The 57,671-nt window shown below is 63.6% G+C and carries 44 protein-coding genes; 26 read left to right on the top strand and 18 right to left on the bottom strand.

The genetic code is table 11. From position 1 onward, the window contains the following. Positions 1–1,469: 1,469 nt before the first annotated feature. Positions 1,470–2,576, bottom strand: a complete 1,107-nt coding sequence (locus EH209_RS22420) for a DUF7350 domain-containing protein (RefSeq protein ID WP_126665030.1) — start codon at positions 2,574–2,576, stop codon at positions 1,470–1,472. A gap of 269 nt (positions 2,577–2,845) precedes the next feature. Here EH209_RS22420 and EH209_RS22415 point away from each other — a divergent pair, with 269 nt between their 5' ends. The 3 genes from EH209_RS22415 to EH209_RS22405 are packed head-to-tail and all read left to right on the top strand — an operon-like array spanning position 2,846 to position 4,904. Next, a complete protein-coding gene (locus EH209_RS22415; RefSeq protein WP_126665029.1) occupies positions 2,846–3,652 on the top strand; it encodes an SCO family protein in 807 nt (268 codons plus the stop codon). Between the two features lie 2 nt (positions 3,653–3,654). After that, positions 3,655–4,209, top strand: a complete 555-nt coding sequence (locus EH209_RS22410) for a TlpA family protein disulfide reductase (protein ID WP_126665028.1) — start codon at positions 3,655–3,657, stop codon at positions 4,207–4,209. Then, on the top strand, positions 4,206–4,904 hold the full coding sequence (locus EH209_RS22405; RefSeq protein WP_211338415.1) for a cytochrome c biogenesis CcdA family protein: 699 nt from the start codon (positions 4,206–4,208) through the stop codon (positions 4,902–4,904). The genes EH209_RS22410 and EH209_RS22405 overlap by 4 nt, the downstream gene beginning before the upstream one ends. A 236-nt stretch (positions 4,905–5,140) precedes the next feature. Here the strand turns inward: EH209_RS22405 and EH209_RS22400 are convergent, their stop codons facing one another. Then, positions 5,141–5,359 carry a hypothetical protein gene (locus EH209_RS22400; RefSeq protein WP_126665027.1) on the bottom strand — a complete coding sequence of 73 codons (219 nt, stop codon included), beginning with the start codon at positions 5,357–5,359 and terminating at the stop codon, positions 5,141–5,143. Between the two features lie 65 nt (positions 5,360–5,424). Further along, entirely contained in the window at positions 5,425–6,426 is a 1,002-nt protein-coding gene (locus EH209_RS22395; protein ID WP_126665026.1) for a PGF-CTERM sorting domain-containing protein, read from the bottom strand. Between the two features lie 332 nt (positions 6,427–6,758). On the opposite strand from EH209_RS22395, the gene EH209_RS22390 reads away from it, so the two are divergent. From EH209_RS22390 to EH209_RS22375, 4 genes are all read left to right on the top strand, one after another. After that, a complete protein-coding gene (locus EH209_RS22390) occupies positions 6,759–7,400 on the top strand; it encodes a hypothetical protein (RefSeq protein WP_126665025.1) in 642 nt (213 codons plus the stop codon). A gap of 150 nt (positions 7,401–7,550) precedes the next feature. Next, a complete protein-coding gene (locus EH209_RS22385; protein WP_126665024.1) occupies positions 7,551–10,391 on the top strand; it encodes a DEAD/DEAH box helicase in 2,841 nt (946 codons plus the stop codon). 158 nt (positions 10,392–10,549) lie between these two features. Next, positions 10,550–12,616, top strand: a complete 2,067-nt coding sequence (locus EH209_RS22380) for a PAS domain-containing sensor histidine kinase (protein ID WP_126665023.1) — start codon at positions 10,550–10,552, stop codon at positions 12,614–12,616. A 158-nt stretch (positions 12,617–12,774) separates the two neighbouring features. Beyond that, positions 12,775–13,545 (top strand): protein sorting system archaetidylserine decarboxylase, encoded by a 771-nt coding sequence (locus EH209_RS22375; protein WP_126665022.1) that lies wholly within the window; start codon positions 12,775–12,777, stop codon positions 13,543–13,545. Between the two features lie 202 nt (positions 13,546–13,747). Here the strand turns inward: EH209_RS22375 and EH209_RS22370 are convergent, their stop codons facing one another. Continuing rightward, positions 13,748–14,104, bottom strand: coding sequence for a hypothetical protein (locus EH209_RS22370; RefSeq protein WP_126665021.1), 357 nt, complete (start codon positions 14,102–14,104; stop codon positions 13,748–13,750). A gap of 419 nt (positions 14,105–14,523) precedes the next feature. Continuing rightward, positions 14,524–14,925: a response regulator gene (locus EH209_RS22360; protein WP_126665020.1), complete on the bottom strand. Its 402-nt coding sequence runs from the start codon at positions 14,923–14,925 to the stop codon at positions 14,524–14,526. Between the two features lie 693 nt (positions 14,926–15,618). Between EH209_RS22360 and EH209_RS22355 the strand changes: the two genes are divergently transcribed. From EH209_RS22355 to EH209_RS22335, 5 genes are all read left to right on the top strand, one after another. Next, positions 15,619–15,906 (top strand): phosphatidylserine decarboxylase, encoded by a 288-nt coding sequence (locus tag EH209_RS22355; protein ID WP_126665019.1) that lies wholly within the window; start codon positions 15,619–15,621, stop codon positions 15,904–15,906. 796 nt (positions 15,907–16,702) lie between these two features. Next, complete coding sequence (locus EH209_RS22350; RefSeq protein WP_126665018.1) at positions 16,703–18,112, top strand: S8 family peptidase; 1,410 nt, start codon at positions 16,703–16,705, stop codon at positions 18,110–18,112. A 322-nt stretch (positions 18,113–18,434) separates the two neighbouring features. Beyond that, positions 18,435–19,355 (top strand): hypothetical protein, encoded by a 921-nt coding sequence (locus EH209_RS22345; RefSeq protein WP_126665017.1) that lies wholly within the window; start codon positions 18,435–18,437, stop codon positions 19,353–19,355. Between the two features lie 96 nt (positions 19,356–19,451). Beyond that, entirely contained in the window at positions 19,452–19,898 is a 447-nt protein-coding gene (locus EH209_RS25225) for a PH domain-containing protein (RefSeq protein ID WP_126665016.1), read from the top strand. 5 nt (positions 19,899–19,903) lie between these two features. After that, positions 19,904–21,352: a PH domain-containing protein gene (locus EH209_RS22335; RefSeq protein ID WP_126665015.1), complete on the top strand. Its 1,449-nt coding sequence runs from the start codon at positions 19,904–19,906 to the stop codon at positions 21,350–21,352. Positions 21,353–22,021: 669 nt separating this feature from the next. On the opposite strand, the gene EH209_RS22330 is transcribed toward EH209_RS22335, so the two are convergent. After that, positions 22,022–22,267 carry an ArsR family transcriptional regulator gene (locus EH209_RS22330; RefSeq protein ID WP_126665136.1) on the bottom strand — a complete coding sequence of 82 codons (246 nt, stop codon included), beginning with the start codon at positions 22,265–22,267 and terminating at the stop codon, positions 22,022–22,024. A gap of 441 nt (positions 22,268–22,708) precedes the next feature. Here EH209_RS22330 and EH209_RS22325 point away from each other — a divergent pair, with 441 nt between their 5' ends. Together EH209_RS22325 and EH209_RS22320 are read left to right on the top strand one after the other, a co-directional pair. Further along, complete coding sequence (locus tag EH209_RS22325; protein WP_211338414.1) at positions 22,709–22,969, top strand: hypothetical protein; 261 nt, start codon at positions 22,709–22,711, stop codon at positions 22,967–22,969. A gap of 75 nt (positions 22,970–23,044) precedes the next feature. After that, entirely contained in the window at positions 23,045–23,998 is a 954-nt protein-coding gene (locus EH209_RS22320; protein ID WP_126665014.1) for a hypothetical protein, read from the top strand. Between the two features lie 775 nt (positions 23,999–24,773). Here EH209_RS22320 and EH209_RS22315 read toward each other — a convergent pair. Next, complete coding sequence (locus EH209_RS22315) at positions 24,774–25,787, bottom strand: alpha/beta hydrolase (protein WP_126665013.1); 1,014 nt, start codon at positions 25,785–25,787, stop codon at positions 24,774–24,776. 160 nt (positions 25,788–25,947) lie between these two features. Between EH209_RS22315 and EH209_RS24305 the strand changes: the two genes are divergently transcribed. Next, a complete protein-coding gene (locus tag EH209_RS24305) occupies positions 25,948–26,118 on the top strand; it encodes a hypothetical protein (protein WP_008895579.1) in 171 nt (56 codons plus the stop codon). Positions 26,119–26,134: 16 nt separating this feature from the next. Here EH209_RS24305 and EH209_RS22310 read toward each other — a convergent pair whose 3' ends face one another. Continuing rightward, the gene (locus EH209_RS22310) at positions 26,135–27,091 is read right to left on the bottom strand and encodes a transcription initiation factor IIB (protein WP_008895578.1); all 957 of its coding nucleotides are present in this window, start codon (positions 27,089–27,091) and stop codon (positions 26,135–26,137) included. Positions 27,092–27,841: 750 nt separating this feature from the next. Here EH209_RS22310 and EH209_RS22305 point away from each other — a divergent pair. Beyond that, positions 27,842–28,438, top strand: a complete 597-nt coding sequence (locus EH209_RS22305) for a DUF7344 domain-containing protein (RefSeq protein ID WP_008895577.1) — start codon at positions 27,842–27,844, stop codon at positions 28,436–28,438. A gap of 313 nt (positions 28,439–28,751) precedes the next feature. Here EH209_RS22305 and EH209_RS22300 read toward each other — a convergent pair whose 3' ends face one another. From EH209_RS22300 to EH209_RS22285, 4 genes are all read right to left on the bottom strand, one after another. Continuing rightward, positions 28,752–29,912: a glycosyltransferase family 4 protein gene (locus tag EH209_RS22300; protein WP_126665012.1), complete on the bottom strand. Its 1,161-nt coding sequence runs from the start codon at positions 29,910–29,912 to the stop codon at positions 28,752–28,754. Positions 29,913–30,117: 205 nt separating this feature from the next. Next, positions 30,118–31,917, bottom strand: coding sequence for a hypothetical protein (locus tag EH209_RS22295; protein WP_126665011.1), 1,800 nt, complete (start codon positions 31,915–31,917; stop codon positions 30,118–30,120). 581 nt (positions 31,918–32,498) lie between these two features. Next, a complete protein-coding gene (locus tag EH209_RS22290; protein WP_126665010.1) occupies positions 32,499–33,440 on the bottom strand; it encodes a hypothetical protein in 942 nt (313 codons plus the stop codon). 704 nt (positions 33,441–34,144) lie between these two features. Continuing rightward, positions 34,145–35,944 (bottom strand): hypothetical protein, encoded by a 1,800-nt coding sequence (locus tag EH209_RS22285; protein ID WP_126665009.1) that lies wholly within the window; start codon positions 35,942–35,944, stop codon positions 34,145–34,147. A gap of 455 nt (positions 35,945–36,399) precedes the next feature. On the opposite strand from EH209_RS22285, the gene EH209_RS22280 reads away from it, so the two are divergent. Further along, positions 36,400–37,707 carry a hypothetical protein gene (locus tag EH209_RS22280; protein WP_126665008.1) on the top strand — a complete coding sequence of 436 codons (1,308 nt, stop codon included), beginning with the start codon at positions 36,400–36,402 and terminating at the stop codon, positions 37,705–37,707. A gap of 124 nt (positions 37,708–37,831) precedes the next feature. Here EH209_RS22280 and EH209_RS22275 read toward each other — a convergent pair whose 3' ends face one another. From EH209_RS22275 to EH209_RS22265, 3 genes are all read right to left on the bottom strand, one after another. Continuing rightward, entirely contained in the window at positions 37,832–38,161 is a 330-nt protein-coding gene (locus EH209_RS22275; RefSeq protein ID WP_126665007.1) for a hypothetical protein, read from the bottom strand. A 253-nt stretch (positions 38,162–38,414) separates the two neighbouring features. Then, on the bottom strand, positions 38,415–39,638 hold the full coding sequence (locus EH209_RS22270) for a GNAT family N-acetyltransferase (protein ID WP_126665006.1): 1,224 nt from the start codon (positions 39,636–39,638) through the stop codon (positions 38,415–38,417). 272 nt (positions 39,639–39,910) lie between these two features. Then, positions 39,911–41,503, bottom strand: coding sequence for an alkaline phosphatase family protein (locus EH209_RS22265; RefSeq protein ID WP_126665005.1), 1,593 nt, complete (start codon positions 41,501–41,503; stop codon positions 39,911–39,913). A gap of 295 nt (positions 41,504–41,798) precedes the next feature. Between EH209_RS22265 and EH209_RS22260 the strand changes: the two genes are divergently transcribed. From EH209_RS22260 to EH209_RS22245, 4 genes are all read left to right on the top strand, one after another. Further along, positions 41,799–42,758, top strand: coding sequence for a polysaccharide deacetylase family protein (locus tag EH209_RS22260; protein ID WP_126665004.1), 960 nt, complete (start codon positions 41,799–41,801; stop codon positions 42,756–42,758). 123 nt (positions 42,759–42,881) lie between these two features. Then, positions 42,882–43,985 carry a Gfo/Idh/MocA family protein gene (locus EH209_RS22255; protein ID WP_126665003.1) on the top strand — a complete coding sequence of 368 codons (1,104 nt, stop codon included), beginning with the start codon at positions 42,882–42,884 and terminating at the stop codon, positions 43,983–43,985. Then, positions 43,982–44,923 carry a hypothetical protein gene (locus EH209_RS22250; RefSeq protein ID WP_126665002.1) on the top strand — a complete coding sequence of 314 codons (942 nt, stop codon included), beginning with the start codon at positions 43,982–43,984 and terminating at the stop codon, positions 44,921–44,923. The genes EH209_RS22255 and EH209_RS22250 overlap by 4 nt, the downstream gene beginning before the upstream one ends. Continuing rightward, positions 44,920–45,894, top strand: coding sequence for an NAD-dependent epimerase/dehydratase family protein (locus EH209_RS22245; RefSeq protein WP_126665001.1), 975 nt, complete (start codon positions 44,920–44,922; stop codon positions 45,892–45,894). The genes EH209_RS22250 and EH209_RS22245 overlap by 4 nt, the downstream gene beginning before the upstream one ends. Before the next feature lie 105 nt (positions 45,895–45,999). On the opposite strand, the gene EH209_RS22240 is transcribed toward EH209_RS22245, so the two are convergent. Continuing rightward, positions 46,000–46,971 (bottom strand): glycosyltransferase, encoded by a 972-nt coding sequence (locus tag EH209_RS22240; RefSeq protein ID WP_126665000.1) that lies wholly within the window; start codon positions 46,969–46,971, stop codon positions 46,000–46,002. A gap of 436 nt (positions 46,972–47,407) precedes the next feature. On the opposite strand from EH209_RS22240, the gene EH209_RS22235 reads away from it, so the two are divergent. The 4 genes from EH209_RS22235 to EH209_RS22220 all read left to right on the top strand — a co-directional run bounded on the left by EH209_RS22235 (position 47,408) and on the right by EH209_RS22220 (position 53,482). After that, positions 47,408–48,517 (top strand): DUF354 domain-containing protein, encoded by a 1,110-nt coding sequence (locus tag EH209_RS22235; RefSeq protein WP_126664999.1) that lies wholly within the window; start codon positions 47,408–47,410, stop codon positions 48,515–48,517. A gap of 74 nt (positions 48,518–48,591) precedes the next feature. Continuing rightward, entirely contained in the window at positions 48,592–49,008 is a 417-nt protein-coding gene (locus EH209_RS22230; protein WP_126664998.1) for a universal stress protein, read from the top strand. 335 nt (positions 49,009–49,343) lie between these two features. Next, on the top strand, positions 49,344–52,535 hold the full coding sequence (locus tag EH209_RS22225) for a bacterio-opsin activator domain-containing protein (protein ID WP_211338413.1): 3,192 nt from the start codon (positions 49,344–49,346) through the stop codon (positions 52,533–52,535). Between the two features lie 248 nt (positions 52,536–52,783). Next, positions 52,784–53,482, top strand: a complete 699-nt coding sequence (locus EH209_RS22220) for a helix-turn-helix domain-containing protein (protein ID WP_126664996.1) — start codon at positions 52,784–52,786, stop codon at positions 53,480–53,482. A gap of 168 nt (positions 53,483–53,650) precedes the next feature. On the opposite strand, the gene EH209_RS22215 is transcribed toward EH209_RS22220, so the two are convergent. Next, the gene (locus EH209_RS22215) at positions 53,651–53,842 is read right to left on the bottom strand and encodes a DUF5786 family protein (RefSeq protein ID WP_126664995.1); all 192 of its coding nucleotides are present in this window, start codon (positions 53,840–53,842) and stop codon (positions 53,651–53,653) included. A gap of 865 nt (positions 53,843–54,707) precedes the next feature. Here EH209_RS22215 and glmS point away from each other — a divergent pair. Beyond that, a complete protein-coding gene (gene glmS / locus EH209_RS22210; protein ID WP_126664994.1) occupies positions 54,708–56,522 on the top strand; it encodes a glutamine--fructose-6-phosphate transaminase (isomerizing) in 1,815 nt (604 codons plus the stop codon). Positions 56,523–56,971: 449 nt separating this feature from the next. On the opposite strand, the gene glmU is transcribed toward glmS, so the two are convergent. Next, on the bottom strand, positions 56,972–57,671 hold a 700-nt coding region (gene glmU, locus EH209_RS22205; RefSeq protein WP_343132697.1), incomplete at its 5' end, for a bifunctional sugar-1-phosphate nucleotidylyltransferase/acetyltransferase.

The following is a 57,671-nucleotide window of genomic DNA, read 5'->3' as shown; positions in this document are numbered from 1 at the left end:
GGGGTTCCAGTTGAAACAGGGGTTGAGATTCATCGGAAACCCGGTGTGGTGTCGAACTTGCGACGGAGAGGAGCAGAGTAGAGCGATCGGAATATCGGCGTTTCAACGGTAGTACGTCTGTTATACCGGGACAATAGGACGTTCGCCACTCCCGCTAGCCTCGAGTTCGTATCGCTTTCCGATCGGAACGTTTGCTCAAGTGAGATCGGAGGATCGCAACACAACTCGAGAAAGGACTAGAGAAGGACTGCACCGAGAAAGCAGCCGAAGTGGACCGTACGAAGGGCCCTATCGACGTTTCAGAGATATCTTCTGAACGATGGAGAAGGGAATAAAAGGATTTCCGGTGAAAGAGCCGTCGTCGACTACTGTCGACTTCTTTTGTTTACTTTATACTCAATGGACTTTTTACTGTCCAGTGTATTATATTTGTTGGTAGAGGAGAAGGGAAAGCTGTGACAATAGAGCTCCTTGAAATAACTTGCAAATGTTGTCTGTATCCTCTCTTAAGTGAGGATCAATCTGCGGATCGTCAGAAACCCCACCCAAATGGACTCTCTTCCCCCGTCACTTAGACTATCCGTTCTATTCTCCCACTCTCCGAAACATTGCGTTCTTCCCCCTCCTTCGAACCCTCTTTCACCGGAAACGTGGTGTGTGTGTGTCGTCCCTTTCTTCCCCCGCTCCTTCTCATGCCGTTTCACCGGAAACGTGGTGTGCGCGCGCTGGCAGTATGTTCTGTTATCACGATATATGGTTCCAATACACAATAAAATGGAATACCCATTCTTGAACTAACCAATCGATTCGAGTTGGCTCGAAACCGTACTGTCCGAGCGGATATTGACATCGAGATTTGCTACTCGATTATTCACTGAGCGTGCGTTCACCGGAAACGTGGTGTGTCCGTGAGGGGGTGTTACGATCTCCCGTCTATCCATCTCCTCAGTACCATTCTCGCGCCCCGCCGTCCCACCTTCACCGGAAACGTGGTGTGTCAGTGCGAGGCTGCCCGCGGCGCGGCACCGCCTCGAGAACCGATCGTTCAGAAGTGTATTATTTCACCGGAAACGTGGTGTGTGAGTTCTCGAGAATACCGAGGGACGGCTACCGGTGTGGGGACGCCGATCGACATCGCCGCCGTTCAGTAGTAGTAGAGTTCGAGTTCGTGACCGCAGTTCCGACAGGCCGTCTCCCGACCTTGCAGTCGGTTCGTGGTGCGATCGTCGTGAATTCCCGGCCCAGGGGGAACGGATGCGTTGACCGTTGCCTCGCACTCGGGACAACCGATACGCATCTCTGAGCGGTTTGACTGGGACATGCATTCGAGATTAGGGAGAATTCCGCATAGTTATACCAACCGTACGTTCACTCAGCGTCGGATTTGAATCGTTTCACTACTGTAGGATCGAGTTTACACGAACTGAACGGTCCGGAACGGGCCGCAGTCGCTTCGTCCACTGATCGCGTCAGGACACGGTATACTGCACGTCTTCGAAGTCGAAAAACGCGGTTTCGTAGCCGTCGTGGCGCGCTATCTGTGGCGGACGGTCGACGGCAACGGTGAGTTTGTCGCCACTCTCGAGGCGCTCGAGACCCAGTCCGTAGTGGTGGCCGAACGCTGGATCAATCGTCTCTGCAAGCGACTCGCCCTCGAGGACGGTCGTTCCGTCGCGCTCGACCGTAACGCTCAGCGTCGCGGACGGGAGGCTCACGTCGTTGTACGGCGTTCGTGGACAGACGACGAGATAGTCGCCGTCGTCGGCCACTCGATCGGCGTTCGCTCGGATCGCGGTGATCTTCGCGTCCGCGCTGTGTTCGGTCCCGAGCCGGTTGCCGGGCAGGTCCGCGACCGGCGGTCCGTCGGAGGTCGGGGCGTGTCCGGGGCCGTGCTCGTCGTGCCCGCCGTGGTCGTGTCCGCTGGGATCCATCAGTTCGTGGGCCTTGCGGGCGCCCCGCCGCTCCTCGTCGACCATATTGAACTCGAGGTTATGAATGTCCGAGCGCTCGAACTCGAACTCGATCTCGAGCGTGCTCGTTTCCTCGAACCGACCCTCGAACGCGCCGGTTCGCTCGGTCGTGACCGGACCGACCCGCACGCGGGCGGTGTAGGTTCCCTCCTCGGGTAGCGTGATGTTGTCGCCGTAGTGGGTCCCCATCCGTTGGGAGAGCATCGACCACGGCGTCAGCTGTTCGACGACCGAGCCGTCGTCGCGCCGGAGCTCGAGGTCGGTATTCACCGGAAGGATGGTGTCCGTCTCCTCGTCCCAGACGGTTAGCATGAGGTGCATGCTGTCGTCGGTGTCCACGTCGATCCGCTGCGTGTCGCCGGAGACGGTCCAGAACCGATGGGGGATCGTATAGGAGAGTTCGACCGCGTACTCGCCGTCGCTCGCGCGACCGTAGTGGTCCATCTCCTCCTTGCTGGAGGGCAGGTAGACCGCGTCGGGGCGATCCTCCACGAGCGGTGGGTTGTCCCACGCCGACTCCTCTTCGAAACCCAGACGCTCGAGACAGCCGGCGACCGCAGCGGCACCGGCGACGGCCGTACCACGGAGAAAGGCCCGACGGTTCATCGTCCGCGTCTTGGAGCGGCAGCCGCAAAACCCCTGTTGGTTCACCCCTCGAATCGCGGACTCGAGATTCTTCGATGGTGCTTTATTTAGTTTTGATACGCGCGTAACGGTCGGCTCGTTACTGTCGTCCGCCGCTGTCGATCAGCCCGTCGGCGTCGGTCGAGTCGCCGCCGGCGTGCCGCGTTGATCCGTGTCGATCCGTATCGTTGCGCGCCGTATTCGGTGAGTGAACCAACGAACCTTTGATTGCGCGCTGCTACGTCCCTCGTATGGAACGGCGGACGTATCTCGGGTCACTCGGAGTCGCAGGTTTCGCGGGTATCGCCGGCTGTCTCAACAGTTTGGGTCTCGGAAACAGCAACACGGCCCTCCCGCCGGCCGACGATCATCCGTCCGATCCCAGCTATCCGAGCCACGGCAACGAGTTCCCGTCGTTTTCGATTCCCGACCCGATTGCCGGAACGACCGTCTCGCTCGAGGACTTCGTCGGCGAACGACCCTTCCTGCTGACGTACTTCTACACCTCGTGTCCGGACGGCGTCTGTCCGGCGCTGTTGACGCGGCTGCAGTGGGTCCAGGAAGACGCCGCCGAGCGCGACTACGCGGACGATATCGCCCTGCTCGCGTTCACGTTCGATCCCAAAAACGACACCGCCGAGGCGTTGAAGGACCACGCCGAGGGACAGCACCTCGACTACGAGGCCGACAACTTCCACTTCCTCCGGCCCGAAACCAACGAGGAGGCAAAACAGATCATGGAAGAGAAGTTCGGCATGCCGATCACGACCGTCGACGAATCGGACGACGGCAACGAAAGCTCCGAGGACGACGGTCACGGCGGCAACGAGAGTCACGATGATGGCGGCCATAGCGGCAACGAGAGCCACAACGGTAACGAGAGCCACGACGACGGCGCCCATGCCGGCCACACCCAAATCGTCCACAGCAAACGGATCACGCTCGTCAACGAGGACGGCTACGTCGAGCGCGCCTATCCGAAAGCGGTCCAGTCCGAAATGGCCGTGACCAAGGAACAGCTCCTCGAGGACGTCGGCACGGTCGCCGGGGTGGAGTGAGGATGCGCCGGCGAGAACTCCTCGCTGGACTGGGTAGCGCGGGCGTAGTCGTCGGTGGCGGCGCCGCGGCGGTGTACGGGTTCCCGTCGGTCGATCGCCTCCTCGACAAGAACGAGGACGACTCGCGCGAACCGATCGAGATCGAGACGATCGACGCGCCCGGGAGCGACGCCGGAACGGTTTCGATCCCCGATCTGGGTCGCGTGACGTTCGTCGATTTCTTCGGCACCTGGTGCGGTCCCTGTATCGAACAGATGCCGGCGCTCGGCGAGGCCGCCGCGCAGTTCGGCGACGAGGTCCTGTTCTGTTCGGTCACCAACGAGTCGATCTCCGAGTCGGAACTGGCCGACTGGTGGGACGAACACGGCGGAAGCTGGACAGTGGGGATCGATCCCTCAGCCGAACTCACCTCGGAATACCCCGGCGGCGTGCCCCGTGCCGTCGCCCTTGACGACGGGGGCGTCGTTCAGTGGTCCAGTACTGGGACCAAGAGCGCCGACAAACTCGTCGACGGGATCGAACAGGCGATCGCGGAAAGCGACGTCGAATCGGCATGATCTCCGACGCGTCGCTGCTCACGCCGCTCGCCTTCGCGCTGACCGCGGGGATCGCGACGTTCTTCTCGCCGTGTTCGTACCCCCTCTTACCGGGGTACGTCGGCTTTTACGTGAGTCAGACGGAGGGAGATGAAGCGTCCCTGTCCGGCGCGCTCGGTCGCGGTCTCGTGGCCGGGCTCGGCGTCCTCGGAACGTTCGCCGCGCTTCTGGTCGCCGCCTACTGGGTCGGCCACTCGCGGCTCTCGGGGATCGTCCTCTTCGAACCGATCGTCGGCGGACTCCTGATCGCGTTCGGGGCGTTGATCCTCTTCGACCGAGCGCCCTCGCTCTCGATGGCGCTACCGAAACGCCGCTCGAGCGTGCTCGGGTTCGCGGTCTTCGGCGCGGGCTACGCGCTGGCGGCGGCGGGCTGTGTGGCGCCGCTGTTTATCGGCGTCGTCGCACAGGCGGTCTCGCTCTCGCCGGTCTCGGCGGCGCTGGTCGTCGGTACCTACGTCGGCAGCATCGTCGTGTTGATGGTCTCGCTGACCGTCGCGACGGGGATGGGACTGGTCGCCGGCGCCGGTCGACTGGCCGCGTACAGCAGACTCCTCGAGCGACTCGCGGGCGTCGTCATGGTCGTCGCCGGAGTCGGCCAGCTGTACCTCGCCGTCGTCGTCCTCGACGTCATTTCGTTGCCGGCTGTGCCGTGGTAGCGGCCGACGGGACCGCCAGTGTTCGTCTTAGTCGTCCCCATTCACACGCAAGGCCAGCTGTCGTTGCGCTCGTGCCCCTCCCTAGGAAGGATGGACTCCAAACGACCCGACGTTCGATTGGACGACTCGCCTGACGAAGAAGGAATCGTGACGAAACGGGACGACTCGTCCGCGACGTCGCAGTCCGACTCGCTGCTTGAGCGCCTGCGCAGTCTTTTGGGACGGTAGCCGTTGGATTACGACTCCTCGAGCAATCCGAGATCGTCGGCGGCCAGATCGGCGATACGGTCGGCGATGTCGGGATCGACGGTCGCCACGTCCTCGCCGCCGTGGAGTTGCGCGTTGTGTCGCTCGACCGCGTCGGCGACGTTCGGCAGCGACACGCGGGAGGTCGTCTCGCACTCGGGGCAGACGATCGGTACCTGCGGTTCGTCCGAGTCGTTCGGAGCTGTCATGTCCCCTACTCTCGAGCGCACCGTCAAAAATCGCACTGGTTGGGTGTCGAACGGAACGGACGGCGTCAGCCCGCCCGCCGGGCGGCGACGAGCGCCGCGACCGTCAGCGCGATGACGACCGCGGGGACGCCGAACCCGGGCATCTCGCTGCTTCCGTCGTCATCGTTCCCGTCGTCGCCGTTCGTTTCGTCCGAGGGCGACGTTTCGGTCTCGTTGTCGGGATCGCTGGTATTCTCACCGTCGGTCGAATTGGTACTGTCGTTCGTGCCGTCGTCCACGGCGGAGCCGCCGTCGGCACCCGTCACGTCGCTATCGAGCTGGAGGACGACGATGACCTGGCCGTGCGAGCCGTTGGGTTCGTAGGTCCAGCCGCCCCCGGCTTCCTCGTAGGGCTCAGCGGCTTCGAGCGGGTCGATGTCCGTCTCCCACGTGTCGTGGGCCTTCTGGATGTAGCCGACGACCTCGATCTTGTCGGCGTGCTCGCCGCTGACTTGCGCCTCGCCGTACTCGATCGTCGCGTCCTCGGGGTGGCCGTGCATCTCGATGGTGTGGGAGTCCATGTAGCCGTCGCCCTGCGGGAGATCGTCGGTCGTGCCGAACTGATCGGCGTCGAGGGGCCGGTCGTAGTGTTCCGTCAGCGGCAACTGCACGGTCAGCGGGTCGGCGTGTGAGTGCCACGACGTCGTCTCGCCGGTCGGAATCGTGACGGTCGTGTTGGGAACGGTTTTGCCGACGATCGGCTCGCCCGCCTCGTTGAGCAGCGTCACGCCGATTTTCCCGGAGCCGTCGCCGAGATACGGCGATCGGTACTCGTCTCGCGGGTTGACGTAGCTGACCCAGTCTCCGTTGCTGGCCTCGTAGTACAGTTCGCCTTCCTCGGGCGCCGGCTCGACGTATGCCTCTTCCGAGACGTTTTGCGCCGTCTCGTTTTCCTGTGCGCTCGCGCCGGCCGTCGCGTCCGCCGCGGGAGCGCTGCTCGCCGCAGCGGTCATCCCGGCCACGCCGAGCGAGCCGACCAGCAGGAGCGCCATCAGTCCGGCAGCGACGGCGGTTCGCGACGGGATCATGCGCCGCCCTCCGCGCGAGTCGCGATCGTTATCGCTCGTTTATCAGTTGCGTCTCCGAACGCCGACGATTCGCCCGCTCGAGGCCTCGAACGGGACCGCCGTGATATGTGTGAACGGGACCGTGTCATCGATCCCGACTTCTACAGTCATTGGTTTTTATATGAATTCCGTACCTGAACGTTAGGAATGGATACGTGTCGGCTACCGATCGGTAGCTGGTGATTTACGCGCCGTTACAGCCGTCGTGACGGGCGATACGGCTACCGGTGATTCCGCGTCCGCTTGCGTCCGCGGGCCGAACCGACTTCGGGATCGAGTCCGTACGCCGTCCGATGCGCTTTCGATCCGCCGCCGGCGAGACCGACCCATCGACGCGTGAATCGCCACCGGACGCGACCGGCCCCTCCTCGAGCGAGTCGCCCGTCCGAACATTCCTGTTCGTCGCCGCCGGGACTGCCGCCGTCGCGTACGCCGTCTCCCGACTTCGCTCGTCGGGCGACGATGGAGGCGTCGACGCGTCGCTCGAGACGGTTCGCGATCGGACCGTGGCCACCGTCCCGGACGCGGTCGAGGAGCGAGTCGCGGCGGCCGTGCCCACGGAGTCGCAGCCGATTCCGATCGGCGGCCGCGGGTCCGACGAACGCGAGGGCTCGAGTGCCGCCGAGGATACGCAGGATGTCGGCAGCGGCGCGGAGTCCGCCGATACCGGCGACGCCGCACCGATCGACGAATCGGACGTCAACGCCGACCTCGCCGACGAGCCGTCGCCCACCAAGGTCTCCTCGGGGACCAGCGAGGAGATTCAGGACGAACCGGCCGAACCAGGCGAGATGGCGGTCGACGAGGACGTCGAGGAACTGGTCGACGACGTGGACGGCGACGGAGCGGACGGTGACGAATCGGAGACGGAGGAGTCGGGCGCAGATGAGTCGGAGATGTCAGCAACGGACGAGTCGGACGCCGACGAGGAGTAGCGGTGTTCGCCGGTGTACCGAACGCAGAGCGCGTCGTCCCCGCGGTCGAATTTGTGCGAGCTGCTCGAGTCCCTCGACCGGCCGTCGAAACGCCAGCCGGTCCTACCGGGAACGTGGTGCTTATCCGGGTCTCGCCCCTAGCGCGCAGTGATGAGTGAGGGTGACGTCGCGGCGTTTACGCACCTCGGATCGACCGTTCGCGGGGCGCTGTCCGAACGCGGTTTCTCGGCGCCGACGGCACCGCAGCGACTGGCGATTCCGCCGCTGTCGGCCGGCCAGCACACGCTCGTGATCGCGCCGACCGGGAGCGGCAAGACCGAGACGGCGATGTTGCCCGTTTTCGACCACCTCGTCGCCGACGACGGTCCGCCGGAGGGGTTCGGCGCGCTCTACATCACTCCGCTGCGGGCGCTCAACCGCGACATGCGCGAGCGCCTCGAGTGGTGGGGCGAGTACTTGGATCTCGAGGTGGACGTCCGCCACGGCGACACGACCCAGTATCAGCGAGGCAAACAGGCCGAGAACCCGCCGGACGTGCTGGTTACGACTCCCGAAACCGTCCAGGCGATGCTTACCGGCGAGCGCCTTCGCGAGGCGTTGCAGGACGTTTCCCACGTCGTAATCGACGAGGTTCACGAGCTCGCAGCATCCAAGCGAGGGGCTCAGTTGGCGATCGGCCTCGAGCGGCTGCACGACCTCGCGGGCGACATGCAGCGGATCGGTCTCTCTGCGACGGTGGGCGATCCGGGGGAGGTCGGCCAGTTCCTGACCGGCGGCCGTCCCTGCGAGATTCGAGAGATCGACGTCGGGAGCAACGTCGACGTCGCCGTCCGCAATCCGGAGATCACCGACGAGGACGAGCGGCTCGCGGGCGAACTGATGACCGAACCGGATACGGCCAGCCACGTCCGGCTGATCCGCGACATCGTCGCCGAGAACGAGTCGTCTTTGATATTCGTCAACACGCGACAGACTGCGGAGGCGCTGGGCTCGCGCTTCAACGAACTCGACCTGCCGATCGGCGTCCACCACGGGTCGCTCTCGAAGGAGGCCCGCATCGAGGTCGAGGACCGGTTCAAAGCGGGCGAGTTGGACGGGCTGCTCTGTACGTCCTCGATGGAACTGGGGATCGACGTCGGCCGGGTCGACCACGTCGTCCAGTACAAGAGTCCGCGGCAGGTGACGCGATTACTGCAGCGAATTGGACGGGCGGGGCACCGACAGGACGAGGTCTCGAGCGGCACGATCGTCACGACCCGGCCGGACGACACGTTCGAGGCGCTGGCGATCGCCCGCCGGGCCCGGGACGGCGAGGTCGAACCGGCCGCGATCCACGAAGGGAGCCTCGACGTCGTGGCCAACCAGATCCCGGGGTTCGTCCAGAGCCGCGGCGACACCCGCGTGCGGGAGGCCTACGAGACGATTACGCGCGCGTACCCGTTCCGCGACGTGCCAGAGGAGACGTTCCGCGAGGTCGCCTCGGAGCTCCACCGCAACCGAATCATCTGGTTCGACGAGGGCGAGGACTGCCTCGAGACCACCGGCGGCACCTGGCAGTACGTCTACTCGAACCTCTCCATGATCCCCGACGAGGAGACCTACGAGGTCCACGACATCGCCTCGGGCCAACAGATCGGGACCTTGGACGAGCGGTTCGTCGTCAACTTCGCCCAGCCCGGCGAGGTGTTCATCCAGCGCGGCGAGATGTGGCGGATCGCCGAGATCGACGACGAGGAGGCCCGCGTCAAGGTCAGTCCGATCGAGGATCCCGCGGGCGAGGTGCCGTCGTGGATCGGCCAGGAGATCCCCGTCCCCGCTGCGGTGGCGGGCGAAGTGGGGGAAATTCGGGCCGTCGCGGAGCCGCAGTTATCGGCTGGTGCGGACGCCGCTGCGGTCGGCCGCGAACTGGTGGGTCGGTATCCGGCCGACGAGTACACGCTGACCGAGGCCTGCGAGCAACTCGAGCGCCAGGTCGACGCCGAGTCGCCGATGCCGACGGCGGGTCGGCTCGTCTTAGAGCGCCAGGGCCGGACCGTCGTGCTGAACGCACCCTTCGGCCACACGGCCAACGAGACGCTCGGTCGCGTGCTCTCCTCGCTGCTCGGCCAGCAGGCGGGCTCTTCCGTGGGGCTGGAGACCGACCCCTACCGGATCGAACTCGAGGTGCCGAACTCGGTCGCGACCAGCGACATCGTGGGCGTGCTCGAGGAGACCGATCCCGGCCACGTCGAGGCGCTCGTCGAACTCGGGCTGAAGAACTCCGACGCGCTGGCCTTCCGGCTGGCGCAGGTCTCGGCGAAGTTCGGCGCGCTCAAGCGCTGGCAGGGCGACGGCTCCGGCCGGCTCTCGAACGAACGGCTGCTCGCGGCCCTGGAGAACACGCCGATGTACCAGGAGTCGATCCGCGAGGTGTTCCACGAGGATCTGGACGTCGAGCGGGCGAGCGCGGTCCTTGAGGGGATCCAGTCGGGCGAGATCGAACTGGTGACCCACCGCGGTCGGACGCCGGTTGGGCAGGGCGGCCGCTCGTCGGGCGGGAAGGAGCTGCTGGCGCCGGAGAACGCCGACGCGAGCGTCATCAACACGGTCCGCGAGCGCCTGCAGAACGATCGGATCATCCTGCTGTGTACCCACTGCAAGGAGTGGAAGGTGAAGACGAAGGTCCGCCGTGTGGCCGACCAGCCCGAGTGCGGGAACTGCGGCTCGACCCGGATCGCGGCGCTGAACCCGTGGGCCGACGAGGTCGTCGATGCGGTCCGCGCCGCGGAGAAGGACGAAGAACAGGAGAAGATGACCGAGCGCGCCTATCGGTCGGCGAGTCTGGTCCAGAGCCACGGCAAGCAGGCCGTCGTCGCGATGGCGGCCCGCGGCGTCGGTCCGCACAACGCCGCCCAGATCATCAACAAGCTCCGGGAGGACGAGGACGAGTTCTACCGCGACATCCTCTCGAAGGAACGCGAGTACGCGCGCACCCAGTCGTTCTGGGATTGAGCCGATGCCGACCGCCGCTCGCTGGCGCCGGTGCGACCGATCCTGATCGAATCGATATCGACTCATCGGCCGTTCCGAACGCGAAGTGATTAGATTTCCAAGGGTTCGGCCGGCTCGCGAACCCAGCCCTTATTATCGGGACCGGCCAATGACGGGCAATGGAATCGGGCCCTCCGTCGGCGCCTTCCGCCGGAAATACGGACTCCCAGGCGTCCTCGAGCGTATTCGGTACCGGTGCCCTGCTCGATGCGGCGGACGTTGCCGCCGTTCGCGTCAGAGCGGACGGAACGATCGCCGCGGCCACCGACGCCTTCGCGTCGCTGACTGGCTTCGACTGCTCGGAACTGATCGGCACGCCGTTTTCAGAGCTTACGGCGGCCGACGATCCGACGCTCGAGTCGCTGGTCGACGACGCGGCCGACGCGGGCCCGTTCTCGGAGCAGTTCTCGATTCGGACGAATGAGGGGACGACGATCGCCGTCGACGCCCACCTCGAGGTCCGCGAGACCGACGACGGACCCCAACTCGCGGGCGTCGTCACCCGACGGCCGACCGCCACGGAGTCGGTTTCCGACTCGGATCTCACCTACGGCCGGACGTTTCAGGCGCTGGCTAACGCGCTCCCCGACGGTATCATCATCCTCGATACGAACAGCGACGTCCAGTACGCCAACCCCGCGGTCGAACGGATTCTCGGCCACGACCCGGACGAACTCGTCGGCTCGAGCAAGGTCAACATCATCCCGCCGCGGCTGCGACAGGCCCACCTCGACGCCCTGCAGAACTACCTCGAGACCGGCGAGCGGAATCTGAACTGGACGTACGTCGAGCTGCCGGGCCAGCACAAGGCTGGCCACGAGATCCCGCTGGGGGTCTCGCTCAACGATTTCACCTACGAGGGCAACCGATACTTCGTCGGGTTGTTTCGGGATATCTCGCCGCGCAAGGAGGCCGAACGGACGCTCAAATCCAAGGTCGCCCAGCTCGAGTCGATCGCCTACCTCGGCCGCCACGCGCTCGAGGAGGGCGACGCCGACGACCTCCTCGAGAAGGCGACCGAACTGATCAGCGCGGCCCTCGAGGTCGACTGCTGCGTCGCCTTCGAGTACGACGCGGTCGGTCGCGGCGGCAGTGTGGCCGACGCCGGCGGATCCGCGCAGTCCGACGACGTCTTTCGGGTTCGCGAGGCCGTCGGCTGCAGCGAGGCCCTGCTCGACAGCGAGTGCGCTCGATCGACGCTCACCGAGTCGCTGGCCGGCGCGACCCTCAAGTCGGACGATCCGATCGTCGTCGAAGACGTCGCGGCCGACGAGCACTTCGACGCCCATCTGACCGACAACGACGTTCGGAGCGGCATGGGCGCGACCGTCGGTTCGATCGCCGAGCCGTGGGGCGTCCTCGTCGTCTACGACGGCGAGTCCCGGGAGTTCGCCGACCACGACGTCGACTTCCTCGAGAGCGCCGCGACGATCATCGCGACCGCGCTCGAGCGCCAGCGCTACGAACGCCAGCTCGGCGAGACGGTCGACGAACTCGAGGCCTCGAACGAGCGCTTAGAGCAGTTCGCCTACGCGGCGAGCCACGACCTCCAGGAGCCGCTGCGGATGGTCTCGAGTTACCTCTCGCTCGTCGAGAACCGGTACGCCGCCGACCTCGATTCGGAGGCCGAGGAGTTCATCGCCTACGCGGTCGACGGTGCCGACCGCATGCGCCAGATGATCGACGGCCTGCTCGAGTACTCCCGGATCGACACTCAGGGCGAGCCGTTCGAACCCGTCGATCTCGAGGCGGTCCTCGAGGACGTCCTGACGGATCTGCAGATGATGATCGAGGAGTCCGATGCCGAGATCACCGTCGACTCGCTGCCCCGCGTTCGGGGCGACGAGAGCCAGCTCCGGCAGTTGCTCCAGAACCTGCTGTCGAACGCGATCGAGTACAGCGGCGACGAGCCGCCGCGGGTGGAGGTCACGGCCCAACGGTGCGGCCGGATGTGGCGGTTCTCGGTCGAAGACGAGGGGATCGGGATCGATCCCGACGACGCCGACCGGATCTTCCGCGTGTTCCAGCGCCTGCACAGCCGCGAGGAGTACGACGGCACCGGCATCGGGCTCGCGCTCTGCCGGCGTATCGTCGAACGCCACGGCGGCGAGATTTGGGTGGAGTCGGAGTCCGGCGAGGGGGCGACGTTCTCGTTTACCCTGTCTCGAGCCGAGGCGGACGTGTAGCGGCTCGGGGACGGTGTCGGGAGCGTCTCGGGGAGAGCGTCGGTACTGTTTTGGCGGTGTGCGGACTGGCGGGTCTCGGCGGTGACGCGGGCGGTAGCGTCCCGGAGCGGCCGCGGGGCACCGTAACGGCCATACGAATCGACCACGTGTATGCCCGTATGAACTTCGCTCCCGGGGCCTGGAAGTACGCGATCCCGGCCTTGCTCGCCGCGCCGTTCGCGTTGCTGTTCAGCGCGACGGTGAGTCTCATCGCCCTCGCAGTGGGGGCCGGCACCCTTGCGTTCTTCCGCGATCCCGACCGCACCCCGCCGCCGACGGGCGTCGTCTCGCCGGCCGACGGCACCGTCTCGGTGCTCCGCGAGGAAGGCGACCGCGTTCGGCTGGGCGTCTTCATGAACGTCTGGCACGTCCACGTCGTCCGCTCGCCCTTCGCGGCGTCGGTGACGGACCTCGAGCACGTCTCCGGCGCGAACCGACCGGCGTTCTCGAAGGAATCCGACCGCAACGAGCGGGTCCACGTCCGCTGTGAAACCGAGTCGTCGAACCTGCCCGACGCCGACGATGGGGACGACTCGAGCGACGACGAGGACCCCCACTCGAGGCCCGACGAACCGGCCTTCGACGCCGAAGTGACGCTGATCGCCGGCGCCTTCGCCCGCCGGATCTTCCCCTACGTCGAGCCCGGGGACGAGATGGATCGCGGCGAGCGGTTGGGGCACATCGCCTTCGGCAGCCGGGTGGATGTGCTCTTTCCGCCCGAGGTGGACCTCGAGGACATTTCGGTGGCGAAGGGCGATTCGATGACGGCTGGTGAGACGGTAGTGCTCGAGAGCGGCGCGCCAGCTGACGGGGAGATCGATCTCGGGGCCGGTTCAGACGTTGATTTCGGGGACCTCGAGGACGAGGGTGGCGACGAGTCGCCCGCCTAGTCCGTTTTGGGCGGCCAGAATTCGATTACCGGTTGCGGGCGATGGCTTATCCGCGAGTGGATTCTGCGTCTACGCAACGGATAGTGGCTCTCCGGTAACGAACAGTAGCGGTAATACGGGTCCTTCGTTCAGAGTGCGACGTGAAACTCGTGTTCAGTCGGGTGGTCGATTCACCAACTGTCGGTTGTCGAGCGCCCCTACGTTACTCGTCGTCAAGTTCCACGTCCCGAATGAACCTCCAGTATGCCGTTTCCGTGCCGTCGGGGTGGCGTTCCTGAGTAACATGGTAGAGGTACGTTCCGTGCGGGCAGTTATCGCACCCCTCATTACAGTACACTCGTTTTACTACTTCGGTATACGTGTCATGTTCGGTGACTCGAATGATGTCATCACCGGGCTGGGGATCGATCGGGGACGGTGCCTCGTCTTGGACGTTGAGCAGTTCCTGTGCGTGAATAATCGTCTTGCGGAGTTCCTCGGTCGTGAGCGCATTCAGGTCCGAGACGAGTTGTTCGGGTAACCCTTCCGGAGGAGTCGGTGTGTCCGGAGCGTCGTTCATAGGTGAGATTTCGCACCGACCGTATTTAATCACTGTCCGGTGTTGCGTTCGCAGCTGTCCGTACCGAATCATCCGCCACGGTTTCACTCCAGATTCTGAATCGCGCAATCGCGCTACTAGCTCCTGTTACGTGGCTGGCTCTCGAGGCTGCGTACGACTGCGCTCGATGGGTCCCCGAAGCGGTATACTGGAGCCGAAACGCGAAGTGGTGCCACCACTGGGTCGATACACGGGTTCGCTGGACGAACGGATCTGGATCAGTGACCGAGTGAAACGCGACCTCGAGCGGCGCAACCAAGCGAACGAGAGGGACACCGATATCCTCGACCGAGTCTTGGAAATTCCGAGGTCGGTTTCGACGACGGGTTCGGGGTACTCTCGGACGAACAGGTCGATCGCCTCCGTGAGGGGCTCCAGTACTAGATCACTCGACGCACGAGGGCCATGAATTCGTCAGGATCAGCCGGTTTGGTGAAAAAGTCGTTCGCGCCGAGTTCGTCCAGTTCGGGAGCGGCGTATTCCTCGGGGACGCTGGTTAAGACGGTCACTCGAAGCTGCTCCAGTTCGGGATCACTCCGGATTTCATTGAGGATCTGCGTGCCGTCTACTTGCGGCAGGTTCAGGTCGAGCAGCACGATGTCCGGGCGCGGAACGTCCGTGAATTCGTCCCGTCGGTGCAGGAAGTCGAGCGCCTCCGTTCCGTCTCTCGTGATGTGAAGGGTACTGTCGGTCCCCTGAACTGCTTCTTCGACCAGCCGCACGTCTCCGGGATTATCCTCGACTAAGAGGATCTCCGCGCTCTCCGCAGCCCCTTCACCCATGTCACCGGGTTCGGGCCAGACGGCAAAAAGGGGGTATCTCGGTTCAGTTGCGTTTGCGGGCTCCATCCAAATTTAGCTGAGTTTCTCGCTTTCCTGTCTCACAAGTATTCTTAGAGCTGCTGTAACGCCCGTTGTTACCGCCGTCTTCGGGGAGTAGCGGCCGGAATGGACTGCGGGAACGCTGTTTTGGCGTCCCGTTCTCCGAGCGAGTCCTGCTCGTCGGACGTGGCAGGAACCCTATATTTGTAGTTGCCGAATACGCCTCGAGGGTTTCAGTGGAGCCGAGTCGTGATCGGTATGCGACATCTACGAGGGATCTACTGATAGTCTCCGCACTGTCATTGCTCGCTCGGGAGCAGACCAGGACGGAGAAAGAAGACTGGGCCTTGCTGCCGAGATCGCGGATCCGCACGGACTGGTAGTACGTGACGTACTTCGCCAACTCCTCCCCCACCTCCGTTCGCCAGTGCGTCGCTCGGAGACGATCTCATCGGCCGTTCACGCCCGTAGCGCTCGGCCATCCGGTCGACGTACTGCTCGCGCTCGGCGTCGGTCAGGCCGTCGGTATTGGGACCGATTGTCCAGGTGGTCTTGTTCATGTTGACGGTGGGGCTCGAGCGGGTGGTACATCCCCGCCAGCGCTCCGGTTCCGGGGCCAGTGGCTAAGAACAGAATCGTCGTCTCTCGTACGCGGTGTCGTTCCCCTACGTCGAACCCAGCGATGAAGTCGACCCCGGCGAGCGAATCGGTCACATCGTGTTCGGGAGTTGGGTCGACGTGCTGTTCCCGCCGGAGGTGGCCCTCGAGGATATTTCGGTGGCGAAGGGCGACTCGATGATCGCCGGTGAGACGGTGGTGCTCGAGTATGAGCCGACGGCCAGTGGCGAGATCGATTTCGGTGCTAAGTCCGATATTAGGAGTGGACTCGAGGACGAGGGTGCGACGAGTCGCCTACATAGCTCTTCTTCATCTGCTCATTGATACAGATATCGCTCAGAACAGAATCAGGAACCGACGCTAACATCTCTACTAGCATAGGATTAGAATACAGGAGTTGCGGTGTTCCAGTGAGTAGCTATGACAGTATGTGATATTCTACTGAATAACCATCCAGCAGATGTACTGGATATGGTCCTGAACCGAAAACCGGTGTCCACGGCGACGTGCTAATCGAGTCCCAAGGTACGTTGCCCTAGTAGTCCATGACCTTGGAGGCAGCAGCTAGGCGGTCGAAATGACTGGTCGAACTTTCCTGTGTCTTTTACCCGACGATTGTAACTTTGAGACAGACGAGCTCTCGGAGCTCACGGAGCACATCAACACCGATCACTCTGGCGAGTACTAGTGTCTTGGCTGGCTGGATACACTGACTGGTCACGAAGTGCGCTCGCTCGTCGATGTCGAAAATCTCGAACAGGATATGGAGGAAGCGTCCGGCGAATGAACATGCTTCCGACCCGTGGAGAGCAGTCGAGCACCTCGAAGTGAGGTGATTCACGGTCGCGCCGAAGCGTCTGCAGGTTAGTTTCTCGATGCACGTGCAACGCTCACTTGATGAGTGTCGCCAAGCCAACAGCGCCCTGAAAGAAAACATGTGCGGGATCAATGTGCCGCATCCGTTTCATCCCAATTCGAGCGCGGCTACCAGTCTGTTTCGATTAGGTGAACAAAATATAGATTACTAAACTATCTAGATTAAATAATTACTATATATTTGTATGTAATAAATACCATTAACGCCACTACATTTATAAAATTACATCTCTATAATTTATCTATGGATAAAAATATTGGATTATCGAGAAGAATGATACTCAAAAGTATTGCAGGGACCAGCGTGGCAGTTGGTGCAACCGGTTCGAGAAGCGCAAACAAAGGTGCAGTTCCTGAGGACGAACATCTATATATCGTCTTGGCCGGAGGTTCCGGGCTTCGCGACCGGATCCAACGATCTGGATTCGACGTGTTACACGAACTCGCTAATGAATCGCTCTTCATTGTTCAGGGCCCTGAAGACAGACGTGATAAGCTCCGGACAATGGCGGTTGTAAACGATGTGATTCCGGATACAACGTACGCTGTTAATGATATGGAGAAGGTAGCAGATAACTCGACAATCACCGAGAAACCTTCGTACGAAACACAGTGGGATAAACAGCTTATGGAGACGGCAACTGCCCACAATCACGCGACTGGTAATGGAACGACAGTCGCAATTATCGACACCGGTATCAGTCACACACACTCAGCGCTCGCCTCTCAAATTAACACCGACCATAGTCGGCTTTTCCGGTATGGACGTATGTACTCCGGAGTTGACGACGTTCTCGTTGCTAAAGAACCCCCAGGATTCTTCCCAGAAGTAACGACAATCACTCAGCCTGTCGCTGGTGATGTTTCTGGACACGGAACCTCGGTCGCTGGAATCACCGCTTCAGCGCGCAATGATACTGGTATCGTCGGAATAGCTCCCGATGCAGAGATTATCTCACTTCGATCAATGTTTTGGGAACAACTTAATGAATATCGTAATACACTCGTAGGGACAATTACCGATACTCTTCTTGCGATCGATTACGCAGTCGAACTTGGTGTTGACGTGATTAATCTTAGCCTTGGACAGAAGCAACCCTCTGACAGTCGGATATTTACTGCGTATCGTCGCGTAATCCAGCACGCAATAGAGCAGGACACTGTCGTTGTGGCCGCTGCTGAGAACTATGGCGTTGATCTAGATCAAGAAACTGACTATGTGTTGCCTGCCGATATCCCTGGAGCAATTACCGTTGCCGCGACTGGACCATCCGATAGACGGAGTCACTACTCGAATTACGGAAATGGAACAGTTGATGTCGCCGCGCCCGGTGGTGGCTACGAGACCACCGAAAAGACCGCAATTAGTGATCCGGAGATAGTTGAGTTTCCGTATCCGACAAACAATGTGTTGTCTACTGTTTCACAAGACATCTATGGCTCACAGTACGACTACGTAAACGGGACTTCGATAGCGGCACCACAAGTAGCCGGACTCGCGTGTCTCATTCGTGAACTCGATCCGAATATCCATCCACGGCGCGTCCAGCAGGCCATTGAGAAAGGCGCAGTTGAATTATCCGGCGAATATACATCGGGTCTCGGGGCCGGTCGCATTAACGCATCTGACACGCTTGAGCGTGTTGTAAGGTGACGAAAACCTCATATCGGCCGTTTTTCCGTCTTATTGCGCTACTCGGTTGCGTTGCTTTCTACTGTTAAGGAGGTATATGGTCTTTCGTTCTGCCGAAAGCGGAGCCATTGCTCTGTAATACTACTACCTGTGCCTCAGTTGCTACAGTATGGATTTTATTGAAAGATACCTTTTCCTGAATTATTGTATTCTCTCCTTTGTTTATTCACTTTATATTAGTCACATCAGATAACAATTTATATTATTGAAGAATTCAGAAAGAAATATGAAATGATAATGTATAAAAGCTTTAATAGAAGAATGTAATGTTTTCAGATGGATTATGGAAGATAATATCCATGACTCGGAGAGAACCGTCAACAGGCGAAAAGTACTCAAAACAGTTGGTGTGACTGGTACTGCAGCAATCGGAATGGGAACTGCGTCCGCAGCAGGTTCTCAAAGCGAATATTCTATGGAATCGGCCGCGCTTGACCCTGAGGCGGCTCAGGCCGAGTTTGAGCATGCGATGGGAACCAAAGAGGTGCAAGCGCTCCACGATTCGCTGAAGGATAGAGGGCACAGTTTCGATCAAGAGAACGTCGCGGCGATTGAGGTCGACACCGAGATTATTTCGGAGTCGTTCGACCAAAGCGATATGAGTCGCGATTACACCTCGGAGCTAAAAGGACTAAATCCCGTTAGCGTGTTCGCTTTCTTCAATAACGACTCCAGTGAAAAACGAGGACTACTTAATGCAATTGTTCTCGATGACCCTGATAGTGGAGGGCGAAAGGCTGCCAATACGTGGGCGACTGAATTCATCCCCGAGATCGATAGAGAAAATCAGGCGTTAGATATCGAGATGGAAGTGCTGGGTGTCGAATCAGTTGAGAGTAATACCGGTATTTCCCCCGCAAGCAGTGCCTCGTCCTCGTCTGTGGCGACGATGGATGAACTCACTCACACGGAGGATTTGACCAATTACGAGGGTGTATCACCTGCTGACCCCTTGCCTTTCGGTGTTGATTGGGACGACGTGCTTGGGACCGGTGCTTGTCTGACACTTATGGGGGCGCTCTGTAATGCCTACGGCGGTAGCGTCGGCATTGCACAGTGTGTCACCACCTGTACAGCTGCTGGAATCCCGATCGCTATCGTTGGCTGTGATATCGTTTGTATTATGGCCACACAGATCATCAAAACGTACGGATGTGCAAGTGGTTCTGCTGCCCTCTGTGCGGCAGCCGGGATCGGCTCGTAAGTGTATAGAGATTAATTCCAGTTCGACTATTTATTTCGCATCCCTTATAGTTAAGACAGATATTTATACTATTGGATAGAAATCCTTCTATAACGAATGAACGGACTAAATGGCCGCGTGAAGTATCAATGGGGTTTGAAGCTAATTCTTATTTCTATAATATTTTCTATGATAACTCGGGCTGTATCACAGAGATTCGAATTTGTACCAACCTGGATTTCGATAATTGGTTTATTTTTACTTGTTCTTTCAGGTATAGCAGTAATTTCCTTCCATTACCGTTCTTGGAATTTCCAGATCGAGAGTAATGGGATTTTCATAGAGTGCGGATTTCTCTGGAGGAAAAGGACGTTCGTCCCTCACCATAATATTCAGCATGTCGATATAAATCAGCCAATTATTGACCGTTTATTCGGGTTATCACGACTCGTGATCCACACTGCAGGCGAAGCGGATTCTACAGTAAGAATTTCTGGGCTTCGGCCGGATAAAAGTAAAATGATTGAAGAAGAAATATTCAATAAAAAGCAAGAAGATTCATAATCATTATGGAGCTTGCAAAAAGATCAATAATCCGTCGCGTAATCGACGACATCACGTGGTCATTCATTACTCTCCCAGTATTTGTATTAGCATTCATCGGAATCGGAGAAGCTAGTTTCATTCTTACGTATATTCTTTCTTTGCTCATGTATTACGGCAGTCGGGTTATTGCCCAGTTCCTCTACTGGCAGCGGTCATCGTATTCTATCGAGGACGGGCAAATTACGATGCGTCGGGGTGTGCTAAATTTAAAACGAAGATCTGTCCCACTTGAAAGGGTTCAACAGGTAGATGTCGTTCAGGACTGGTTCAACAGCCTGTTAGGATTGACAGCGGTGACTTTCGAAACCGCTGGAACCAGAGAGAAGAGCGGGATCGAATTACAGTATGTCACTAAAAATGACGCTGAAAGAATACAGAAGCGATTAGAAAATCAAACGGAATGGTCAGTTGAGGCTACTGCAGAGCAAACAACACTCTATGATGCATCTTTACAAGCACTCATCTTACGAGGACTAACTTCGCTCCATCTAAAATATATCTTTATAGGCATTCTCGGTATTGCTACAATTCTTACGGATCTCATCTCAACTCCCGGTAATCGAATTCCGATTCTAAGCAAACTGGTGTATCTGCCGCTGCCGGTTGTCCTCGGTGGTCTTCTCCTGCTTGTATGGCTTTTCGGTGCAATCAAGACCGTCATCAAATTCTATGATTTGTCAGTTACACTCGAAGGAGACAACCTGCGGAGCAGAGCCGGATTTATATATGACCATTCGACCACAATTCCGATGGAGAATATACAAGTAGTTCGGATTTCGTCTAATTGTCTCCAACGGATTCTCGACTATGCAGTGTTAACTGTTTCATCAGCAGGAATGACAGAAGATAACCCATTTCCGTTCCGAAAACCACTAATTCCCCTCGAAAAATCGAACACAATTGAGACCGTTGCGCAACAGATTCTTCCGTATCGCGATGAATCACTTCAAGGGCCTCCGAAACGAATGCGTCGACGATATCTGCTTCATTATTTAATCGGGATTGGGATACTTACGGTGATTTCGATCGCAGGATCGTATCAGCTGATCGGCACTATTCGGCCACTGGGAGCGTGGCCACTACTATTTGCCCTAGCTGGTCCGGTACTCGCTCACCTAAATTGGAAGAGTCGTGGGATTGAAATATATGGTGATCAACTTGTTCTTAAGCGGGGTGTAGTCCGTCAGCACACATACATTGTCCCGTTGAATCGAATTCAAGAAGTCTCTGTGACACAATCGGTGTTTCAACGCCGAGCCAATCTAGCAACAATCTCTATCAAGACGGCGTCTCCAGTGCTTTCAATCGGTATACACGCAGCCGATTTTGATATCCAGACTGCTGAATCAATTCAACACGAAATTAGAAATATAAGCGGAACGGCACCAAGAGAAACTCAAACTAGCAAGTAAAATGATATTAACTTATGATGGTGTTCTGATGAATTGGTTTCCACCGAGACGAATTCTGTTCAATCGGTTTTAGTATAAACAAAGTAGGTGTGTATAATACCTATAATTATAGGTGCGACAACTAGAACTGGCCAGTCTGGTGTAGGAAATCCAATGATTGTAAGTATACCTGCCAAAACAAATAGACAAGTCATTAGTAGTACGCCTTGTATCAAGGCGTATCGTATTCTCTTCTTTTCCATTGTTTCTTCCTACTACGGCACTTATGCATGAAGGGCGTTTTGATCTCGTGCCATAAACACCACGAAATATAATACTCGTTTCCTTTTAACAGAACTGTATGGAGTCGCCTATTCGCTGGAAAACCGCTAACTGCCGGGTTCACTCTCCGGTAATTTAGCAGAGGACATTGACAGCGATGCAGTTGATGAGTCCGTGGATCAATTCGCCGTCAGGTTCGGTATTCGGAGGAAACCGTAGGTCCGAGTGACCTGTTCCAAGCCTGTTTGGAGAGGCTGTGGAACTTCGCTAACATAACTGAAACCGCAACTAGATGCCTTGATATCCGCGGAACAGCGCCGGGACGGCTTGCTGACCGCCGTCGTATTGACCCAGTTCTTTCTCCTACTTCGAGACTCTAAAAAGAGCGACAATCAAATGTGGGAGTAGCTACGAACCGCCGTTTGAGGCCTCGAGTTCACTAGCATCGAGTTCTTCGTCGAGAAACGCACGGCCGGCATCAGTGAGTCGATAGAGCCCCTGTGCGATCCGCTCAACGAGCCCGTATTCTTCGAGTTCAGAGAGCCGAATACTGGCGTGGCCACGGGAGCAGACATCGAAGTTCTCCACTGCCTGTGGAGTGAGATTTCCTTCGTCACGCATCGTCTCTAGGATGCGTTCGTCGACTGGGCGCATCCAGTCGGCTCGTTGTCGTACCACGTTTCTACAGGCAGGATTCGTGAGCATAGATTTACCGATATATACGATATGATAGCGTATTCGACTGATCTAGTAGCAAACTGTATTATTCTGGCTGCAAATTGTAGGAAAAGTATTTGTAATGGGAGTCTCTATATATAATTGATCCGCCCCTTTCGGACTGAAAGGTCCGACGTGCTGGAACACGTCGGGGGTCGGGTCAACCTCGCTACAAGGATTTCCGACCATGCGAAACGAACGCTCGAGGGGTCAAAGAGATTACCCCATAGACGACGGAACAGCTGGCCGTTCGGACGGCCACGACGAGACGCGAGCCGCTGCGTTCTTACTACAGTACTACGCACGCGCGAGCGATCGGACTGCTTCTCGAGCACCGACTCGAGACCCGACCACCCACGCACCACGAGGTGACCGCCGATGACCGACGAGCCGCGGGTCGCGACCGACCGCGAGCGCCTCGAGACCATGCTCGTCCGCCAGTATATAGAGCGCCTCGAGTCACTCGATCGGGAGACCGAACGGCTGCTCGAGTCGATCGCGGAGACCGAGCCCTTCGACGAACCGACGCGCGCACGGGCGCGGCGTCACTTGCGCGAGATTCGGGCCCAGCTCCATCCGCTGACGCTCGCGCTTCGGGATCACCCCCACGCCGACGACGAGCTGCGGGACTCGTCCTGAGAGCGACGCCGCCCGCAGCGTCGCTCGAGCCGTCGTATCGCCGTCCGACCATTTCGCCCCACACCAGACAGTTCAATGCCATCGTCAGCACCCGACACGGACGCATCGCCGTCGAACAACCCTGACCAGATCGCCCACAGTAGCGAGTTCGAACACCTCCGCGAGCGCCTCGAGTCCCTCGAGACCGAACTCGAGCGCAAGGACGACCGCATCGAGGACCTGGAACGGGACCGCGACCGACTCGCCGACGCCGTTGCCGAACTCGAGGACCAGCTCGAAGACTGCGAGGCGCGGACCGACGCGGTCGAAACGCGAGCCGACGACCTCGCTACCGAGACCAGCGAACTCGAGAGCCTCGCCGAAGCCGCGTGCAACAAGGCCACTGCCAACAAGGAGCGCGTGACGGAGCTCCAGTCCCGCGAACTCGAGAAGGGCGCCCACCTCGAGACCGACAACGTCGACGAGTGCGCGGTCACCGTCGCCGACGGTCGCCTCGAGCGCATCGAGAAGGACGACGGGACCGCCTACTACCGCCTTCCCGAGCACGCCGATCCGCTCGAGCGCGGCGGCGACGTCTCGCTCGCCTTCGGCGACTTGCTCCCGATCCAGCAGCTCGCGCGGATGGACGACGATCGCCGCCGCGCCGCGGCGAACTCGCTGCCCACCAGACTGGCCGCGAAACTCTGGCAGGCCCGGACCGATCCCAGCGTCGGCGACGATCCGTGGGAACGGGGCTGCAAGGACGTCGCCGAGTACGTGAAAGCCAGCGACCTCCGACATTGGATCCGCCGCCGGGAGCCGGGCATCTCCGAGAGCTACGCGAAGAAGCTCGTCTCGCGGACGATCGACGCCGTCCTGGACCTCTCGAAGAACCGGCTCGCGGTGCGCCGGAAAACCGAACGCAAGAACGGCCTCGAGTACACTGAACGACGGCTGCTCCTCCCCGCGGACGCCTCGATCCCCGGCGCGGGGTGCCGGGACGAGACGGCTGCCCCGTCGGATCCGGAGACAGCCGACGTCCACGGGTAGCCCCGTCTACGGACCGTAGCTTAGTCCGGGAGAGCACTCGACTGAAAGATCACTCGGCTAAAACGGGCTTCACCGGCCACCGATACGACCACCGCTCCCGAGACGCGGACGTTCGCTTCACTGCGGTAGCCCTGCGGCCGTCCCTCGAGCGGTCGTCGGCGGTCGACTCCGCGGACGCTCGAGTCGGTGCTCGCCGGGGACGACGGCTGTCCACGGACGACGATCCCGATACGCGGGTAGCGTGGCGACCCGCTCGAGCCCACTGGGAAAGCCCCTGCTCCGTTCGGCGGGTCTGACGCGGTGCGCTCGCTCGCTTCGCTCGCGTGCTTACTTCGTCAGACCCGCCGAACGGAGCAGCCCCTTTCATTCCCACCCGCGGTGGCTCGACCGGCCGACCGGAACAGGTGTGAATGGGACTGCTGCTATCAGGGACGGCCGACGAGGCAAGCACTACGGCGAGCGACGCTCTCTCGAACCACGCGCAGCGAGTCGCCCGCCTCGAGAGCATCGGGGCTTTCGTAGTGTTTCCAGTGAACCATAGTGCCGCACCAAACTGATATCACTGAACCCAGCGCTCGAGAACGAGAACACACGAAATCCACTCTCTCCGCCTCGAGGGAGAAGATCGTACACATCGATAGCGGAGGTCCGACTCGTCGCTGATTCATGGGGCCGCGCTTCCAGAAGAATGCGGACGCCAGGGATAGAACGTAACGTCGCGCAGACGACCGGCGTCCGCTGCTCTCGATTCAGACGATAGTACGCCGATTCTGGATTACGTGATCGTACGCTCGAGGAATCGCTCGATCGCGTCCGGTCCCGCCGGGGGCGTCCCGTCGATGAGCGAGGTCGCGGAGCCGCCTTCCTCGAGGTGGACGGTCTCGGTGATCGACTGTGCGGGCGTCGGATCCGCGGTCAGCAACTCCATCGCTACCCGTTCCGACTCGATCTCCTCGACGCCGCCGGTCACCCAGACGTGGTTGCGGTCGTGCAGTTCGTACAGCGCCGCGTCGACGCCGGCCTCGTCCAGCGCGTCGAATAGGACGCGGCTGTGTTCGATCGGAACCATCGTGTCTTCGCGACCGTGCATACAGAGGACCGGTGGCGTCTCCGCGGAGACGTGGGTCACCGGACTCGCCTGCACGAACGCGGCCTCGTGCTCCGATTTCGGGCCGCCGATGAGCAGCGAGGCGGGATTGGTCGGGTCGTCCGGGACCAGTGTGAGATCCGCGACGCCGTACCAGTCGACAACCGCCTGGACGGCCCCCGACTCGTCGGGAGCAACCGCCTTCTCGAGGTCCGCTTCCGAGAAGGCGTCCCCCGCGAGCGCGTCGACGTCGTCGATGACTCCCGCGAGGAGGGCCAAGTGACCGCCGGCCGATGCGCCCCACGCCGCGACATCCGTCGCGTCGTAGCCGTACTCGTCGGCGTTTGCCCGCAGCCACCTGATCGCCGCCTTCACGTCGACGAACTGGTCGGGGAAGACGCCCCGTGGCGTGTCGTTTGCCGGGTCGATCGCGAACTCGACGCCGTCCTCGAGGGCGTCGGGAATCGCGGCCAATCGGTAGCTCACGCTGGCGATCGCACACTCCCACTCGGCCGCGTACCGTTCCGGCTCCGGAACGTTGTCGCGGGTCTCGGCGACCCAGCCGCCGCCGTGGACGTAGACGACCAGCGGCGGATCGTCGACCGCGGGGACGAACAGATCGAGCCCCAGCTCGTCGGCTTCGCGCGTCGCGTACGTGACGCCCTCGTGGACTTCGACGTCGACCTCGGTATCCTCACTCATTCTGAATTCTGTTCGACATCGAAGTGTCATCACTGTAACGATTACCTCACGGTAGCGGCTCGTCGCCGTGGTTGCGGGCGGATGCGAGAACACACGAAACCCACTCCCCGAATCGAAACCACCGCCCAGCTATATTTGGGTGGACGGCATCCTAGGGAGTATGTATCGCGCAATCCTTCCCGAAGGACAGATCCAGTGCGAGCAGTACGAGCACACCGAGAACGGCGTGGAACTCTACGACGAGGACGACGAGTTCGTCGCGTTCGTGCCGTACGCGAACCTCCACGCGCTGGAGGACTTCCATCCAGAAGAAGAGCGTTCGATCATGTGATCGCGGCCGCGGCCGATCACGTCGTCGCCGGCTGTTGGTCGATCGCCTCGAGTTGCTCGCGGTACCGGTTCCGAACCGTGACCACGGTCGTCTGAGCGGTGTCGGCGACGGCCCGCTGGGGGATCGTCTCGTCGCACAACAACCCGGCCGCGTAGATGGCGGCGGCGGCGAAACCGGTCGGCGACTTTCCCGAGTGCAGACCCTGCTCGGTCGTTTGGTCGATGATTTCGACGGCCTTCGTCTCGACGTCCTTGCCGACGTCGAGTTCAGAACAGAAGCGGGGAACGAACTGGCGCGGATTCGTCGGCTCCAGGTTGATATCGAGTTCGTCGGCGATATACCGATACGTCCGGCCGATCTCCCGTTGGTCGACCCGGGAGACGGAGGTTACTTCCTCGAGGCTCCGCGGAATGTCCTCCTTACGACAGGCCGTGTACAGCGCACTGGTGGCGACGCCCTCGATCGACCGGCCGCGGATGAGGTCCTGCTCGAGCGCGCGTCGGTAAATGACGCTTGCGGTCTCTTTGACGGGCTTTGGAACGCCTAACGCGCTGACCATGCGGTCGATTTCCGAGAGCGCGTACTTCAGGTTGCGTTCGCCGGCGTTTTTCGTGCGGATGCGTTCCTGCCAGACGCGGAGTCGGTGGAGCTGGCCCTGTTTGTCGGCCGACATTGAGTGGCCGTTGGCGTCCTTGTTGCGCCAGTCGATGGTCGTCGTCAGCCCCCGATCGTGCATCGATTGGGTCAGCGGCGCGCCGACGCGGGAGAGCTCGTCGTGTTCCTGGGCGTTGAAGGCTCGCCATTCGGGGCCGTAATCGATCGGATCTTCGGTCAGAACGAGCCCGCACTCCTCGCAGACTCGCTCGCCGCGGTCCGGGTCGTGGACGATCGTATCGGTTTCGCAGTCCGGACATAGACCGGTCTCTGTCTCGGTTGATTCGCTCGTGGTGTGATCGATAATGGACCGCGTCATCAGTAGTGGAAGAATCGGTGCAGGCACTGTAAGGGGTTAACATGGTTTCGCGGGAAACGCAGACTTACGAGTCGGCCGTCCTCGCACGAAAGAGAGAAGATGAGAGAAGCGACAGATCGCCGCCGACGCTGCTGTGTGGCGTTGATCGAACTGTGCTGAGACCGTGTCCCATCGGTCGCGTTCGGGCGTAGCGCTATCGCGTAGCGCCGTCGCCCTACCGTGTCTATAGTGAACATACTACATGAAATGTGGTCATCGTTCCCTCATGAACGGGACGTAAATCGCATGTTCATCGCGTAAATATGGCTTTCGCCGGCGAACTGTCGTTCGCCTTTATGTCGCCGGCACCAAACGTTTCGACCCAGTGTCGTGTCCCAGTTCAGTCCCTCGACCCCGCTCACGCCCCTGCTACCGGAACGGTTGTGCGTGTACGCGCTCGGTACAGTCGAACAATCGTCCAATACTGTTCTCGCCGAGCGATTCTCGAAACCGTCCGACGCCGTCTCGAGACCCTACACCGTCGATGACCGATCGAAGCCGTTCCATACCTGCTTTGCAGCCGGTGCGAAACGTGGCCGTCCTTAAGAGTTTCAGTATTGGTGTACAACTTGGTGTGTCAATCGTGACTGCGACTTGCCGACCGAGCAGACAGCGGCTTCCGTCGATTCGACAGTTTGGTAGCCGTTTCGTGTACGGTAGCCAGTGTGAATCGAACCGGAGCGTAATCCCGGCTACAGGGGGTCGATCGTAATGTCGTCGATCGATACGTCTCTGCCCGACGAGATCGCATCGGTCGCCGATTCGGACGAGGAGCAACGACTGTCGAAAGACGTCATTTTCGAGCTCCTGAAGAACCGACGTCGACGCGAAGTCCTCGCGTACTTACTCGAGGCCGACGATACGGTCACCCTCGGCGAACTCGCCGAACAGATCGCGGCCTGGGAGAACGATACCGAAGTCAGCGCGCTCAGCTCCGATCAACGCAAGCGCGTGTACGTCGCCCTTTACCAGACTCATCTGCCGAAGATGGACGACGCCGGTATCGTCGAGTACGATCAGGACCGGGGACTGATCTCGCTGGCGGATAACGCCGACCTGCTGATGATGTATCTGGACACGGATACCCACCAGCAGGATCGGTGGGATCGGTGGTACGCGGCCCTGAGCGTCGTCGGTGCGGCACTCGTCACCGGTGCATTCCTTAGCGTTCCGCCGCTGTCGGCCGTCCCGACGCTCGGGCTCGCTGGTGTCGTCGTCGTCGCCTTCTTCGCCCTCTCGGTGGCACACGCCGTGTCGAACCGACGGCGCGAACGGAACGTCGACGGCAAGCTATCGCGGATCGAGTGACTGTTCGGTCGGGAGTGGGTCGACGGCCCGTGCGAGCCGTCGACGATCGCGGGTTCTCACAGCGATTGAGAAGATTTCTTGCGGTAGCAGGTAAGAAGGACTTTTATTCACGGCACTCGAACGGACGAACGGCTCCCGACGACCGTCATCCGTACCGGAGCAGTTCGCGTGCCAGCATCTGTTTCCGATTCAGGCGCGGGAGCCACCTTTACACTCATCTCGACGACCGCTCCGCGCGACCCGCCGCCGCTCGAGGGGACCACCCGTCGTACTATCGCTGTCCGTCGTACCCGACGAGTCGCGCCGTCGCCGTTCAAACCATGTTCGGGTGCGGCTGGTCGGGCCGAACCTCCTCGACCGACTCCGGGACGTCGAGGACGTCGGAACAGAACGCCTCGAGCCGACGGGCCTGCGTCCGCCACGCAAACGCCTGCGCGTCAGTCCGGGCCTGCTCGCCGAGTCGCGCCCGCAACTCAGGCGATTCGAGGACGAGATTCAGTTTGTCGGCTAGATCTTGCGGGTCCCCGACGCGGGACAGGAGTCCGTTGTCGCCGTTGGCGAGGTACGTCCGGATCGCCTCGAGGTCGGTCGTCACGACCGGCAGCCCGCAGGCCATCGCCTCGACGTTGGCCATCGCGAAGCTCTCGTCGTGACTCGGCAGGCAGAACACGTCGGCGCCGGCGTGGTAGCCCGGCAGTTCGGGGTGGGGGACTTCGCCGTGGAGTTCCACTGACTCCGCGATTCCGAGGTCGCGGGCCCGCCGGCGGATCCGCTCTCGGTCGCCGCGCCCGACCACGTGAAGTTCCTGGTCGCCCTCGAGTCGGGCGACCGCCTCGAGCAGTTCGTCGATCCCCTTCGCTTCGACCAGTCGGCCGACGAAGAGGATGATCGGATCGTGACTCGAGATGACGGGATCGGCGTCGGGCTGAAACCGGTCCGTATCGACGCCTGGATAGACGATCTCCTCGACGTCGATGTCGAACGCCGATTCCACGCGGTCCGCGGTCTCCATCGAGTTGGCCAGAATCAGCTCCGTCGCGGAGAACGCCTGTTGCAGTTTCGCGCCGATCCCGATATCCGAGAGCCGGTGGTACGTGTAGACCGTCGGCACGTCGACCAGATTCGAGAGGAGGAGATCGTCGAGATAGTGGGCGGTAAACAGCACGTCCAGAGTGTCGTCGATGTGATCGATGACGCCGTTTCGCTCGGCCCACAGCGTCATTCGGGCTTTCGTCCAGTCCTGGGAGCCGACCGGGAGCGACTCCTCGAGCGAGGCCGGCCAGTCGCTGTCGAAGGACGGGGTCTCGACGACGGTTACGTCCGACTCGCGGACGATCGGCGCGGGCTCTCCGCGCTGCGTATAGAGATAGACGTCGTTCGACTGACTGAGTGCGGCCGCCATCTGCTGCGTGTAGACGGCGATTCCGCCGGCGTGGCGGGTTCCGGCGGCGTCGTGATAGAAACCGATGTTCATACCGCGACGGTGGTCTATCAGATGGATTGTTATACTGTTCGTACCGAACGTACTCGATACGTACCGGTCAGTAGTGCGAAATGCAACAGCGAAAATGAACTTCGATCGTCAACCGTCCGCCGTCGATGCGCTGCGAGCGGGCGACCGATCTCGTCCCGCCGCCCGCGCGACCGATCGGAACGGAACGATCTTCGGACGCTGCGAATTACTGCTCGCGAACGTTGTACTGTACGTCGACGGTCGCGTGACCGCGCAGGGTGAAGTCCTCGATGTCGCCGTCGAACCAGTAGGCGTCGGCCCAGTTGTCGGCGACGCCGCGGACGGTTCGGTCTTCGATCACGTCGTCCTCGTCGATCGTTGCCTCGCTGTGGGTGGACTTGACGACCGCGCCGCTGGTCTCGAAGGAGTAGGCGCTCGGCTCGTCGGCCGTCGTCCCGTCGATGACCACCGCGTGGGGGAGCAGTTCGTGGTCGCCGTAGTCGGCCGGATCGATCTCCTCGCCGTCGACGCTGGCGTCAGCGGCGCCGTTGATGATCGTCACATCGGTCACTGCGCCCGAGAACCGGAACGTCCGGCTGCCGTCGGTGACCGAACTCTGGACGGTCGACCCCGCGATCGTCGTCGTGTCGTCTTCCCCGTCGAGTTCGATCTCGCCCTCGACCGAAATCTCGAAACTCGTCGGCACGCCCCGACCCGCGACCTCGAGGACGTGCGGGAGTTCCGCACCGTAGTCGGCCGGATCGACCGCTTCGCCGTCGACCAGGACCGTTCCCGGCCCGTCGACGGTGAGCGCTTCGAGGTCGCCGTCGAACCGGAAGGCGTCCTTCCAGTCGGCGACGGCGCCGCTGACGCGCCCGTCCGTAATCTCGTCGCTGACGTCGATCGACGCGCCCTCGTGGTTCGCGGACTCGACCGCGCCGTCGACGGCGAACTCGTAGCGCGTCACGTCCGAGGCGTCGCCGTCGACGAGCACGACGTGGGAACGTTGCTCCTCGTCGGCGGCGCTTTCGGCGTTCACCTCGGCGCTCGAGGCAGCGCTCGAGTCGCCCGAGGCGGCCGCTTTGGCCGACGTTGGGACGCCGTCGGGAACGGAGAGATCGGGATCGCTCGAGACGGCGTCGGCGACGGTGACGGTCGACCCGTTCGCCCGCTGGATCGTGCCACGGTAGCCGCCGCTCTCGAAGGTGGCGCGACCGGCCGAGCCGTTGGCGCCGGCAACCATCGCGTAGGGGTAGGGACCGTCGGCGAAGTGGGAGTCGCGAATCGTGACGTTGCCGCCTGACCAGACCCAGACGGGGCGGCCGCTGGTCTCGGTGTAGCCGCCGTAGCCCTGTCCGTAGTCGGTGTTGTCGTTGTACGCGACGCAGTTCTCGATCACGTCGTCGCCGCTCGCACAGCGGAACGTCGTGACGCCGTTGTTCTTGCCGAAACAGGTGTCGAAGTGGACGCTGCTCGGTCCGGAGGCGGTGTTCGAACAGTAGAAGCCGTTGTTCGGGAACCCTTGCACGTTACACCGGCGGAACGTCAGGTTCGCCTGGCTTTGCTTGTGCATGAAGACCGCGCCGGGTCCGTGGACGAAGTCCGCGCCTTCCTTGGTCGCGCCGTCGCCCATGTAGATGTTCTCGAAGAGGACGTCGCCCCGGTCGGCTCTGATCGAGATCAGGAACTGGTCGCCGCGGTAGAGCCCCTCGAATCCGATATTTCGGATGACGGAGTTTGCTCCCTCGACGAGCAGCAGAAAGCTCTTCCCGGTCGTGAGATCGATCAGTTTGTTCTCGAACGTCTCACCGCGGCCGACCCGGACGACCTGCCCGTTCGCGGGGATGACCTCGTAGTCCTCGGCGGCGCTGGCGCTTGTCCCGAACGTCGCTGCCGCCGCCGTCGTTGCACCGGCGAGTTTCATGTACGATCGCCGGTGGAGCAATCCGTCCGATCCGTCGTCGGTCGTCGGCGCTTCCTCGCCGACGCACCGATCGTCGTCCGCTACCGAAGAGTCGCGTGCCATGCAATCAGGTAATCAGACACTACCACCATAAACTTTCTCTTCTATTATACTTAAAATTTACAGACGATAGTTATTTCGTGACTGTGATCAAACAAAACTATTCGAATAAATACGTGCGATATTGTATTATCGAATATTTGTTCCCGGACGGCGGTAAGAGCGAATTACCCGCCACTGTAGCGGTTCTGAACGATCTCGATCGGGTTTCGATGACTGCTCGGAAGCGAGTAATACCGTATTACCGGCCTCTTTCGAGCGTTCGGCGAGCGGCTCTTCCCCGAGACACCGGTGTGTTCGGCGGCTCGAGTGCGAAGGAAAGTTTGTCGAGTGCTATCGCTCAGCACGAATAGAGTTCCGATCCGGATCGTCTCGAGTCGAGCGGGATGAAGTAGTTGACGAACGCAGAAAACGAAACGCCGAATCAGCGAGGAAAACGGAACGGGGGTGAGCGGAGGGAACGCGTCAGCGGGGGAGGGGGTGGCTGCGTCGGCGGAGGGAGGGGGCGTCAGCGGGGGGCGGCGAACCGATCGCGGAGGCGATCGGGGAGGGGAAGGGGGCTGTCGCGTCGCGTCAGCGGGGCGTTAGTTGGAACCGGAGGCGGCTTCCTCGGCGCTGGTCGGGGTCCCCTTCGGCATGAACGCCTCGGGGTTGGTGCCCGAGTCGCCCTCGAGTCGGACGTTCGAGCCGGCGTGTTCGGCGATGCCGGCCTGCTCGTCGTAGTCGGTGTCCTGGAGGACGACCTCGGTGCCCTTGCCGTTGGCGCCGGCGTCGATCGCGGTGTTCTGCCCGTTCATCGAGATCTGGCAGTTCTTGACCTCGATCGGACCGGGGGCCCACGCCCAGATACCGCGGCCAGCGTAGCCCTCTTCGTCGACGAGGACGCTGGAGTTCGTCACCTTGCTGCCCGCCGTCGCGAGACGGAAGTGGGAGACGTAACAGTTCGCGGCGAAACAGCGGTCGATGTGGATCGTGCCGCCGGCGCCGCTGCCCGGCGCGGAGCCGTAGACCGCGTTGTCCGCGAAGTTCTGGATGTTGACGTTCTTCATGTCGATGTGGCCGGAGTGCTCGGGGTTGGCCCAGAAGGCCGTCTGCCCGTGACCGCTCGAGCTGGCGTTTCGCTCGTCGGAGCCGTCGCCGAGGTAGACGTTCTCGATGGTGCTCGAGCCGCCGGCGTCGGAGATGCCGAACATCGAGGAGCCGGTGCCGGAGGTGTTGCGGCCCTTGACGCCGATGTTTCGGATCGTCCAGTCGCTTCCCTCGGTGACGACGACGACGTCCTGGCCGTTCGTCAGATCGAGGAGTTTGTTCTCCCAGGTCTCACCGTCGCCGACGGTGATCGTCTGGCCGCTGGCTTCAATAACCTCGTAGTCGCCTTGGGCGGACGCCGTGCCGGCGGCGCCGAACGACGTCACCGCGGCGGCGGCCGCGGCGACCGAGCGCACGTAGCTGCGGCGGCTTAATCCGTCGTTACGGCCTGTAGTCGGCGTGGTGTCCGTCTCGGACGTACGGGGGTTCTGCGCCATACACTTGCGTAACCTGGCCTTGCACTCATAAACTTTTCCTTGGGGATATGGATTAAATTTACAGAATATATTTCTAACTCTGACGAAAAAGACAGAATATATGGCTATTCCATCAAGAAATTATGAACGAAGGAAGGGCAACAGACCGGTCAGTAACCGAGTTTTAGCGCGGAAATACGGGATTACCTCACGCGTGAGGTCTTGTAGCGGCTGATTCGAGACACGAGGTCTGACCGGGTACTCGCGACGGTGAAAACGAACCGCCGCGACTGTTCGCCAATTATTCGCGCATTCATGACAACTGGCCGCCACACAGTCTCCCGGTAGCGACCGCGGGTCGACGCCACTCGATCGAGCGTCGGTAGCGAGGCGCTTCGATCGACGGTCCACACGGCGACAGTCGCGCAAGTGACTGTCCCGGCGGTGAGCGTGCGCGACGGTTTGTCGGGCACCGGCGCGACGAACCGATGAGACAGTAGCCGACCGCTGTCTCGGTGGCCGCCACTCGCGCGCGATCCGAACCCGTTCGGACCGGCGTTCTCTCGAGCCGTCGGCCCGTCGGCCGTACCCGTGTGCGTAACCGTATCCGGACGCGGTCAAGCGAGTGACGAGCCGGAGCGGCCGGGCCGATAACTCCATCAAGAGACTAACGCGCGCGGGAGAAGTCGCGACTAGTTCGACGGAACGGCCGTCTACCGGTGCGGTTATTCGGGATCTCCCGAACCGTCGACGGTGTACATCTGGAACTCGTCGTTCGAGATCACCTTGTTGGCGCTCGAGTCGGTCTCGAAGTCCTCGAGGGACTCGTCGCTGTAGTGGAGCTCCTGGTAGACCTCGAGTTCGCGCGTGAGGTCGTACTCGGTGACGATGAAGTTGTAGTCGATGCCGCGATACGCCTCCCCGTAGTCGCCCGCTTCGAACGTCTCCGGATCGACGGTCCCGGTCGAGGCGGAGCCGGCCGAGAGGGTGCCGTCGCCCTCGAGACCGTTGAGCCCGTGATCGTACCGGTACGGATTGTGTCCCATCCCGACGAGGGGCGTGTCCTCGCTCGAGTGGTCCAGCGCGGAGTCGTAGCCGCTGAACGTCTCGTCGGTCACGTGTTGGCCGGGGTTGTAGATGATCGGCGAGGCGAACACCGTCATCAGCCCGAGGACGAGACAGCCGCCGAGGAGGAGCGCCGCGACGGCGCTGGCGCCCGGGCGCGTGATGACTCCCGAAAGCGCGTCGACGCCGCGGGCCAGCGCGATGCCCCCCAGCACCGTCAGCAGGACGGCGATGAAGCCGACCTGTCGGAACGCCATCGTTGGCGTCCCGACGAAGTAGACGACGAACAGCCCGGTCAGCGGGAACAGCGAGAGTGAGAGGTAGTTGACCTGGGACTTCGTCTCCGGATCGAGCGCGGTCCGCCCGAGCCAGACGAGCAACACGAAGACGCCGACGACGAGCGCGACGATCGCCAACTCGAGGAACATCGTGACGAACAGCTCGGCGATGCTGCCGCCAATCTCCTGGAGGGAGGACTCGCGCTGTCCGACCTCGGCGCCGCCGCCGATGTCCTCCTCGAAGACGCCGATGATGAGGCCGGCGAACGCGTCGCGGAACCGCTCGTTACTCGCGGCCCAGAGGGTGAAGATGGCACCGAGCACGACCGTGTGAGCGTACATCGTGGGGTGATCGAGTATGGGATGATCGTCGTACCGCCGCCGGGCGAGATACTGGATGCTGGCGATCGAGCCGATCAACACGATGACGCCGATCATGTGCTGGGGGTGGACCAGCAGGAGTCCGAGTCCCGTGAGGTAGATCAGGAGGCTGAACGGCGACAGTCCCAGCGGGAGGCGCTCGATCGTCGCCCGGCGCCGGAGGTACGTGACGAACGCGAAGACGACGACCGGTACCAGGAAGAGGGCGTTCGAGTTCGTGTGCACGCCCATGTGCGTCGCAACGTTGTTTATCGGTAACACCATCCACGAGACGATCGCCGCGATCCCGATCGCCAGCCCGTCGCCGTCGATCTCCCGGACGATCAGCGGGATGAAGATCAGGAACGGGACGAACAGGATGACGACGCTAAACAGGAGTCCGCGCTCGATCGGGATGCCACCGACGTAGTGGAAGGTCGCCGCGATCGTGTGGACGGCGGGGTAGAACAGTTCGTGGGGCGCCATCTGCCCCGCGACGATGTCCCGCGTCCAGCCGAGGTGGGAGAGTCCGTCGCCCATCCCCAGAAACCGATAGTTCCTGATCACCGGCAGGCTGACGATCGCCGTGACCGTCGTTCCGCCGAGCGCGATTCCGAGGGCCTGCTCGCGGCCGCGACAGACCAGCGCCGTGCTGACGGCGACAGCGAGGGCGATTCCGAAACCGATCCACGTGAGTGTCGGCGTTGCCGCGTATATCGACGGTTCGTAGCTCGTCGCCGGGTTCGATCTCGCGACGAGGATCCCGATCGCGACCGCGAGGAATCCGCCGGCAACGAGGCCGTTGAACGTTGCCCGCTTCATGCTCGCTCGAGACGGAGACGGTCCGGTCCAATGTCGATACGCATGTATTGACCGGAGGGTCATCGATAGCGACGTTTGTTATACGGCTCCTATCCAGCCCGGCCATTCCTCGAGAGCGTTCGTCAGCGCTCAACTCACTGCCGTCGCTCCGTGGCGGTCGTGACCGGTATCTGATCCGTTCACAGCGGGCTGTGAACCCCGCAGCGACGTTCAAGTCGTCCCCGAGTCGAGCCGCCGCCATCGAGTGCGCGTACGCGTCGATTGACGGTCGTCTCGGCCGGCCCGCCCCCGGCCGTCCGGCTGTAGGCAGTGCCTATCGATCGCGACCCGTCGATACGTGTTGCGTTCCCGATTTCCGAACGATCAACGGTTCTGATGGTTTTTGTACCCGTTCGTGCTCGGTCGAACCGAACGAACAGTGCGCGCAGTGGCCGCCGATCCGACTTCGATACGCTATGTCATCCATTGTCATCGATCACGTTCAGGCCGACGGTACGACCCTCGAGGCGGACGTTCGAACGTCCGGCGACCTCGAGCGGTTCTTCACCACCGAATCGTTCCGAACCGAGTACGACGTCCCGATCGCGGACGTCCCGGAGGGGGTGCTCGCGATCCCCGTCCTCGCGCAGGTCTGTCCCGTGGCGTGGGCCAACGGGGCGGACGTCTACGTCGACGAGGTCGACGCCACCTTCGCCGCGGCGTTGCAGGACGTCGAGGCGTCGCTCCGCAAGATGCACGACTTCCTCGAGGGGGGGACCCTCTACGCAAAGGAGACGATCGACGCCGACCCCGAGGCCGGCGGCGAGAGCGGCCTGCTCTTCACCGGTGGCGTCGACTCGACGTGTTCGTACGTCCGCCACCGCGAGGAGAAGCCGACGCTGGTCAGCATCCGCGGCTGGACGATCACGCCCGACGCCGCCGACGACGAGAAGTGGGACGCGCTCCGCGAGCGCGTCACCGGCTTCGCCGACGAGCACGGCCTCGAGACGGCCTTCGTCGAGTCGAACATGCTCTCCTTCCTCGCCCACCCGATGCTGTTGGCCCACTACAAGCGCTACGTCGACGGCGCCTGGTACAGCTCCGTCGGCCACGGGCTGGGTCTGCTCGGGCTCTGCGCCCCGATGGCCTACGCGCGGGGCATGGATGACCTCTACGTCGCCGCGACCCACTGGGAGGGGATCGACCTCGAGTGGGGGTCGCGTCCCGACATCGACGACCACGTCCGGTGGGCGGGGACGCAGTGTCACCACGACGGCTACGAACTGACCCGTCAGGAGCGGGTCGACGCGATCGCCGACTACATCCGCGAGGAGGAGCCGAACCTCCAGTTGCAGACCTGCAACGACCGGATGGACGGCAACTGCGGCGAGTGCGAGAAGTGTTACCGGACGGCTGTCGGCCTGCGACTCTCGGGGCTCGAGCCGACCGACCACGGCTACCCGTTCGACGACGAGGACTACCGCGAGATCCGGACCGCCCTCGAGGAGGGGCGGTGGGTGCTCGGTCAGGACGAGAAGTACATGTGGGAAGATATCCGCGAGCGTGCGCGTGAGACGGCCCCCTCCTCGCCGGCCGAGGCGGCCTTCTTCGCGTGGCTCGACGAGGTCGACCTCGACGAACTCGTCTCCGAGTCCGAACCGCCGCTGTCCCATCGGCTCCTTCGCGCGGGCGCCCGAAACGCTCCGGCCAGCGTCTACAACGCCGTCTACCCCGCCTGGGCGACCGCGAAGTCCGGCCTGCGCCGCGTTCGACCCGGCCGCTAGCGGGACCTCCGTTTTCCGAGCGCGCCGTCGCTCCGAATCGCTGAGTACTAACTCGCGCCGCAGCGACCGCTGGGCGATCGTATCGACGACTGCAGAAACCGCACCCCTACCCGGGTTCGGCAAATTACCGCTGAGGAACGCCGTAATCGACGTGGACGTCCGGAACGCTCGACGATTCGGGCACCGTGTTCCCGTTCCAGTCGACGACGTGGACGTTGGTCACTTGCCCGTCGAACCGGAACCGCTGGACGCCGACGTCGATCGTTCCTTCCGCGACGCTCCCGGAGACGACCGTCGCTTCCTCGACGGGATCGGCCGCGTCCATCTCGATCTCACCGTCGACGGTGATCTCGAAACTCGAGGGGACGCCCCGACCGACGATGGTCACGAGGTTCGGGAGTGGTTCCGCTTCTGTGCTGGCAGCTTTGTCCTGTACCGGAGTGTCACGTGCCATACTTCGATAACCCGACCTTCACGGTATAAGCTTTCTTGTCGAATGAATGGTAGCTTTTCGAGAAATACAGTCGGACGGATACCCGGTTGGGCACCGAACGACCGAGATTTCGTTCGGGATCACACGAATACGAACGGTCGGCAAACCGCGGTACGGGACGGCGTATCACGGCACCGAATCGGGCGGTCGCGAGGCTACCGAGCGCAGCGCACGAGAGCCTCGCTCGCGTCTGCCCGCGCCGACGGGCGACCGGTCAGGAGGTATCCAGATCGAGCCGCGAGAGCGTCCAGTCGTCCACCGCCGTCTCCTCGATCGCGCGGGCGCCGCCGAAGTCCCGGGCCAGGAGCGTCCGCGCGCTCGGTCGAATCAGCGTCGACAGCGGGAAGCGCGTGTCGGGGTAGAACCGGTACTGGATCGGCGACGGCAGCGTCTCCCCGAAGGCGGTGACGTAGTGATTGTCAGACCGGTCCGCGAGGACCGCCGCCAGCAGGCGGTCGATCGCCGTCGCCTCGGCCTCGATCTCCCGCGGCAGGGTCTCGACGATCCGCAGGTGTTCGTCGACGTCCGAGCAGATCAGCGCGGCGACGGGCGTCTCGCCGTCCCGCACCGCGACGTACGCCGCATAGGTGTGGGCCGGATTCGAACACCGCCACCGGTAGAACTTGGCGGTCCGGTTCGTGTGGATCCCCGGCGGGATCGACCGGCGGTAGATCGACTCGAGGACGTCCGGGGGCGGCGTCTCGAACCGGACGACGTCGAACTCGCCGTCGGCGTCGGTGACCAGTCGGTCGCCGGCCTGCTGGGAACTGGTGACCACGTCGGCGAGCGCGTCCGCGACGCTCGTCTCGGCGTCTTCGGACGACTCGCGGCCGTCGGGCAGATCCCGGTCGACGTCCGGACCGAACTCGTCGGTGACGACCCACTCCTCGTCGCGCGTGCGATCGAAGCCGCCGCTCTCGTCGCGGCCGTCCTCGCCGTCGGTCAACGCTCTGACGCTCCCGATAGGGTCCTGAGGCCGGTAGTAGACCGGGACGGTCCCGATCTCCCGCCAGCCGTGTTTGAGGTTCCCCGGTTTGGAGTTCTCGTTCGGGAAGTTGAAACAACAGGCCGGCGGGCCGTCGGCGCCGGCGTACCGCTCGAGGGCGTACTCGTTCATGCGGCTGAACAGCCCCTCGTTGCGGTGGTCCGGGTGGACCATCGTATCGCAGGGCTGGAACGCGATCCGTTCGGTCCCGTCGATGCGTAGTTCCTGGGCGAAAAACGCCCGACAGCCGACGATATCGCCGCCTCGTTCGGCGACGACGATCGGCACGTGGTCGGTGTAGGGGTTGTCCTCGAACTTCCAGCGAAACCAGTCGACGCTTCGTTCCCGGCCGAACACCTGCTCGTACAGCCCCAGCAGCGGCGCCCGATCGCTCGGCTCGAAGGGGCGAACCCGACACGACGACGTCGAAGGCTTCGATGTCAGATCTTTCATGGACGGAACCGACGCGCCGGTGACGGTCGCCGTCCCGACGCGCTCGATACTGCTATTTCAAGAGACGGACCAAAAGAGATTGAGCCTGAATACGCTACAGGCCGTCGGTAACGAGCGTTGACCGGTGTCAGTCACGAGACTGTGTTCGCTTACCCGACAGTGTGTCGAAGGCTCCGATCAAAACGTGGCGCATTTCCTCGGTCACGATGCCGCGAGCCGCCGTCCGGTTCCGACGCCGATTCGATCGCGGCACCGTCTCGAGTCGAGACCGTTCATTCCATATAACCGAGGCCCTTCAACCGGTCCTCGACGTCGTCGAAGTCGTCGTCAACGTCGCCGTCGCGATCCTCCTTCGAGACGCCGGTCCGCTCGACTTTCGTCGACGCGGGGATCGCGTCCTCGTCGAAGGCGTCGAAGAGGACGCGGCCGTCGGCGTTTTTCGGGACGGGTTCGCCGATCCCGTGGAGCAGGGTCGGCGCGATGTCGACGACGCGAGCGCCCCGCAGCTCCGCGCCGGCGTCGATCGAGGGGCCGCGACAGAGGACGATCCCCTCCTTGCGGTGACTGGCGTCGTAGGTGCCGGTGTCGCCGGTCACCGAGTCGGTGAGCGCGTTGCGCGCCTCGTAGACGCCCTTCCCGATGACGATCAGGTCGGGCGCTTCGTCGTCGGTCGGGAACAGTTCGTCGCCGTCGAGCACCCGCAGCATCTGCTGGCCGTCGTCGTCGGTGGCGGACTCGAGCAGGTCGGTCAGTTCGGTCTTCAGCGCGGGGATCTGGGTCGGATCGACGACGCCCTTCTCGAAGCGCTCGGTGTCGTTGACGTACAGACAGCCCGCGCCGTGGACGAACGCGACGGTTCGGTCGTAGTCGACGTCGTAGAGGGCGTGATCGCCCGGGATCTGCTCGGCGACCGTGTCGACGAGCGACCGGGGCAGCGTCGAGACGATCTTCTCCTCGGAGATCCCGACCCGGTTGAGCGCGTCGGTGATGCGGTCTCGAGAGATCCCCAGGCTCGCGAGCGCGCCGCGAGTCCCCTCGTCCTCCTGTTCGAAGAGGTAGCCGTCCTGCTCCAAGATGGTGTTAACGTAGACCAGTTCCTCGATCGGCCCGAACCCGTGGTCGGAGACGACGTAGAGGTCGGCGTCGTGTTCGTCGGTGTACTCCATCACTTCGCCGAGGACCTCGTCGAGTTTCTTGTAGTGGGCCAGCAGCCGGTCCATGTCCCAGATGAGGTGCTGGAAGCGGTCGGGCGCGGTGAAGACGAAGAAGAACAGCCGCCAGTCGTCGCCCGCCTTCGCTATCTGGAGGTTCATCAGCTCGCGGCGCTTCTCGAGCATTTCGTCGACGGCGACCTCGAACTCGTCGAGGCGGTCGGCGTAGTCGGGGTAGTCGAGGCTGATGTCGTAGTCGGGGATCCGCGCCTCGATCTCGTCCTGGAGGTCAGGCGGGTGCGCGTACTGCTTCTCGGTCGAGGGCGTCATCATCCCGGTGACCATCGTGCCGTCGATCTCCTGGGCCGGATACGTCATTGGGACGTTGCCGACGTGGGCCGGCGTGACCTGCTCCCAGAGGGTCGGCTGCTCGATGTCGTGGCTGGTGTACATCTCGTGGGTGTAGTCCGACGAGAGATTCTGGAAGCCGTAGACGCCGTGTTTGTCCGGCCAGACGCCGGTCGCGATCGACGGCCACGCCAGCGGCGTCGTCGCGGGCTGGGTGCTCTCGAGGGTCCCGGCGGCGCCCTCCTCGCGCATCCGAGCGAAGTTCGGGAGCTCGCCCTCCTCGCTCCATTGGTCGATCAGTCTCCACGGTACGCCGTCGAACCCGAGCACGAATGCGCGCTCGGCTGTCGGGGAAGACCTGCTCATGATTGGATAGGTGTGACGTCGAAGACGCCTGCTGTCCTGGGAATGACTGGATCAGTGCTTTGTTATGGGGAGATTTCACCAGTATTCGGCCTGATACTCGGCTGATACGGTCGGTTCGCTGTCGAATTCCCGGCGTCGCGTTCGGCGCCAGTTTCTCATGTGTCGCTTGTGTACTTGCACCATACACGCACCGTTATGTCCCCTCGTCGCCCGTACAGGTGATCCATAACAAAACGGTTCGTTCATCAGGAATCGTATATGAGACGCATCCAAGTGGCTGCTGGTGGTGGGTGCCGTGGGTAGCGTCGTCGTCTCCCTCGACGCCGAACTCGGCTGGGGCTTCCACGACCTTCCGGAGCCGCCGGCCAACCGCGTCGAGTCCGGCCGTCGCGGCTGGTCGGTGATGCTCGAGTTGCTAGACGAGTTCGACGTTCCGGCGACGTGGGCCGTCGTCGGTCACCTCATGCTCGAGTCCTGCGACGGCGTTCACGAGGATCATCCCGCGCCGCCGGGCTGGTTCGACCGCGAACGCGGCGCGTGGGCCGACCGGGAGGACCTCCGGTTCGGCCCCGACCTCGTCGAGGGCGTTCTCGAGGCCGACGCCGACCACGAACTCGCCAGTCACACCTTCTCACACGTCCTCTTCGGGGATCCGAAGACGGACCGGGAACTCGCCGCCGCGGAGCTCGATCGAGCCACCGAAATCGCCGCCGAGTGGGGCGAGTCGATCGACTCGTTCGTCTACCCGCGCAACGACGTGGGCCACCGGGACGTGCTGGCCGAGTACGGCGTCTCGGCGTACCGCGGTCGGTCGCCGACCCGGGACGGCGTCCGCGGCGTCTTCGACTCGACGATCCGCGATCAGTCGCTGGTGACCACCCCCCGAACCGACGAACACGGGCTGGTCAACGTGCCGGCCTCGCTGTTCCTCTTCGGCTTCGAGGGACCAGCTCGGACCGTCGCGGAGTCGATCTGGACGGACCCCATGCTCGAACTAGCCCGCCGCGGGATCGACGAGGCGGTTCGATCGGACGGCGTCTTCCACATGTGGCTCCACCCGAACAACCTCACGAGCGAGCGGGACGACCAGCGCATGCGGTCGATCCTCTCGCACCTCGAGCGCCGCCGTTCGGAGACCGACCTCACCGTCGAAACGATGGGCGAGGTCGCGCGCCGCATCCGGCGATCGCGCGAGGCCGGAATCGACGGCGCCGCCGCCGGCGTCGACGGCCAGGCGACGGTGAGTTCGAACTGACCGACACCGATCGATCCGTCGCGGTACCGCCGCGAGGACGTTGCGAGAAGGGGACTGCTACCGGCCTCGGACCGTAGGTATGCCGACGATAACAAAGCCTGCTCCCGGCCCCTTTTCGGGCAGATGCCACCGACAGTTCTGCGTCGATGGACCGACTCGAGCGCGTTCGAACTCGGCGTGCTCGGTGTCGGGAACATCGGCATGGTTCACCTGAAGTCGGCGCTTTCGATGCCCGGCGTGGAGGTCGTCGCGGCGGCCGACGCGGTCCCGGAAAACCGCGACCGGGCCGATCGCGCCGGCGCGGCGCGGACGTACGACGACTACACGACGCTGCTCGAACACGAAGACCTCGACGCGGCGATCGTCGCGCTCCCGCCGTTTCTCCACGCCGACGCGGTCGAACGCGCCGCCGAGGAGGGCGTCGACGTCTTCGTCGAGAAACCGATGGCGCGGTCGACCGAGGAAGCCGACCGGATGCTCGAGACGGCCCGAGAGGCGGGGATCGCCGTCGGCGTCGACCACACGCTGCGCTACCAGCCCGACATGGCCGGCGTGAAAGACGAGTACGACGAGGGCAGCGTCGGCCACGTTCCTTACGCTTCGATCACGCGGCTCAACGACCACCCGCTGGGGAAGCCGCCGGCCGACGAGGCGCCCCCGGAGTGGCCGATGGACCCCGACACCGCCGGCGGCGGCTCGCTGATCGAACTCGGCGTCCACTGTTTCGACGTCCTCGAGTGGCTGTTCGGCGACCTCGAGGTCCGGGACGCGACGATGGGACAGACCCTCGAAATTCCCGCCGAGGACGCCGCAACCGTCCTGCTCCGGGCGCCGGAGACAGAGACGACGATCACGCTTCACTGCGGCACCTACCAGTGGGAACAGCTTCCCGAGGTCAACACCCGACTGCGCCTCGAGGGCGTGACGGGGACGGTCAGCAACCGGGACCACCTCCGGGACAACTTCTACGCGGGCGCGGCCAAGTCCGCACTGTCGAATGTCGCGAGCCGGTTCACCGGCGACGAGCCCGACGTCTTCGGCCCCACCTTCTACCTACAGGCCCACTACGACGCGCTGGAAGACTTCTGTGAAGCCGTCCGCAACGACGAGACACCCCCGGTCGACGGCGCCGACGGCCGGCGGACGCTGGAACTCGCTGAGGCCGCCTACGAACTGGCCGCCGAGAACGACGACGCCGAGATCGAGACGCCGGAGGTGATGCCGTGAGCGTCCACGTGAGCGGTGTCGACGACCCCGACCGTCACGGCGGCTGGACGCCCGACGTCGACCGCCGGCTGGCGACCCTCGAGTCGCCGGTTCGAGCCGTCCTCGAGCCCTACGTGAGTTCGCTGACGGCGACCGACCGGATCGCGCTCGTCCCCGACGCCCACTACCCGTTCCATCCGTCGTCGGGGATGGTCACCGACCCCGCGGTCGTCGGCTCGATCGCCGGACAGCTCGGGACCTGGACCGACGCCGACGTCGCTATCGCAGGCGCGAGCGACGAGCGGATCGCGTTCGATCGGACCGCCGCCTACCTGGACTATCCGGCCATTGCCGACCAGTTCGACGTCGACCTCGTCGACCTCGCGGACGGCGGCCGGCGCAACATGATCGCCACCGTCGACGACGAGCAGGTGTCGGTGTCGGTCCCCGACCGGCTCGTCGAGAGCACCGTCGTCGTCGTGCCCACGCTGCGGCCGACCGAAGCCGGCCCCGTCGCCGGCGGCAGCCGCGCGCTCGGTCGGCTCGTGAGCAGCGTCGCCGACGCCGATCCCACCGCTGTCGCGGCGACGCAGGCTATCGAGCCGGCCCTCTCCGTACTGGACGCGACGACCGTCTACAGCGGCGACCCCGTCGCGGCCGACGCGCTGTTCGCGGGGCCGACGGCGCAGGTCGACGCGATCGGCTCGTCGCTGCTCGAGCGATCGATCGAGGAAGACCCCGTGCTTCGGCGGATACACAGCGACGACGAGCCGTCGATCTCCCTCGAACGCGCCGCGGACGATCCTGACGCCGAGGTCGACCTCGCGGCGCTCAGACGCCGCTTGCCCGAGGGCGAACTGCCGCCGCGGGACGATACCCACCCCGCCGTCACGACCGCTTTCAGACTGTACGCCGCAGTGGCCGGCGACGCCGTTCCGCCACAGCTCGAGCAGCGATGACGGGCGGCAAGACCGCCGCCGTCACCGGCGCGACGGGCTTTCTCGGTACGCACCTCTGCGAGCGGCTGCTCGCTGACGGCTGGGACGTCCGTGCCCTGAGCCGCCCCTCGTCGGACCGGGGCGACCTCGCGGACGCCGATATCGACTGGTACGTCGGCGACCTCTTCGACGTTCCGACGCTGCACGAACTCGTCGACGGCGCCGACGTCGTCTTCCATCTGGCCGGAATCGGGCTCTGGACCGCCGGCCCCGAGACCGTCTATCGGGTCAACGCCGACGGCACCGAGAACGTCCTCGCGGCCTGCTGGGACGCCGATTGCGGGCGACTCGTCTTCACGAGCACGTCCGGGACCCGCCGGCCCGAGGGCGACGCGGCGTTCGCCGACGAGACCGACGTCACCGAACCGATCGGCGCCTACCAGGAGTCGAAGGCGGCGGCCGAGCGGCTGGTCGACGACTACGCCGCCGACGGCGGCGACGCCGTTACCGTCCACCCGACGTCGATCTTCGGCCCCGGCGACGAGGAGTTTACCGTCCAGTTGCTGTCGATGGGCCTCGAGCCGACGATGCCCGCCTACCTCCCGGGCGGGCTGAGCATCGTCGGCGTCTCGGACGTCGTCGACGGCCTGCTGCTGGCCGCCGAGCGCGGCGCCAGCGGCGACCACTACATCCTCGGCGGCGAGAACCTCACCTACCGGCAGGCGGTCTCGCGGATCGCCAACGCGGCTGACGGCTCTCCAGCCCGGATCCAGGTGCCTGCGACGGCGATCCACGCCGCCGGCCCGGTCGCCGAGGCGGCCAGCGCCGTCGCCGACGTGCGCCTGTTCCCGTTCGACCGCCAGATGGCCCGGCTGGCGACCGAGCGGCTCTTCTACACTTCGCGGAAGGCTCAGGCCGAACTGGGCTACGAGTACCGGCCGATCGAGGCCCACCTGCCGGAGACCCTCGAGTGGTACCGGACGGAGGCGTAGGAGCGCCGAACGGAGAAGCCGGCAGCTATCGGCGATTGACGGCGGGTAGAATAGTTTCGTCCGCTTCTTTTGCCAGGATCCATCGTACGTCCTCGGAGCGGCGACTCACTCGAGTTCCGGCGCCTCTCGAGCGGGCCGGGTCGTCACCGGCTCGCCGGCGACGGTCTCGTAGACGTCGAGCATCCGATCGGCAGTCCGTTCGATGCTCACCTCGCGGGCGGCCTCGCGGCCGTTCGAGCGTTCCTCGCGCCGCAGGACGTCCACCAGCCCCTCGACCAGTTCGGCGTCGTCGGTCGCGACGCGGGAGGGGTCGACGCCGGCCAGCCGTTCCCGGACGTCGCCGACGTCAAGGGCGACCACGGGGAGGTTGCAGGCCAGCGCCTCCTTGACCGAGTTGGGCGATCCCTCGCTGTCGGAGGTCAACAGGAGCGCGTCGGCGGCGTTCATGTAGTCGGGAACCGCGTCGTGATCGACGCCGTAGACGGTCCGGAGTTCGACCGGTCGCTCGAGCAAGTCGTCGGCCGCGCTGGTGATTCGCTTCGCCCGCGGGTAGTTCTTGACCCCGCGTTCGGGCGGATAGGGGAACAGCACCTGGTAGGCGTCGCCGACGTCGTCCCACCCCACTTTTCGGCGAGCCCGCTCTCGGGGCTCGGGCTGAAACCGATCCAGATCGACGCCGTCGGGGATGATCCGACAGTCGCGGCCGAGTTCGTCGCGCATCTCCCGGGACATGACGACGACCTCGTCGCAAAGCGGCGCGCAGACGCTGCTGACCGGTTTGACCGGGCCGTGAACGTCCGATCCCCACAGCGATAGCACAACCGGCGTGCGCAGTTGGGCGAGGGCCATCGGCGCCGTCAGCCCGTAGTGGGCGTGGATCAGGTCGTAGCCGTTGCCCGCCTCGCGGATCACGTCCGGGACGGTCCGGAGGTAGTCGATCGGACTGCGGTCGACGTCGGCGGCGACCTCCCCGGCGACCGGCAGCGTCGTAAAGGAGACGCCGCGCTCCTCGAGCGCCGCCATCTGCTGGTTCATAAACGGTGCGTCGGCGTTCGCCGTGAGGGTGAGGACGTCCATTGCCGACTCTCCCCGAGTCTACCGACCGGCGGCGTTTTGTTATAGAGCGGTCAGCCGCGTTGCGGGCTCGATCAATCGTCGTATACCTCCGGTAATCGGACTGAGAATTCCGTCCCCGACGACGAAACGATCGCTAGCGCTCGGGTTATATTCACTTACTCTTATATATTTTCCAGGGCGCTGTCGCGACTCAGAATCGTCAGTTCACCCAGCCAGAACCCGTCCATTGGATAGAGCCGGATCGATGTCGAATCGGTAGTCGACCGCTGATTTCGCGCGCTCGTCACACCCCTCCCCCGTATCCCACACTCCGCGAGCCACGTTTCGCCGAGAAAAGCGCGCGCCGAGGCTCGCGACGGCGACGATCGTCGCTATCGTCGGCCCGATCGACGTAGCCGTCCTATTACAAAACGTCGCTCCGGGCTACGTTCTGTCGATGCGGATCCTCGTCTTTGCCAATACGCCCGCACACGTCCATCTGTACCGACACGCCGTCGACCGCCTCGAGGACGCGGGACACGACGTGCTCGTGTTGACTCGGGAGTACGCCTGTACGACGGACTTACTCGAGTTCTTCGGTATGCCGTATCGGGTGTACGGCGAACACGAGACCGACGGCTACTCGACGGCGCGGTTCGCCCGCGAGCTCGGCGGCCAGTTCTACACGATCGGTCGCGAGGCGCTGCGGTTCGATCCGGATGTGGTCTTCGGTCGCGGCCCCTACGCCGCGTACGCGGGAACGCTGACCCGCACGCCGGTCGTCCTCGTCCTCGACGACGAGCCGGGCGATTTCAACCACACCGTCTCCCGGCCCTTCGCCGACTGCATTCTCTCACCCGCCGTCACGCGGCGCGACCTCGGCGACGACCACTACACCTTTCAGGGGTTCATTGAGTGTTCGTACCTCCACCCCGACGTGTTCGAGCCGGACGCGAACGTCCGGGAGTTCCTCAGCGTCGATCCGGACGAGCCGTACGTCCTCGTCCGGTTCAATGCCCTCGACGCTCTCCACGACACCGACCTCGAGGGATTCCGCCCCGAGCAGCGCCGCGATCTGATCGAGCGCCTGAGCGAGCACGCGACCGTCTTCGTCTCCGACGAGGGCGACGAGATGGACCTCCGCGAACTCCCCGCGCGGCCGTACGACCTCCACCCCGCCATGATCCACGACGCGATGGCCGAGGCCGACCTGCTGGTCGCGGACACGGGGACGATGGTCAACGAAGCCGCGCTCCTGGGCACGCCCGCGTTCCGCTTCCGAGGCACCGACGACCACGAGTACGGCGAATTTCAGGAACTCGAGCGCGCCGGCCTCGCCGAGCAGTTCGACGACTACGCCGCGGTTCGCGACCGCTCGATCGAGATCCTCACGGACGACGGCGCGGGCGAACGCTGGGAGCGCCGTCGCCAGGAGTACGTCGCCGAGTTGGTGAACCTCTCCGATCTGCTCGTCGAGGTCGCCCTGTCCCGCGGCGCTATCGACCAGCTCAGTTCGCCGACCCGCGGCGCGTTACAGCCCAAACGGCGCGAGCAGCCGCAGCACTGAGGCGGTCGTAACGCTTGGCCGGCAACGGCAAGTGCGATATGTAACTGCCTGTCCGTTGACTGTTCAGCCACACGATGTATCAGAACATTCTGCTCGCGACCGACGGGAGCGACGCCGCTCGTCGGGCGACCGAACACGCGATCGAACTCTCCAGCCAACTCGGAGCCAAACTCCACCTCCTCTCGGTGTCCGAAGACGGCCCCCAGGCGACGGATAAACAGGACGAGATGCGGACGGACCACCAGGCAGAGGCCAACGAGGCCGTCGAGGAGGCCGAACGGACCGCCGAGTCTCGCGGGGTCGAGACGTCTACCGTCGTCCGTCACGGCGTCCCACAGGAGGAGATCGTCAACGTCGCTGAGACGAACGCAATCGATCTGATCGTCATGGGGACCCACGGCCGCTCGGGACTCGATCACCTGGTCACTGGCAGCGTCGCCGAGGAGGTCGTCCGGAACGCGCCGGTTCCGGTCGTCACCGTTCGAGAGTAGTCGTATCGCCTCGTTCGAGAACGCCCGCGGCGTTCCGCTCGACAGTGGGCATCTCGTCCGACAGCTACTCCGATCGCTCGAGGTAGCTCCCCTCGGGACGACTTTCGTCCGTCGTTCGCCGAGGGCTGGGCGGTCGACCCGCCGCTAATGACGGATTATACTCCGGGTACGGAATCGATAATTAACCACCGCGACCCTGAATCCCGCGCTATCGTGGCCGTACGGTTTCCGACGAGTCGCGGGCGCCCGGCGGCCGATCGACCGTGCCGCCGGCCGCTCCAGGTCGGTTTTGCCCAGCCGCGTCCCCGGCGTTCGCCAGCGGAGGCGATCGGACGATGAGCGGCGGGACCGCGACCGTCGCCGGCGATGTCCTCCGGGTGCTCGTCGTCGGCGACGCGCGGCGAATCGACGCCGCGACGGACGCCCTCTCCTCGCAGCTCGAGTCGATTTCGATCGTCAGGGAGCGGACGCTCGCGACCGCCGTCGAGCGGCTCGCGCAACTCGAGATCCACTGCGTCGTCTGTCCGTTCGAGGCGGGGGCCGATCCGTCGCCGCTCGCGGCCGTTCGCGACCGGAACGGCGAGGTCCCCGTCGTCGCCGTCGTCGACGGCGCGGCCGCCGAAGCAGCCCTCGAGGCGGGCGCGACCGACGTCGTCGAAGCCGACGATCCGCCGCCGCTCGTCGCGACGCGGGTCAAGAACCTGGCCGATCGCTCCCGTCTCGAGACCACGCCGGACCGTCGCGACGGGTCGCTGCTCGAGCGCTCCGAGGCGCTCGTCTGGGTGGTCGACGCGGACGGCGACCTCGAGCGCGTCAGTTCGGCGGTCGAGCCGCGGCTGGGGTACGCGCCGACCGAACTCGAGCGGACGCCGCTGGCGCGACTCGTCCACCCCGAGGATCGCGAGTCGGCGACCGACCTCCTCGAGACCGCGGCGGCGGCCGCGTTCGGGGCGACCGAGCGCGAGACCGTCCGGCTCGGTCACGCCGACGGAACCTGGAACGTCTACGATCTGCGCTGTACCAACCGGCTCGGCGACCCCGACGTCAACGGGCTCGTGTGCACGCTCGAGGCCGCGTTGGCCCGGGAACCGGACGACCCCGCTCGACAGGCGCTCGACCGGTTCGACGAGCCGGTGTTCTCCCTCGGACCGGCCTGGGAGCTCCGCTACGCCAACGCGGCCGCCGACCGACTGTTCGACGCCGACGGAGCGGCCGAGACCGGAACCGTCGTTTGGGACCTCCTCGACGACGCTGTTCGCGGCCGGTTCGCCGAACGGCTCCAGGAGGCGGCCGCGACGGAGCGGATCGTCTCCTTCGAGACCCCGTATCCCTCGCTCGAGACCCGGCTGTCGGTGTCCGTCCATCCCGGCGGGGACGGCGTCACCGTGTACGCGCGCGAGGCGGACGCCGCGGCCTCTCCCGTCGACCGCGAGCGGCTCGACCTCCTCGAGTCGGTCGTCGACGCCGTCGAGGACGGACTCGTCGTGCTCGAGGGATCGACGATCCGCTTCGCCAGCGCCGGCCTCTTCGCGTCGCCCGACGCGGAGCCGCTGGTCGGCCGGGAACTGGACGCGCTCTTCGACCCCGAGCTCGCCGCGGCGGTTCGCGAACGGGCGTCGGCGACGGTCGCCAGGTGGATGGAGCCGGTTTCGGGGACGCTCACTCTCGACGGACGGGCGGTCGACGTCTTCGTGACGCCGCTTTCGGACGATCGAGTCCTCTGCGTCGTCCGTGACAGGCGCCGTTCGGCGGCGGCCGCGCTGTCGACCGTCGGGGAGACGGTCGCGACGATCCGGGCCGCCGACTCGCCGGCCGCCGTTCGGCGGGCGACCGTCAACGCGGCGCTGACCTGTGCGGGCGCCGACCTCGCCGCGTGGTATCTCCGGGAGGACGAGCGTCTCAGACCGGCGGCGGTCGAAACGGCGTCGGCCGCCGGTTCGGTCGATCTGCCGCCGATCGATCCCGACGAGACCGAGCTGCTCGAGCACCTCGCCGAGGCCGAGACCGCGACCGAGGACGAGCCCGGATTCGAGACCGGAACCGACGCGGGCGGACCGGCCGTCGCCTTCGATCGCTCGGAACTCGAGTCCGTGCTCGAAAACGCCGGAATCAGAGCCGAACGGGTCGTCGCCGTCCCATTCGGGGACCGCGGCGTGGTGCTCGCGACGAGCACCGAGCCGATGGCCTTCGGGAAGCGCGACCGACTCCCGCTCGAGATCGTCGTCGACGCGGCCGCGACGGCCCTCGAGGCCCTCGAGGGCGCGGCGGCGGCGCGATCGTGTCGGACGGAGCTCGAACGCCTCGAGTCCGTCGTCGACCGTTGTCGTCGGCTCCGCGAGATCGAGCGGACGCTGCTCGCCGGCGAGACGCGCCGCGAGATCGAGTCCTCGCTCTGCGAGGCACTCGTTTCCCTCTCGTTCGACGAGGCCCCCGGCACGATCGACCTGGCCTGGATCGGCGACGTCTCGGCGGGTTCCGACCACATTTCGCCCGACGCCTGGGCCGGGCGGAACGGCGACGCGATCGAGTCGATGTCGGTCCCGATGGACGGCGACGAGTCGACGCATCCGACCGCGAGAGCGGCGACGGCGCTTGAGCCGATCGCTGCTGCGGACGTCGATGCCGCCGACGCGACCGAGGCGTGGGACCGTCGGACCGCCGAACGCGAGTTTCGATCCGCGCTGAGCGTTCCGCTGGCGATCGACGACTTCTGTTACGGCACCCTCACCGTCTACGCCGAGCAGCCGGCGGCGTTCGACGACGCCATGCGGGCGGTCTGTACCCACCTCGCGACGGTCGCCAGCCACGCGATCGCCGCCGTCGAGCGCAAACGGGCGCTGCTCTCCGAGCGCGTCACCGAACTCGAAATCGTCCTGCAGGGAACCGACGAGCCCCTGTCGGCCGTCGGTCACCGACTCGATCGCCGACTCGACGTCGAGACCGTCGTCCCGCGATCGTCGTCCGGTTCGACGGTGTTCTGTACCGCGACCGACGTCACCGAGGACGCGCTCCGGGCGGCCGTCGAACCGGTGTCGGGCGTCGAATCCGGACGGATCGTCGGCGAGCGACCGGACGCGTCGCTGCTCGAACTCGTCCTCACGACGTCGACGCTCGCCACCACCCTCGCCGAGCACGGCGGCGTGTTGCGCTCCGTCGTCCCGGTCGACGACCGCACCCGGCTCGTCGTCGACCTCTCGAGCACGGTCGACGTCCGGTCGTTCGTCCGCCTGATCGAACGCCGCCAGCCGGGGGCGAACTTGGTCGCCCGCCGGGAGCGTGACCGGTCGGTCCAGCCCGCCCGCGCATTCGACGCCGAACTCCGCACGCGGCTCTCGGAGCGACAGCTTCGAACCCTCGAGACCGCCTACTACGGCGGCTTCTTCGAGTGGCCCCGCGAGAGCACCGGCGAGGAGATCGCCGATTCGCTCGGCGTCTCCCAGCCGACGTTCAGCCGCCACCTGCGGCTGGCCCAGCGGAAGGTCTTCGCGTTGCTGTTCGACGAGCGACCCGACGCCGCCGAGGAATAGTATCAAAACCCGTGTGGGTATTAGCGGCTTACTGCGGCTCAAATCGGCGAATCGGTGTGTAAGGCGCTATTTCTTCCGCCGGTTAACGTTCAGGAACGACGACGCGTGAATAGATATAGGGGGTCTCGCCGGCGCCGGTTCCGTGTATAGCGTCTACCACCATGTACTCGCGGCCGAATTCAGTAGTCGATGAGCGAGTTCGCGGTAACGAGGAATTACAGCCGGTATCCGGCAGGAGGGATCGACCTGTGAGCATCGACGTCACCGAATACGAGGACGACCACACGGGAATTCGGTCGGAGGCCGACGGCGGCATCGTCACCCAACTCCGCCTCGACCACTCGTCGCTGTTCCTGCGCCCGACCCTTCGCCGAGCGACCGACGTCACCGTCGAGCCCGAGTACTGGACCACCCTCAGCACGGGCCGGACGCTCGTTTTCTGTAGCGTCTCCGGCGAGTCGTTCGAGGACTTCGAGTCGGCGTTGGAGCTCGACCCGACGGTCGCCGATCCGGTGCTCGCGGACCGCTACCCCGACCGGCGCGTCTACCGGGTCGAACTCACCGACCGAGCGGTGACGTTCATCGCGGCGACGGCCGAAGTCGGCGGCCGACTGTTGGACCTCTCGAGTTCCCGCGACGGCTGGCGCGTCCAGCTCCAGTTCCCGAACCGGGACGATCTCGTCTCGTTCAACGACCACTGCCGCGACCGCGACATCTCGGTTACGGTCGACCACCTGCGACTCTCCGACGACGAGGACGACTGCGTCGTCGCTCTGACGGAAAAACAGGAGGAACTGCTGGCCGTCGCCCACGAGGAGGGCTACTTCGACGTTCCCCGCGGCATCTCCCAGGACGAACTGGCCGACCGACTCGGCGTCTCGAAGTCCGCGGTCTCCCAGCGGCTCCGTCGTGCGATCGGCGAACTCTGCGCGTCGAAACTCTGCTGAGCCGTCGCTCCGTCTCGTACTGAGCCGGCAGCTACGTATTCTATTCTGGTCTCCTGTCGAACCGATCGGTCGCGATACGCGCGCACGAAATGAGAAAATTCGGCTTCGAATCGGGTCCGCTCGCCGACCCGGCCCCGTTCGTCGTCGCTCCCCGCCGATCCTCGAGTCTTATTCCTCGGTCTCGTCGTCGTCGTCTTTCATCGAGCCGAGCTGCGAGACGAGCTCGTCGGTCGAGGCGTCGGACTCGAACGACAGCTGTCCGTCGTGATCGTTTTCGTGGACGTTGACGGCCTCGACATCGTCCTCGTCGTCCGCCGTCTGCTGCTGTTGCTCGGATTCGTCGTAGCTACCAAAACCCATACACTCACTTCACCAGCGACTACCAAAGGTGTGCCGATTCGATGTGTCCCCGCGGCGAATCCCCACATTTCGGGTCGCCGACGTGACAGCGCCACCCGGGTCGCCCGACCGCGTTTCCGGACCGCCGCCGCCGCCGCGCCTGCCGGCGATTTCGACCGGAACCCCGGTGTGTTCACCGGTCGGTTCCTGTCTCGGGTTGCGCGCTGGGGAGTCCGCGGGATCTCGTCGCGTGGTGGGTGTCGACGGGGAGAACGGACCGGCTACACCGGGAACCGGAGGTCCCGGTCGATCGATTCATTCTCGATAGTGTTTCCTTTACGACCCCCGCTATCAGTAGGGGACCCGATCGTGCTCTCTCGTGAGTCTCCGCGAGCCCGTGATCCGAAGCCGCTACCGGCGGCGCGTTCCGTGTAGTTTTCGTCGGTCTCAGTTCGCCTGTTCGGTTGCGGTTCTGTACGCAGTAATTGTTTGTTGTTTGGTTGACATACTGGTTATAGAACTCGGTTTCGGACGAATTATCGTCGGTTTTTCTGCTCGAATTGCACGGACATGTTCGAAACATGACCAAATCGATGAGTGTCCCGAATTCGTATATCGGGGAGGGAGCGCCGAGGTCGACTGTTACCCGTCAACTACCGCTTCCAGTAGCCCGTCTATAGTAATGAGTGCTGCTGGGAAGGGATGCAATATGTCCGTGTACCGCCCGCCGTCTCGAACAGTCGCCCCGGAAGCGCACCGATCGATGGCGCTATCGCGAGCGGCCGTTCGATCTCCCGTCTCCGCAACTGCGACGTCCCGTTCGATAACTGCTGTGGCGTTCCGGGGGAGCCGCGCTCCCGGACGACCGTACGGGGGGTGACCGTCGATGTGTGGAATCATCGGCCGCGTCGGCGACGGAAACGCCTTCGAATCGCTGTTGACCGGCCTCGAGAACCTCGAGTACCGCGGCTACGATTCGGCCGGCATCGCCGTCCAGAACGGATCGGGTATCAACGTCGAAAAGCGCTCCGGCAAGGTCGACGAGCTGCGTGAGTCGATCGACGACACGCCGCTCGAGGGCTCGGTCGGGATCGGACACACGCGCTGGAGTACCCACGGCCCGCCGACCGACGAGAACGCCCACCCGCACACCGACGAGACGAAAGACGTCGCCGTCGTCCACAACGGCATCATCGAGAACTACGCCGAGCTCAAGTCCGAACTGGCTGACTACGGCCACGAGTTCACCAGCGACACCGACACCGAGGTCATCCCCCATCTCATCCAGTTCTATCTCGACGAGGGGATGGACAACGAGGCGGCCTTCCGCCGCGCCATCGACGAACTCGAGGGAAGCTACGCCGTCACGGCGATGCTCTCCGGCGAACACGTCCTCTACGCCGCTCGACAGGGATCGCCGCTGGTCGTCGGCATGGAGGACGGCGAGTACTTCCTCGCCAGCGACGTTCCCGCCTTCCTCGAGTACACCGATAGCGTCGTCTACCTCGAGGACGGCGACGTCGTCATCGTCGACGACGACGGCGTCGAGTTCACCGACCTCGACGGAGACCCGATCGTGCGCGAACCCGAGACCGTCGAATGGGACCCCGAGCAGGCCGGGAAGGGCGAGTACGACCACTTCATGCTGAAGGAAATCCACGAGCAGCCGACCGCCCTGGGTCAGGCCCTGGAGGGGCGGATCGACACCCAGAACGGCCGGATCGCGCTCGCGGACGTCGAGCCCGGAACGTTCACGGATATCGATAGCGTCCAGTTCATCGCCTGTGGAACCTCCTACCACGCCGCGCTGTACGGCTCGCTCGCGCTGAAACAGGCCGGCGTCGAGTCGACCGCCCTGCTGGCGAACGAGTACAGCGTCTCGGCGCCGCCGATCGACGACGACACGCTCGTGGTCGCGGTCACCCAGAGCGGCGAGACGGCGGACACGTTAAACGCCCTGCGCCACGCCAAGGCTGAGGGAGCGATGACCGTCACGGTCACGAACGTCGTCGGTTCGACCGCCGCTCGCGAGGCCGACGAGGCGCTGTTCATCCGCGCCGGCCCCGAGATCGGCGTCGCCGCGACGAAGACGTTCTCCTCCCAGGCCGTCATGCTGACGCTGCTGGGCCAGCGCATCGCCGCCGACCGCCACGGCGAACCGCCGGCCGACCTCGATACCCTATTGGCTGAACTGGCCGCGATGCCCGACGCGCTCGACGACCTGCTCGCGGAGACCGACGCCGAGGCGATCGCCGAGCGCTACCACAATAGCCGGTCGTACTTCTTCATCGGCCGCGGACTCGGCTTCCCGGTGGCCCTCGAGGGCGCGCTGAAGTTCAAGGAGATCACCTACGAGCACGCCGAGGGGTTCGCCTCGGGCGAGCTCAAACACGGCCCGCTGGCGCTGGTGACGCCCGACACGCCGGTCTTCGCGATTTTCACCGGTCAGGAGGACGAGAAGACGCTGAAAAACGCTGAGGAAGCGCAGACCCGCGGCGCGCCCGTGGTCGCCGTCTGCCCCGAAGACCACCGGGCCGTCGACGTCGCGGATGCCCACCTCGAGATCCCGGAGACCGACGCCGACCTCGCGGGACTGCTCGCGAACGTCCAGTTGCAACTCGTCTCCTACTACGCGGCCGACCTCCTCGACCGACCGATCGACAAGCCACGCAACCTGGCGAAGAGCGTCACCGTCGAATAACCCGCGGTCGAGGCCGACCGCCATTCGTTTTTTCTGTCCCGGACCGTCTCCGTCCGATGGACTCGAGTTCGAGTAGCTGAACGTCGCGCGTCCGAATACGCAAAAACCGAAAATCGAAAACCGACCGGGCCGCGTCGTACCTGCTGCTCTCGGATCGAACGCGTGAGTACCGAGTACGAGTCGACGAGGCCGCGGGAACCGAAACCACCCCCATAGTTTCGGCTCCGAGCGGCGTCGTCGGGCTCCAGCCCGCGACCCGCACTCGAACCGTCGGAACCGCGCTGGAGGGGACTGCCGCGATCGTATCGGATCTGATCGACTCCCTCCATCCGATCTAGCTATTCGCCGTGGTATAAAGCCCCCACTTGCTACCGATGGTTCCGGTGCCCATCCCGCCGTTCGGACGCTGTCGACAGGATCGACGCGACGGACCGGCGGTTCGCGTCGCGCTACCCGTCGCGTTCGACGACCTCGCCGGGCCGCGTCGTCGCTCCCGCGGCGAGTTTCAGCCCGGGGGTCAGACTCGAGTTGATACCGGTCTTGGCGCCGTCGCCGGCGACGACGCCGAACTCGCGTCGCCCCGTCGGGACGCGCTCGCCCTTGACGGAGAGTTCGACGATCGCCCCGTCGTGGCGTCGGTTCGCGACCGTCGTCCCGGCGCCGAAGTTGACGTTGCGCCCGAGGACGCTGTCGCCGACGTACGAGAGGTGGCTGACCGAGGTGTCGCATGAGAGAACGCTGTTCTCGATCTCGACAGCGTTGCCGACCGACGCGCCCTCGCCGATCAGCGTGGCGCCTTGGACGTAGGCGTTCGGTCCGACGGTCGCACCCGAGCGGATCAGGACCGGTCCCTCGATGACGGTTCCCGGTTTCACCGTCGCCCCCTGTTCGACGACCACATCGCCCTCGAGGTGGGCGTCGTCGCTGACCCGGCCGTCGATCCGCCGGTCGAGATTGGCGAGCTTCCACTCGTTGGCCTCGAGGAGTTCCCAGGGTCGGCCGACGTCGAGCCACTGATCGAGGGCGATCGGTGTCACCGCGAACCGGTCGAGCACTTTCGCGAGCACGTCGGTGATCTCGTGTTCGCCGCGCTCGCTTTCGGGGACCTCGAGCCACTCGCGGGCGCGTTCGGGGAAGGCGTAGGCGCCG

It is taken from the genome of Haloterrigena salifodinae, assembly GCF_003977755.1.
In the GTDB taxonomy this organism is placed as follows: Archaea; Halobacteriota; Halobacteria; order Halobacteriales; family Natrialbaceae; genus Haloterrigena; species Haloterrigena salifodinae.
This window is presented reverse-complemented; position numbering and strand designations above follow the sequence as displayed.

Coding starts and splice junctions, on each gene's coding strand:
- EH209_RS22420 (WP_126665030.1), bottom strand. CDS start 2,576: ATGAACCGTCGGGCCTTTCTCCGTGGTACGGCCGTCGCCGGTGCCGCT.
- EH209_RS22415 (WP_126665029.1), top strand. CDS start 2,846: ATGGAACGGCGGACGTATCTCGGGTCACTCGGAGTCGCAGGTTTCGCG.
- EH209_RS22410 (WP_126665028.1), top strand. CDS start 3,655: ATGCGCCGGCGAGAACTCCTCGCTGGACTGGGTAGCGCGGGCGTAGTC.
- EH209_RS22405 (WP_211338415.1), top strand. CDS start 4,206: ATGATCTCCGACGCGTCGCTGCTCACGCCGCTCGCCTTCGCGCTGACC.
- EH209_RS22400 (WP_126665027.1), bottom strand. CDS start 5,359: ATGACAGCTCCGAACGACTCGGACGAACCGCAGGTACCGATCGTCTGC.
- EH209_RS22395 (WP_126665026.1), bottom strand. CDS start 6,426: ATGATCCCGTCGCGAACCGCCGTCGCTGCCGGACTGATGGCGCTCCTG.
- EH209_RS22390 (WP_126665025.1), top strand. CDS start 6,759: ATGCGCTTTCGATCCGCCGCCGGCGAGACCGACCCATCGACGCGTGAA.
- EH209_RS22385 (WP_126665024.1), top strand. CDS start 7,551: ATGAGTGAGGGTGACGTCGCGGCGTTTACGCACCTCGGATCGACCGTT.
- EH209_RS22380 (WP_126665023.1), top strand. CDS start 10,550: ATGGAATCGGGCCCTCCGTCGGCGCCTTCCGCCGGAAATACGGACTCC.
- EH209_RS22375 (WP_126665022.1), top strand. CDS start 12,775: ATGAACTTCGCTCCCGGGGCCTGGAAGTACGCGATCCCGGCCTTGCTC.
- EH209_RS22370 (WP_126665021.1), bottom strand. CDS start 14,104: ATGAACGACGCTCCGGACACACCGACTCCTCCGGAAGGGTTACCCGAA.
- EH209_RS22360 (WP_126665020.1), bottom strand. CDS start 14,925: ATGGGTGAAGGGGCTGCGGAGAGCGCGGAGATCCTCTTAGTCGAGGAT.
- EH209_RS22350 (WP_126665018.1), top strand. CDS start 16,703: ATGGATAAAAATATTGGATTATCGAGAAGAATGATACTCAAAAGTATT.
- EH209_RS22345 (WP_126665017.1), top strand. CDS start 18,435: ATGGAAGATAATATCCATGACTCGGAGAGAACCGTCAACAGGCGAAAA.
- EH209_RS25225 (WP_126665016.1), top strand. CDS start 19,452: ATGAACGGACTAAATGGCCGCGTGAAGTATCAATGGGGTTTGAAGCTA.
- EH209_RS22335 (WP_126665015.1), top strand. CDS start 19,904: ATGGAGCTTGCAAAAAGATCAATAATCCGTCGCGTAATCGACGACATC.
- EH209_RS22330 (WP_126665136.1), bottom strand. CDS start 22,267: ATGCGCCCAGTCGACGAACGCATCCTAGAGACGATGCGTGACGAAGGA.
- EH209_RS22325 (WP_211338414.1), top strand. CDS start 22,709: ATGACCGACGAGCCGCGGGTCGCGACCGACCGCGAGCGCCTCGAGACC.
- EH209_RS22320 (WP_126665014.1), top strand. CDS start 23,045: ATGCCATCGTCAGCACCCGACACGGACGCATCGCCGTCGAACAACCCT.
- EH209_RS22315 (WP_126665013.1), bottom strand. CDS start 25,787: ATGAGTGAGGATACCGAGGTCGACGTCGAAGTCCACGAGGGCGTCACG.
- EH209_RS24305 (WP_008895579.1), top strand. CDS start 25,948: ATGTATCGCGCAATCCTTCCCGAAGGACAGATCCAGTGCGAGCAGTAC.
- EH209_RS22310 (WP_008895578.1), bottom strand. CDS start 27,091: ATGACGCGGTCCATTATCGATCACACCACGAGCGAATCAACCGAGACA.
- EH209_RS22305 (WP_008895577.1), top strand. CDS start 27,842: ATGTCGTCGATCGATACGTCTCTGCCCGACGAGATCGCATCGGTCGCC.
- EH209_RS22300 (WP_126665012.1), bottom strand. CDS start 29,912: ATGAACATCGGTTTCTATCACGACGCCGCCGGAACCCGCCACGCCGGC.
- EH209_RS22295 (WP_126665011.1), bottom strand. CDS start 31,917: ATGGCACGCGACTCTTCGGTAGCGGACGACGATCGGTGCGTCGGCGAG.
- EH209_RS22290 (WP_126665010.1), bottom strand. CDS start 33,440: ATGGCGCAGAACCCCCGTACGTCCGAGACGGACACCACGCCGACTACA.
- EH209_RS22285 (WP_126665009.1), bottom strand. CDS start 35,944: ATGAAGCGGGCAACGTTCAACGGCCTCGTTGCCGGCGGATTCCTCGCG.
- EH209_RS22280 (WP_126665008.1), top strand. CDS start 36,400: ATGTCATCCATTGTCATCGATCACGTTCAGGCCGACGGTACGACCCTC.
- EH209_RS22275 (WP_126665007.1), bottom strand. CDS start 38,161: ATGGCACGTGACACTCCGGTACAGGACAAAGCTGCCAGCACAGAAGCG.
- EH209_RS22270 (WP_126665006.1), bottom strand. CDS start 39,638: ATGAAAGATCTGACATCGAAGCCTTCGACGTCGTCGTGTCGGGTTCGC.
- EH209_RS22265 (WP_126665005.1), bottom strand. CDS start 41,503: ATGAGCAGGTCTTCCCCGACAGCCGAGCGCGCATTCGTGCTCGGGTTC.
- EH209_RS22255 (WP_126665003.1), top strand. CDS start 42,882: ATGCCACCGACAGTTCTGCGTCGATGGACCGACTCGAGCGCGTTCGAA.
- EH209_RS22245 (WP_126665001.1), top strand. CDS start 44,920: ATGACGGGCGGCAAGACCGCCGCCGTCACCGGCGCGACGGGCTTTCTC.
- EH209_RS22240 (WP_126665000.1), bottom strand. CDS start 46,971: ATGGACGTCCTCACCCTCACGGCGAACGCCGACGCACCGTTTATGAAC.
- EH209_RS22235 (WP_126664999.1), top strand. CDS start 47,408: ATGCGGATCCTCGTCTTTGCCAATACGCCCGCACACGTCCATCTGTAC.
- EH209_RS22230 (WP_126664998.1), top strand. CDS start 48,592: ATGTATCAGAACATTCTGCTCGCGACCGACGGGAGCGACGCCGCTCGT.
- EH209_RS22225 (WP_211338413.1), top strand. CDS start 49,344: ATGAGCGGCGGGACCGCGACCGTCGCCGGCGATGTCCTCCGGGTGCTC.
- EH209_RS22215 (WP_126664995.1), bottom strand. CDS start 53,842: ATGGGTTTTGGTAGCTACGACGAATCCGAGCAACAGCAGCAGACGGCG.
- glmS (WP_126664994.1), top strand. CDS start 54,708: ATGTGTGGAATCATCGGCCGCGTCGGCGACGGAAACGCCTTCGAATCG.